Annotated in this window: 53 protein-coding genes, 1 tRNA gene and 1 pseudogene (1 of these 55 running past the window's edge); 23 read left to right on the top strand and 32 right to left on the bottom strand. The window is 58.8% G+C overall.

Annotation, left to right across the window (positions count from 1 at the left end):
• From AC1DNI_RS20850 to AC1DNI_RS20820, 7 genes are all read left to right on the top strand, one after another.
• On the top strand, positions 1-229 hold the 3' portion of the coding sequence (locus tag AC1DNI_RS20850; RefSeq protein WP_477693275.1) for a hypothetical protein. 77 nt of this gene lie to the left of the window's left edge; the window shows 229 of its 306 coding nt (coding positions 78-306); its start codon lies beyond the left edge, outside the window; it ends in the stop codon at positions 227-229.
• A 107-nt stretch (positions 230-336) separates the two neighbouring features.
• Positions 337-2427, top strand: a complete 2091-nt coding sequence (flhA, locus tag AC1DNI_RS20845; RefSeq protein ID WP_477693274.1) for a flagellar biosynthesis protein FlhA — start codon at positions 337-339, stop codon at positions 2425-2427.
• Between the two features lie 10 nt (positions 2428-2437).
• The gene (gene fliR / locus AC1DNI_RS20840; protein WP_477693273.1) at positions 2438-3187 is read left to right on the top strand and encodes a flagellar biosynthetic protein FliR; all 750 of its coding nucleotides are present in this window, start codon (positions 2438-2440) and stop codon (positions 3185-3187) included.
• Position 3188: 1 nt separating this feature from the next.
• On the top strand, positions 3189-3584 hold the full coding sequence (locus AC1DNI_RS20835; protein ID WP_477693272.1) for a hypothetical protein: 396 nt from the start codon (positions 3189-3191) through the stop codon (positions 3582-3584).
• A 70-nt stretch (positions 3585-3654) separates the two neighbouring features.
• A complete protein-coding gene (locus AC1DNI_RS20830; protein WP_477693271.1) occupies positions 3655-4227 on the top strand; it encodes a rod-binding protein in 573 nt (190 codons plus the stop codon).
• 26 nt (positions 4228-4253) lie between these two features.
• A complete protein-coding gene (locus AC1DNI_RS20825) occupies positions 4254-4682 on the top strand; it encodes a flagellar protein FlgN (RefSeq protein ID WP_477693270.1) in 429 nt (142 codons plus the stop codon).
• On the top strand, positions 4679-5152 hold the full coding sequence (locus AC1DNI_RS20820; protein ID WP_036815149.1) for a hypothetical protein: 474 nt from the start codon (positions 4679-4681) through the stop codon (positions 5150-5152). The genes AC1DNI_RS20825 and AC1DNI_RS20820 overlap by 4 nt, the downstream gene beginning before the upstream one ends.
• 7 nt (positions 5153-5159) lie before the next feature.
• Here the strand turns inward: AC1DNI_RS20820 and AC1DNI_RS20815 are convergent, their stop codons facing one another.
• Positions 5160-5501: a PilZ domain-containing protein gene (locus AC1DNI_RS20815; RefSeq protein WP_027233035.1), complete on the bottom strand. Its 342-nt coding sequence runs from the start codon at positions 5499-5501 to the stop codon at positions 5160-5162.
• 244 nt (positions 5502-5745) lie between these two features.
• Between AC1DNI_RS20815 and AC1DNI_RS20810 the strand changes: the two genes are divergently transcribed.
• A complete protein-coding gene (locus tag AC1DNI_RS20810) occupies positions 5746-8016 on the top strand; it encodes an NADP-dependent malic enzyme (protein WP_477693269.1) in 2271 nt (756 codons plus the stop codon).
• Positions 8017-8134: 118 nt separating this feature from the next.
• A complete protein-coding gene (locus AC1DNI_RS20805; protein WP_477693268.1) occupies positions 8135-9589 on the top strand; it encodes a sensor domain-containing diguanylate cyclase in 1455 nt (484 codons plus the stop codon).
• Between the two features lie 359 nt (positions 9590-9948).
• Here AC1DNI_RS20805 and fae read toward each other — a convergent pair whose 3' ends face one another.
• The gene (fae, locus tag AC1DNI_RS20800) at positions 9949-10488 is read right to left on the bottom strand and encodes a formaldehyde-activating enzyme (protein WP_027233032.1); all 540 of its coding nucleotides are present in this window, start codon (positions 10486-10488) and stop codon (positions 9949-9951) included.
• 354 nt (positions 10489-10842) lie between these two features.
• On the opposite strand from fae, the gene AC1DNI_RS20795 reads away from it, so the two are divergent.
• Entirely contained in the window at positions 10843-12141 is a 1299-nt protein-coding gene (locus AC1DNI_RS20795; protein ID WP_477693267.1) for a hypothetical protein, read from the top strand.
• A gap of 45 nt (positions 12142-12186) precedes the next feature.
• Positions 12187-14307, top strand: coding sequence for an autotransporter family protein (locus AC1DNI_RS20790; RefSeq protein ID WP_477693266.1), 2121 nt, complete (start codon positions 12187-12189; stop codon positions 14305-14307).
• A 10-nt stretch (positions 14308-14317) separates the two neighbouring features.
• On the opposite strand, the gene AC1DNI_RS20785 is transcribed toward AC1DNI_RS20790, so the two are convergent.
• The 8 genes and pseudogenes from AC1DNI_RS20785 to fdnG form a co-directional block, all read right to left on the bottom strand.
• Positions 14318-14779, bottom strand: a complete 462-nt coding sequence (locus AC1DNI_RS20785; protein ID WP_477693265.1) for a hypothetical protein — start codon at positions 14777-14779, stop codon at positions 14318-14320.
• A gap of 26 nt (positions 14780-14805) precedes the next feature.
• A tRNA-Sec gene (locus tag AC1DNI_RS20780) sits at positions 14806-14901 on the bottom strand.
• A gap of 126 nt (positions 14902-15027) precedes the next feature.
• A pseudogene (gene selB / locus AC1DNI_RS20775) lies at positions 15028-16854 on the bottom strand (selenocysteine-specific translation elongation factor); the annotation flags it as partial.
• On the bottom strand, positions 16851-18275 hold the full coding sequence (gene selA, locus AC1DNI_RS20770; protein WP_477693264.1) for an L-seryl-tRNA(Sec) selenium transferase: 1425 nt from the start codon (positions 18273-18275) through the stop codon (positions 16851-16853). The pseudogene selB and the gene selA, both read right to left, overlap by 4 nt.
• A gap of 9 nt (positions 18276-18284) precedes the next feature.
• Positions 18285-19202: a formate dehydrogenase accessory protein FdhE gene (fdhE, locus tag AC1DNI_RS20765; protein ID WP_477693263.1), complete on the bottom strand. Its 918-nt coding sequence runs from the start codon at positions 19200-19202 to the stop codon at positions 18285-18287.
• 59 nt (positions 19203-19261) lie between these two features.
• Complete coding sequence (locus AC1DNI_RS20760; RefSeq protein ID WP_091925208.1) at positions 19262-19963, bottom strand: formate dehydrogenase subunit gamma; 702 nt, start codon at positions 19961-19963, stop codon at positions 19262-19264.
• Positions 19960-20904 (bottom strand): formate dehydrogenase subunit beta, encoded by a 945-nt coding sequence (fdxH, locus tag AC1DNI_RS20755; RefSeq protein ID WP_477693262.1) that lies wholly within the window; start codon positions 20902-20904, stop codon positions 19960-19962. The genes AC1DNI_RS20760 and fdxH overlap by 4 nt, the downstream gene beginning before the upstream one ends.
• An 11-nt stretch (positions 20905-20915) precedes the next feature.
• Positions 20916-24002 carry a formate dehydrogenase-N subunit alpha gene (fdnG, locus tag AC1DNI_RS20750; RefSeq protein WP_477693261.1) on the bottom strand — a complete coding sequence of 1029 codons (3087 nt, stop codon included), beginning with the start codon at positions 24000-24002 and terminating at the stop codon, positions 20916-20918.
• A 370-nt stretch (positions 24003-24372) separates the two neighbouring features.
• Here fdnG and selD point away from each other — a divergent pair, with 370 nt between their 5' ends.
• Positions 24373-25440, top strand: coding sequence for a selenide, water dikinase SelD (selD, locus tag AC1DNI_RS20745; RefSeq protein ID WP_477693260.1), 1068 nt, complete (start codon positions 24373-24375; stop codon positions 25438-25440).
• A 25-nt stretch (positions 25441-25465) separates the two neighbouring features.
• Here selD and repC read toward each other — a convergent pair whose 3' ends face one another.
• From repC to repA, 3 genes are all read right to left on the bottom strand, one after another.
• Positions 25466-26686, bottom strand: coding sequence for a plasmid replication protein RepC (gene repC, locus AC1DNI_RS20740; protein WP_477693377.1), 1221 nt, complete (start codon positions 26684-26686; stop codon positions 25466-25468).
• Positions 26687-26843: 157 nt separating this feature from the next.
• A complete protein-coding gene (gene repB, locus AC1DNI_RS20735) occupies positions 26844-27848 on the bottom strand; it encodes a plasmid partitioning protein RepB (protein WP_477693259.1) in 1005 nt (334 codons plus the stop codon).
• Between the two features lie 68 nt (positions 27849-27916).
• The gene (repA, locus tag AC1DNI_RS20730; RefSeq protein ID WP_477693258.1) at positions 27917-29119 is read right to left on the bottom strand and encodes a plasmid partitioning protein RepA; all 1203 of its coding nucleotides are present in this window, start codon (positions 29117-29119) and stop codon (positions 27917-27919) included.
• Positions 29120-30135: 1016 nt separating this feature from the next.
• On the opposite strand from repA, the gene AC1DNI_RS20725 reads away from it, so the two are divergent.
• The gene (locus AC1DNI_RS20725; RefSeq protein WP_477693257.1) at positions 30136-30852 is read left to right on the top strand and encodes a hypothetical protein; all 717 of its coding nucleotides are present in this window, start codon (positions 30136-30138) and stop codon (positions 30850-30852) included.
• 125 nt (positions 30853-30977) lie between these two features.
• The gene (locus AC1DNI_RS20720; protein WP_477693256.1) at positions 30978-31352 is read left to right on the top strand and encodes a YbaN family protein; all 375 of its coding nucleotides are present in this window, start codon (positions 30978-30980) and stop codon (positions 31350-31352) included.
• A gap of 4 nt (positions 31353-31356) precedes the next feature.
• Here the strand turns inward: AC1DNI_RS20720 and AC1DNI_RS20715 are convergent, their stop codons facing one another.
• From AC1DNI_RS20715 to AC1DNI_RS20690, 6 genes are all read right to left on the bottom strand, one after another.
• The gene (locus AC1DNI_RS20715) at positions 31357-32433 is read right to left on the bottom strand and encodes an ABC transporter ATP-binding protein (protein WP_477693255.1); all 1077 of its coding nucleotides are present in this window, start codon (positions 32431-32433) and stop codon (positions 31357-31359) included.
• Complete coding sequence (locus AC1DNI_RS20710) at positions 32430-33365, bottom strand: carbohydrate kinase family protein (RefSeq protein ID WP_477693376.1); 936 nt, start codon at positions 33363-33365, stop codon at positions 32430-32432. The genes AC1DNI_RS20715 and AC1DNI_RS20710 overlap by 4 nt, the downstream gene beginning before the upstream one ends.
• A complete protein-coding gene (locus AC1DNI_RS20705; protein WP_477693254.1) occupies positions 33365-34375 on the bottom strand; it encodes an SIS domain-containing protein in 1011 nt (336 codons plus the stop codon). The genes AC1DNI_RS20710 and AC1DNI_RS20705 overlap by 1 nt, the downstream gene beginning before the upstream one ends.
• An 8-nt stretch (positions 34376-34383) precedes the next feature.
• Entirely contained in the window at positions 34384-35229 is an 846-nt protein-coding gene (locus AC1DNI_RS20700) for a carbohydrate ABC transporter permease (RefSeq protein WP_027233013.1), read from the bottom strand.
• Positions 35229-36110: a carbohydrate ABC transporter permease gene (locus tag AC1DNI_RS20695; RefSeq protein ID WP_477693253.1), complete on the bottom strand. Its 882-nt coding sequence runs from the start codon at positions 36108-36110 to the stop codon at positions 35229-35231. Before AC1DNI_RS20695 ends, AC1DNI_RS20700 begins: the two co-directional genes overlap by 1 nt.
• Before the next feature lie 90 nt (positions 36111-36200).
• Positions 36201-37439 carry an extracellular solute-binding protein gene (locus AC1DNI_RS20690; RefSeq protein WP_091925237.1) on the bottom strand — a complete coding sequence of 413 codons (1239 nt, stop codon included), beginning with the start codon at positions 37437-37439 and terminating at the stop codon, positions 36201-36203.
• A 218-nt stretch (positions 37440-37657) separates the two neighbouring features.
• Between AC1DNI_RS20690 and AC1DNI_RS20685 the strand changes: the two genes are divergently transcribed.
• Together AC1DNI_RS20685 and AC1DNI_RS20680 are read left to right on the top strand one after the other, a co-directional pair.
• Positions 37658-38902, top strand: coding sequence for an ROK family protein (locus tag AC1DNI_RS20685; RefSeq protein WP_477693252.1), 1245 nt, complete (start codon positions 37658-37660; stop codon positions 38900-38902).
• A 99-nt stretch (positions 38903-39001) separates the two neighbouring features.
• Positions 39002-39541, top strand: a complete 540-nt coding sequence (locus AC1DNI_RS20680) for a hypothetical protein (protein WP_477693251.1) — start codon at positions 39002-39004, stop codon at positions 39539-39541.
• A 191-nt stretch (positions 39542-39732) separates the two neighbouring features.
• On the opposite strand, the gene aptA is transcribed toward AC1DNI_RS20680, so the two are convergent.
• The gene (aptA, locus tag AC1DNI_RS20675; protein WP_477693250.1) at positions 39733-41064 is read right to left on the bottom strand and encodes an omega-aminotransferase AptA; all 1332 of its coding nucleotides are present in this window, start codon (positions 41062-41064) and stop codon (positions 39733-39735) included.
• 136 nt (positions 41065-41200) lie between these two features.
• Between aptA and AC1DNI_RS20670 the strand changes: the two genes are divergently transcribed.
• The gene (locus AC1DNI_RS20670) at positions 41201-41749 is read left to right on the top strand and encodes a cupin domain-containing protein (protein WP_027233008.1); all 549 of its coding nucleotides are present in this window, start codon (positions 41201-41203) and stop codon (positions 41747-41749) included.
• On the opposite strand, the gene AC1DNI_RS20665 is transcribed toward AC1DNI_RS20670, so the two are convergent.
• The gene (locus tag AC1DNI_RS20665) at positions 41746-42249 is read right to left on the bottom strand and encodes a LuxR C-terminal-related transcriptional regulator (protein WP_477693375.1); all 504 of its coding nucleotides are present in this window, start codon (positions 42247-42249) and stop codon (positions 41746-41748) included. The genes AC1DNI_RS20670 and AC1DNI_RS20665 overlap by 4 nt on opposite strands.
• A gap of 164 nt (positions 42250-42413) precedes the next feature.
• Here AC1DNI_RS20665 and AC1DNI_RS20660 point away from each other — a divergent pair, with 164 nt between their 5' ends.
• Together AC1DNI_RS20660 and AC1DNI_RS20655 are read left to right on the top strand one after the other, a co-directional pair.
• Positions 42414-43136 carry a CoA transferase subunit A gene (locus tag AC1DNI_RS20660; protein WP_027233006.1) on the top strand — a complete coding sequence of 241 codons (723 nt, stop codon included), beginning with the start codon at positions 42414-42416 and terminating at the stop codon, positions 43134-43136.
• Position 43137: 1 nt separating this feature from the next.
• Positions 43138-43779 carry a 3-oxoacid CoA-transferase subunit B gene (locus AC1DNI_RS20655; protein ID WP_027233005.1) on the top strand — a complete coding sequence of 214 codons (642 nt, stop codon included), beginning with the start codon at positions 43138-43140 and terminating at the stop codon, positions 43777-43779.
• 32 nt (positions 43780-43811) lie between these two features.
• Here AC1DNI_RS20655 and AC1DNI_RS20650 read toward each other — a convergent pair whose 3' ends face one another.
• From AC1DNI_RS20650 to AC1DNI_RS20630, 5 genes are all read right to left on the bottom strand, one after another.
• Complete coding sequence (locus AC1DNI_RS20650; protein WP_477693249.1) at positions 43812-44576, bottom strand: SDR family oxidoreductase; 765 nt, start codon at positions 44574-44576, stop codon at positions 43812-43814.
• A gap of 16 nt (positions 44577-44592) precedes the next feature.
• Entirely contained in the window at positions 44593-45591 is a 999-nt protein-coding gene (locus AC1DNI_RS20645; RefSeq protein ID WP_027233003.1) for an ABC transporter permease, read from the bottom strand.
• The gene (locus AC1DNI_RS20640) at positions 45588-47156 is read right to left on the bottom strand and encodes a sugar ABC transporter ATP-binding protein (protein WP_477693248.1); all 1569 of its coding nucleotides are present in this window, start codon (positions 47154-47156) and stop codon (positions 45588-45590) included. The genes AC1DNI_RS20645 and AC1DNI_RS20640 overlap by 4 nt, the downstream gene beginning before the upstream one ends.
• Positions 47157-47235: 79 nt before the next feature.
• Entirely contained in the window at positions 47236-48192 is a 957-nt protein-coding gene (locus AC1DNI_RS20635) for a sugar-binding protein (protein ID WP_027233001.1), read from the bottom strand.
• A 334-nt stretch (positions 48193-48526) separates the two neighbouring features.
• On the bottom strand, positions 48527-48709 hold the full coding sequence (locus tag AC1DNI_RS20630) for a hypothetical protein (RefSeq protein ID WP_477693247.1): 183 nt from the start codon (positions 48707-48709) through the stop codon (positions 48527-48529).
• Positions 48710-48972: 263 nt separating this feature from the next.
• On the opposite strand from AC1DNI_RS20630, the gene AC1DNI_RS20625 reads away from it, so the two are divergent.
• Positions 48973-49233: a helix-turn-helix domain-containing protein gene (locus AC1DNI_RS20625; protein WP_027233000.1), complete on the top strand. Its 261-nt coding sequence runs from the start codon at positions 48973-48975 to the stop codon at positions 49231-49233.
• Between the two features lie 73 nt (positions 49234-49306).
• On the opposite strand, the gene AC1DNI_RS20620 is transcribed toward AC1DNI_RS20625, so the two are convergent.
• From AC1DNI_RS20620 to AC1DNI_RS20605, 4 genes are all read right to left on the bottom strand, one after another.
• Positions 49307-50140, bottom strand: coding sequence for an alpha/beta hydrolase (locus AC1DNI_RS20620; RefSeq protein WP_477693246.1), 834 nt, complete (start codon positions 50138-50140; stop codon positions 49307-49309).
• A gap of 25 nt (positions 50141-50165) precedes the next feature.
• Positions 50166-51077: an ABC transporter permease gene (locus AC1DNI_RS20615; protein ID WP_477693245.1), complete on the bottom strand. Its 912-nt coding sequence runs from the start codon at positions 51075-51077 to the stop codon at positions 50166-50168.
• 3 nt (positions 51078-51080) lie between these two features.
• Entirely contained in the window at positions 51081-51863 is a 783-nt protein-coding gene (locus AC1DNI_RS20610) for an ABC transporter ATP-binding protein (RefSeq protein WP_477693374.1), read from the bottom strand.
• A 109-nt stretch (positions 51864-51972) separates the two neighbouring features.
• The gene (locus AC1DNI_RS20605; RefSeq protein ID WP_477693244.1) at positions 51973-52947 is read right to left on the bottom strand and encodes an ABC transporter substrate-binding protein; all 975 of its coding nucleotides are present in this window, start codon (positions 52945-52947) and stop codon (positions 51973-51975) included.
• A 106-nt stretch (positions 52948-53053) separates the two neighbouring features.
• Between AC1DNI_RS20605 and AC1DNI_RS20600 the strand changes: the two genes are divergently transcribed.
• Genes AC1DNI_RS20600 through kynA form a run of 3 tightly spaced genes read left to right on the top strand, consistent with a single transcriptional unit; the run spans position 53054 to position 55895 of the window.
• Positions 53054-53797: a GntR family transcriptional regulator gene (locus tag AC1DNI_RS20600; RefSeq protein WP_477693243.1), complete on the top strand. Its 744-nt coding sequence runs from the start codon at positions 53054-53056 to the stop codon at positions 53795-53797.
• A 14-nt stretch (positions 53798-53811) separates the two neighbouring features.
• Positions 53812-55059, top strand: a complete 1248-nt coding sequence (kynU, locus tag AC1DNI_RS20595; RefSeq protein WP_477693242.1) for a kynureninase — start codon at positions 53812-53814, stop codon at positions 55057-55059.
• Positions 55056-55895, top strand: a complete 840-nt coding sequence (gene kynA, locus AC1DNI_RS20590) for a tryptophan 2,3-dioxygenase (RefSeq protein ID WP_477693241.1) — start codon at positions 55056-55058, stop codon at positions 55893-55895. The genes kynU and kynA overlap by 4 nt, the downstream gene beginning before the upstream one ends.
• 25 nt (positions 55896-55920) lie before the next feature.
• Here kynA and AC1DNI_RS20585 read toward each other — a convergent pair whose 3' ends face one another.
• On the bottom strand, positions 55921-56280 hold the full coding sequence (locus tag AC1DNI_RS20585; RefSeq protein ID WP_477693240.1) for a hypothetical protein: 360 nt from the start codon (positions 56278-56280) through the stop codon (positions 55921-55923).
• A gap of 206 nt (positions 56281-56486) precedes the next feature.
• A partial coding sequence (locus AC1DNI_RS20580) for an NAD(P)H-dependent oxidoreductase (RefSeq protein WP_477693239.1) occupies positions 56487-57671 on the bottom strand: 1185 nt, incomplete at its 5' end.

Genomic DNA, 57671 nt, shown 5'->3' with positions numbered 1-57671 from the left:
AACTGAACAGGGGCAGGCAGACGTTGACCTCGCATATTGGTCCAAAGGCGACCAGTTTGGTGCCGAAGGCTGGCGCGCCTCTGATTCCTCACCCGGCCGTGTCGTCGAATATGCCGAGCCGGAATTGAAGTGCTGGATGCCGATGCCCTCGGCCAATCTAAACCGCACCTCCATGCCCGCACCCTGGGAAGGTGAAGACGCCGAGCAGCTGGACGGCTCAGGGATTTAACAAACTCCCGTCGTTACAAAGCTCGATACGCTGCGCTTCTTCACCAGCCGCTGCCTGCCTCGCGCAAGCTTCGCCCCCTATTGTTACTGCGACAATAGGAGACGACCGTGCAGCAAGTTGCAGTAAAACGCCTGGGCGACAAAGGCTATCTGACCGGCAGTGATGTCGGCCTTGCCCTCGGCATCGTCGTCATCCTGACCGTGCTTTTCCTGCCGGTCTCGCCAATTGTTCTCGACATCGGCCTTGCCTTCTCCATCGCCTTGTCCGTGCTGATCCTGATGGTCGCCCTGTGGATTCAGCGGCCGCTCGACTTCTCGGCTTTTCCGACTGTCCTCCTGATCGCTACAATGATGCGGCTTTCGCTGAACATCGCGACAACCCGTGTCATCCTCACCCATGGCGACGAGGGTTACGGAGCTGCGGGACAGGTCATCCACGGTTTCTCGCAATTCGTCATGGGCGGCGACTTTGTCATCGGTCTTGTCGTCTTCGCGATCCTGATCATCGTCAACTTCCTCGTCATCACCAAGGGCGCGACGCGCATCGCGGAAGTCGGCGCACGCTTCACTCTCGACGCCATTCCCGGCAAGCAGATGGCCATCGATGCCGATCTCTCGTCGGGCTTGATCGATGAAAAGCAGGCACAGCATCGCCGGCGTGAGCTTGAAGAGGAAAGCGCTTTCTTCGGTTCCATGGACGGTGCGTCCAAATTTGTGCGCGGCGATGCCATCGCCGGCCTCATCATCACCGCCGTCAACATTTTCGGCGGCATCATCATCGGCGTCACCCGCCACGGCATGGATGTCAGCCACGCCGCTGACGTCTTCACCAAACTCTCGGTGGGTGACGGTCTGGTAACGCAGATTCCGGCCCTGATCGTTTCGCTTGCCGCCGGCCTACTTGTTTCAAAGGGCGGCACGCGCGGCTCCGCCGACAAGGCGGTGTTCGGGCAGCTCGGCGCCTACCCGAAGGCACTCTTCGTTGCCGCGCTCCTGCTTTTCGTCCTCGGCAGCCTGCCCGGTCTGCCGGCCTTTCCCTTCTTTATCCTGGCAATCGGCCTGACGGCGATCGGCATTTCGGTTCCGCGCAAGCTGGCGCGGGTGGCTGCGGCTGCCCAGGCCGAGATTGCCCAGAGACAGCACGCCGCCGCCGAAGAGGATCGCAACTCGGTTCGCGCCTCGCTCGAAACCGCGCAGATCGAGCTTTGCCTCGGCAAACAGCTTTCGGCGAAGCTTCTGGCTTCGCAGCTCGAACTTGCCCACCGCGTCAACAAGATGCGCAAGAAATTCGCCGTCGAATATGGATTTGTCGTGCCCGAGATCAAGGTCACGGACGACTTCCTGCTGCCGCCGAAGACGTACCGCATCAAGATTCACGGAACGGTCGTTGCTTCGCATGAAGTCCGGGTCGGTGAAATTCTGGTTATCCCGGGCGACAGGCCGCCCCCGCACGTCCCCGGCGAAGAAGTGCGGGAGCCCGCCTTCGGCATGAAGGCCTATTCCGTGCCGGAAACGTTTGCTGCGGAGCTGAAGCGCGATAACTACATGACCGTCGACAACCTGTCGGTCCTGCTCACTCACCTCAGCGAAATCGTCCGCAACAACCTGGCGCAGCTCCTGTCCTACAAGGACATGCGTGGTCTGCTCGACCGCCTCGGCCCGGAATACAAGAAACTGCTCGACGACATTTGCCCCGCGCATCTTTCCTATTCGGGACTGCAGGCAGTCCTGAAGCTGCTCTTGACGGAACGGGTATCGATCCGCAATCTCAACCTCATCCTCGAGGCCATTGCCGAAGTCGCGCCGCATGTGCGTCGCTCCGAGATGATCGTCGAGCACGTGCGCATGCGCATGGCCCAGCAAATCTGCGGCGATCTTGCCGATAATGGCGTACTTTCGGTGCTCAGGCTTGGCAATCGCTGGGATCTCGTCTTCCACCAGAGCCTGAAGCGCGATGCCAAGGGCGAGATCGTCGAGTTCGACATCGATCCGCGGCTGCTCGAGCAATTTGGCACGGAGGCGAGTGCCGCGATCCGTAAATATCTCGATGCCGGTGAGCGCTTTGTTCTCGTCGCATCGCCGGAGGCGCGGCCCTATATCCGGATGATTATCGAACGGCTCTTTGCGACGCTGTCGGTGCTCTCCCATGTCGAGATCGCTCGCGGGGTCGAAGTGCGTTCGCTCGGCACGATTTCCTGAGTTGCCGCAAATGCCGCAAATGAGCGACACGATCATCGCGGCCTTTCTGGTTTTCGCGCGCGTGGGGGCATGCCTGCTTGTCATGCCGGGCCTCTCCAGCCCGCGAATACCGATGCAAATCCGCCTGTTCGTCGCCCTCGCCTGCTCGCTGATGGTGGTGCCAATGGTCCTCGCGCAAGTCGAGCCAGCCGCGCGGTCGGCGCCCTTGCCGCTGATGCGGATCATCGTCATCGAAATCATTACCGGCGGCATGATTGGTGTTCTTGCTCGCCTCTATTTTTGGGCGCTGCAATTCATGGCGGGAGCGATCGCCATGGCGACCGGATATTCGGGAGCCCCCGGTGGCGCCATCGAATCCGAGGAGCCGGAGGCGGCAATCGCAAGCTTCGTGACCCTGTCAGCGCTCTGCCTGTTCTTTATTTCGGACCTCCACCTCGAGGTTTTCCGGGCGCTCCTGTCATCCTACTCGGCCATTCCCGTCGACGGAAATTTCCAGGCGTCGACCGCAATGGTCAATCTGACCGATACATTGTCGAGGGCGTTCCTCAGCACCATCCGTATTGCCGCGCCCTTCATCGTTTTCGCCGTGGTGGTCAATATTGCCATCGGATTGATCAACAAGCTGACGCCGTCTATCCCGGTCTACTTCATATCGATGCCCTTCGTGCTCGCGGGCGGTCTGATGCTGCTCTATTTCGCCATGCCAGACCTCTTGCGTTTCTTCACCAGCGAGGCCGGCGCCTATCTGAGGAGTTTCTGATATGGCAGCGACGTGCGCCACCTATCGCGAATTGATCCGCCTGCAGGAACTCACGAAGTTGCGACACGAGATGGAGCTTGCCCGACTTCAAGCGCAATCAGCGGCGGTCGAAGCGGAAAATCTCGACCTCTTCAGAATGCATGAGAGTCGTTTCGGAGCGGAGGCCAGCATCGTTCCCGTCGGTATCATCATGAGACGGCTCGAAACCAACAAGGCGCGACAGGCATCATTGGCCGATACCGCAATGACAGAACGACAGAACTGGCTGCGGATTTCGCGCACGATTGACACCTTGAGCGACAAGCTGCGTGCCCTTGACGCAAAGCTAACCCGTGCGGAGGCGGCCGCCGAGCTCGATGAGAACATCAGTCATTTACTGGCAGCGCCGAAAATTTAAGGCTCAAGCCTCCCGTAAGTTTGGGCGATTAAAGTGCACCCCATGAGACAACGAAGCGAAGCTGCAACCAATGGCCATTAATCCGCCTTCCGATCTGGTGCTCGATGTTGCCATGGCCGCGGATCCCGATGCGATGCGGGCAGCGGCGGACAAGCTGCGGGCGATGGCATCCGACCGGGTTGCAGCGCAGATGCAGCTTTCGCGCGACAGTTTCGCTGCGTTGCAGCAGGCGGAACCGGAAGCTGGGAGCGCGAAGGCTGCCGAAGCGCCGAACAAGGCCTACAAGAAATTCGAGGCCTTCATGCTGCAATCCTTCGTCGAGTCGATGTTCACGGGCGAGAATCAGGCCGTCTTCGGTGAGGGAATTGCCGGCGACTACTGGAAATCGATGATGGCCGAGGCGATCGCCAACAAGATGTCCGACGGTGGCGGGATCGGTATCGCGCGCATGCTCGAAGCGCAGAGCGCGCGGAAGGCAAAAAATGCCGCCGCCGAAGCCGCGACTGAAAACAGTATCAAAACTGATGACCAACCCAATTTCAAACAGCAGGATTCAAATGTCATTTTGTACCAGATCGAACGGCAACTCATTCACAGGCAATTGAAATCGACCGATGACGTCGAATCAACCCGGCAAGGCTGAGGCCGAAACGTTTGGAGGGAATTCATATGGAAACCGTCAACGATAATCAGAAAAGCACCGATATGACAGCTTTCGCCCAGAGAAACGAACCAGCACTCGATCCAGTGCTCTTTGCAATCCGTAGGCTGGAGGAAGTCGTCGAGCGCGAGACCCGTCTGCTCCTTGATGGCCAGACGGTCGACCTCGCCGATATCAATGCCAATAAGAGCCGCGGCTTGCGCGACTTCAACAAGGCAATGGGCAAAGCCGCCAAAACCGTCGACACGTCGGCGCTGAGGTACCTGCAGCCGTTCCTCGACAATCTGCGCCAGAAGCTCGACCGCAATTGCGATGCGCTCAAGTTGCATCTGCGCGCCGTTACGGAATTGACCGGGCTCATCCGTGACGCCCTCGAAACCCAGGAAGCCGACGGCACCTATACGGTCAGGCAATTGCGGGACGGTCAGGGCGCATGATCCGCATCGCCATCATCGGCCTCTGGATTTGTGGCGTTGCGCTTGGCTCGCTCTATTTTGCCGTTTGGCAGAATTCGGCGACCGCATCAGTCGCGCCGAAGGCCGGTGAAGTCGTGCTCGATGATGGCAAGACCGATGTCTTCAGCGTTCCAGTCATCATCGACAATGCGGTGCATGGCTATGTCGTGACGCAATTTGCCTATACGCTTGACAAATCGGTCAAGGCGTCGGTGACCGTGCCCGTCTCTTATTTCATCAATGACGAGATCTTCTCACAGTTCTACGGCCAGTATTCGGACGTAAAGGACGTGCAGCAGGTCAAGTTCGATGATGTGAAGAAATCCATCATCGACCGCGTCAACGCGCATTTCCCGCAGCCGCTCCTCAAGGACCTCCTCGTCGAGCAGTTCAACTACATCAGTTCCAAGGAAATCCGCAACCAGAACACCAAGGGCCTCGAACGCCCCTGATACTGGATCAAAGCGAGTAATATTTGCCCGCGAGCGTCTGGAGCAGTGTGTCGTTCAAGGGTTCGACGGTGGGGTCCTGGACGAAGCGGACGCCGAATTCCGGCTCCTTGTGCCATACGACTTCCGTGATCAGCGCGCCGCAATATTGATCGTCGAACAGCCAAAAGCGGGCTGGAACGGCGCACGAGCCGATCAGCCTTATCCTCGCCCCGCCATGGGCGATGTTCTGGAACTGGCATTCGGTCAGGAAGTGGCCGTCCAAGGTGACAAGCTTGCCGGATCGCAGGCGGGTCCGCTTGCGATCCTGGCGCCGTTTTTCTGCTTTATGTTCCGTTGCGGCTGGTGGCATTGCCAAGGGATCCGAATTGCAAGCAACCGTTGATGGGGGTGGTTTGCGATCACGCTATCAGCCAAAAATTGCAAATCCGTTAGGCTGCCGCGATTTCGCAAGGTGCGACACGCCGATTGGCATTGTTCCAGGAAAAATTCTTTTGCCTTATGGCCCGCTACCACTTTTAATTGCTTGGGTCATTCTCGTCGGTGCTGGCACGCGCGCGTGACGGTTCATCCCAAACGAAAGGGGCAAGACGGCCATGTCACAAGACGCAAAAGCAAGCCTTCACGCAGCAGCTCTGGACTTCCACCAATTTCCAAAGCCGGGAAAAATTGAAATTACGCCGAGCAAACGGCTCGCCAATGCGCGTGACCTTGCACTTGCCTATTCGCCCGGGGTTGCGGCGCCATGTGAAGAGATCGCAGCCGACCCCGAGAAGGCCTATCTCTATACATCCAAAGGTAACCTTGTCGCCGTGGTCTCAAACGGGACCGCAGTGCTCGGGCTCGGCAATATCGGCGCGCTTGCCAGCAAGCCTGTAATGGAGGGCAAGGCGGTCCTCTTCAAGAAATTCGCCGGCATCGACAGCATCGACATCGAGGTGAATGAAACCGATCCGAAAAAATTCATCGAGATCGTTGCACCGCTGGAGCCGAGCTTCGGCGGCATCAATCTCGAAGACATCAAGGCGCCCGATTGTTTCGACATCGAGGAAAGCCTGCGCGAGCGCATGAACATACCCGTGTTCCATGATGACCAGCACGGCACGGCAATCATCGTTGCGGCGGCTGTGCTCAACGCCATGAAACTCGTGGGCAAGGATATTGCCGAGGTCAAGATCTGCACCTCCGGTGCTGGCGCGGCTGCGATCGCCTGCATGAATATGCTGGAGACCGTCGGCGCGCGCCGCGAGAACATCTACCTTGCCGACCGGCAAGGACTTGTCACCAAGAAGCGGGCGAACTCGGTCGATCGCTGGCGCGGCGCCTTTGCGCAGGACACGAATGCGACCGAACTTGCCGACGTCATGGCCGGTGCAGATATCTACGTAGGCCTGTCGTCAGCCGGCGCTTTGAAGCCCGAAATGATTCGCGAAATGGCGCGCGACCCATTGATCCTTGCGCTTTCCAACCCGACACCCGAGATCATGCCGGAGCTTGCCATTGCCGAGCGTCCGGATGCGATGATCTGCACCGGCCGATCCGACTATCCCAATCAGGTCAACAACGTCCTCTGCTTCCCGTTTATCTTCCGGGGTGCGCTCGATTCAGGCGCAACGACGATCAATGATGACATGAAACGGGCAGCAGCCTACGCGATTGCCCAGCTTGCCCATGAGCCGGCCCTGGAATCCATGGGCAGTGATGCCGCCGCCACATTCGGGCGTGGCTATCTCATCCCCTCCCCGTTCGATCAGCGCCTCATTCTGCGCATTGCTCCAGCGGTGGCACAGGCTGCCATGGACAGTGGCGTATCGCGGCGCCCGATCGCGGACATGCGCGCCTACCAGGATAGCCTGAAGCGCTTCGTCTTCCGCTCCGGATTGGTGATGAAGCCGATGATCGAGCGCGCCATGGGACAAGGCAAGCGCATTGCCTTTGCCGATGGCGAGGACGAGCGTGTGTTGCGGGCAACGCAGGTTATCATGGAGGAGTCGATTGGCCGGCCGGTGCTCATAGGCCGCCCTGCGGTCATCGAACACCGCATCGAGCGCTTTGGCCTTACCATTCGCCCGGAACGCGACTTCGACATCATCAATCCCGAGGACGATCCGCGCTACCGCGATTACGTTACCCAGTTCCACGATCTTGTCGGGCGCAAGGGCGTCACGCTCGATACGGCCCGCACCATCGTGCGCACGAATACGACGGTCATCGGTGCCTTGGCCGTGCGGCGCGGCGAGGCTGACGCCTTGATCTGCGGCCTGCAAGGCAGCTTCATCAAACATGCGCGCGACATCCGCTCGATCATCGGCCTTGCCGACGATTCGGCGCAGCTTTCGGCACTCTCGATGCTGATCATGGGTAAGGGCGTGTTCTTCCTCGCTGACACGCATATGAACATCGACCCGAGCGCCGAGGAGATCGTGCAGATCGCCTTGCAGGCGCGCGACCACCTCAAGCGCTTCAATATCGATGCCAAGGCGGCGCTGCTGAGCTATTCGAGCTTCGGATCACGCGGCGGCGCCCCGGCTGAAAAAATGCGTGCCGCCTATGCACTGCTCAGCAAGGCTGCTCCCGATCTTCTGGTCGAGGGGGAGATGCAGGGGGATCTTGCAATCAACCCGGCCTTGCGTGAGCGCTTCCTTACCAAGACCGCCTATGAGGGCGAGGCAAACCTTCTGGTATTCCCCTCGCTGGAAGCGGCAAACGTCTCGATGACCCTGTTGACGGAATTGAACAATGCGCTGGCGGTCGGCCCGATATTGATGGGCACGAAACGTCCTGCGCACATCCTTTCCCCTACGGTGACCAGCCGCGGCATCGTCAACATGTCGGCAATTGCAGCGGCCGAAGCATTGGAATGTTGACCATGCCGCACACGGACGGGTTGTAGGCAACGCGATTTTGAGCCAACTTTGCTTTCACTGATTTGGAGGGCCACAGCTTCGAGGTGCGTGGCCCCGACTTTGAAAGTTCGAAAACGATATGCACGATCAGGCTCATCACGCCGAAACATTCGACCTTGCACCGATCTCACTATGGCTCGAGGATTTCAGCGAGGTTCGGTCTCTTTTTGAAACGTGGCGGGCGTCTGGCGTCACCGATATCAGGGCGTACCTCACGGAAAATGAAAACCGCATCAAGCAGTGCTCGAGCCTGATCAAGGTTATCAAAGTCAACAGGAAAACGCTGACGCTGTTTGAGGCAGAGGACCTCGAGCATCTCACCCAGAATCTCGGCTCCATCTTTCGCGGCGACATGCTGCAATCGCATGTGCAGGAGCTATCGGCGCTTTGGGAAGGCGAGACCGAGTTTTCCAGCGCCACCGTCAACTATACGCTGTCCGGGCGGCGTCTCGACATCCAGTTGCGTGGTACGGTACTGCCCGGTTACGAAGACAGCTGGAGCCAGGTTCTCCTTTCCATTGAGGATGTAACCGAACGCGAAGACGCTCGGCGCAAGCAGGTTGAGAGCAAGCGCTACGCCGAGGGGCTCTTCGAACATTCGCCGGTATCGCTATGGGTCGAGGACTTCAGCCGCATCAAGCGCCTCCTCGACGAAGTGCGCGACAAGGGCATTACCGATTTTCGCGTTTTCACCGACGTGCACCCCGAATTCGTGCGCCAGTGCATGAGCGAGATACGGGTCGTCGACATCAATCGCGAGACGTTGAAGCTTTTTCTCGCACCAGACAAGATGACGCTTCTGCGCCGCATCAACGACGTTTTCAAGGACGAGATGAATGCGCATTTCAGGGAGCAGCTGATCGATCTTTGGAACGGCAACCTGTTCCACCAGCGGGAGACCGTGAACTATGCACTGGACGGTACCGAGCGTCACGTATTGCTGCAGTTCTCGGTCTTGCCCGGCCACGAAGACGACTGGGCGCTTGTGCAGATATCGCTTACCGACATCACCGCGCGCAAGAAGGCCGAGGCCTATCTCGAATATCTCGGCAAGCACGACGTCCTGACGAAACTCTACAATCGTGCCTTTTACGTCGACGAACTCAACAGGCTGGAACGCCGCGAATTCCACCCGGTCTCCATCATCATCCTCGATCTCAACGGGCTCAAGGTCATCAATGACCAGTGGGGCCACGCAGCCGGCGACAGCATGCTACGCCGGGTGGGAGAGGTGCTCAACGAGGCTGTCAGAGCCCCCTGCTATGCGGCCCGCATCGGCGGCGACGAATTTGCCGTGCTGATGCCCGCCATTGACGAGCTGGGTGCAGCAAGCCTTGTCGAGGAGATCCGCAGTCTGGTCGAAATCAACAATCAGTATTATTCGAATATTCCACTCGACATGTCGATCGGCTGGGCCACCAGCAATATCGGCGAAAAGATGGAATCGGTCGCCAAGCGCGCCGACCTTCTGATGTACGAGGATAAACGTGCGCACTACTCATCGGGCAAGAAGGCCGGACAAGCCGCGAACTAGTCCGCGTTCAAGGGTTATGCGGGAGATTAATTACAATTGACTATGCAGATTTCGGGGAAAAACCGCTTTGAGCGCATTCGAGTCACGCTCCTGTAACGCTGCGTAACATAGCGTCAACTTGTGATCGTGAATTCGATGCATAGGACAAACAATAAGAAGCATCCACCATGCAAGGAATGAGCGGACAGCAGTGGGGGGCATAAGTCGAAATTCTATATTTGGTTGAGTTAGAATATGGGCTTAGCACTGCGGGTAAATGAATACAGGCCGACAACAACTTAGAAAACGACAGGCTAACGCCCATCTACAACGCGCTCTCCGGAGCGCGTTTTGTTTTTTGGAAGTGCCGTCCGAGCGGCTCAGTAGTCGATCACGCCGTCAAGCGCGTAGTGCTTGATTGTCTTGCGATTTGCGATGAGTTCGTCCACCGTCGGCCTGCCGGTCATGGCGCGGGAAATTGCGAGCTTCGTCGCCTCATAATTGGTGCGGTAAAGATCCTTACGATCGAGGTTCTCGTCATCGACACAACGCGGATCGAGCCAGACCGTGATGATCATGCACAGGTCGTCGGCCTCGTCCCTGGGAAGAATTCCTTCCGACAGGCAATCGACGATCGCATCGCCCATCGCCGCCTGCACCACGCCGCCCAGAAGTTCGGCATAGGCCATATTCTTGATTGTAACCTTGCTCGTCATCATCGTGGCGGGACGTACCGCCTGGTTGAGGTCGCGGACCACGAACATGCGCGTGTGTCCCTTGACCTGACCCATCATCGAGGCGAACGCGTGGCCAACGGGGCCGCGCACCGATCCAATCACGATTTCGGGCATGGCATCGGTTGCCTGGCCCTCCGCAGCTAGAACCGTTGCTTCACCCGTGCGAAACCAAATCTCAGACATGTATCCTCCTTGCCAATTGCGGCACGACCCTATCTGCCACTTCCCGACCGGTAAAGTTGAAAAACCAAGCCAGATGCGTATTCAGACAGCGGGCCAAACAGGGAAGGACCCTTTTATAGGTGGGCATTCCTGTCACGTCGTTCATCCGCTTCCTGACGACAACCGCAATCAACGTGCAATAGCGGATTTTGACACCGGAACGGGGTTGGAGCATTATCAGCGGGTCGGCTGCGTTCTTCGGAGGAGGAGGCCATCGCCAACCTTTCGCGTGATGTTAAGCGTACTCGCGAACACGGTCTTTTACAGCACGGCACCGCATTGTGTCGTGGGTGGAAGCTGAAGCTTACCCATCACGTGACGATTATTGTCGTGCCTGCTCTTGTCGCCTCCTCGCTGCCCGGCATTGCGCTTGCCGATAATGAATGCGGGTCCCCCAATACGAGCGGAGCAGTCCCGACTGTCTCCTGTGCTCCAGCAACGTATCCAACCGGGATCGTATACTCCGCGGCGAGCACCGGGCTTATTTTGACGGGCGCCGGGCTCCTCGTGCTGCCAGATCCTGTCAGGGGCGTCGAGATCAACACCAACGGCGTGACCGGTGATATCAGCGGCCCGATTACGATGAGGCTGAGCGGTTTATTCGAGGTTGAGGGTCAGGGGAATGTCTATGGAATTTCACTGCTTCAGAATAATCCGAACGCCACGGCGCTTGGTGATCTTACCATCGACGTCACAGGAAATATCGATGCTCAGGGCCAGACTGATGTCCGCGGGATCTTCCTTAATAATCTTACACCGAGCCCTGCCAATCTCTCGGTAATTTATCGCGGGCCCGGCATTAATGTGGTGGGTGGTGACGCGGCTGGCATCATCGCCCGTTCGGCGGGTGGCAGCGGCAATGTTTCGATCGACGCCAGCGGCGATATCATTGGCAACGTACCTACGAATTCACAGCTTCTCTTTGGCATCATTGCCGAGGCCAACACGACCGGCAGCGGCAGCGGTAGTGCCTCTGTCCGCTACCGTCTCGACAATACCGGCGAAACCAGCGATATCGGCCTCACCGGCTCACGCGTATTCGGGATCAATGCCCTCTCCTATGGCGGCGGCTCCGCGACCGTGATTACTGATCCCGGGACGTCGATTTCCCTGAGCGGTGACGAAAACGGCAACCCGCATGCAGCCATCTCGCTGACGGCCCGCGGCGGCAGTGCTGCCGGCGGCCAGGTGGTGCGAGGGGTGATCGCTTCGACCATCGACAACACCGGCTCGGCGGCCGGGGACGCTGGCGAACGTTCGCGCAATCCGATCGGCATTCGCGCGACCGCCTACACCGACGTTCCGGTCACGGTGATTTATACGGGCGCCGGCATCACGACGAATGGCGGCCGCGGCATGGGAATTGTCGCGCAGTCGGGGAGCGGCGCTTCCACCGTTCAAAGCAGTGGTTCCATCACCACCAATGGCGACAGATCCTTTGGCATCCTGGCGGACAGCGGCAGCCAGCCGCGCCCGAGTCTCCCCCTGCCCTCTCCGGGTGTTTCTTTTCCTGGCGACGGTCCAGACGATCCGCCGTCAGGCATCGGTGGGCCGGTTACTGTCTTCAGCGCCGCACCCATAACGACCCATGGCAGCGAGTCCCACGGCATATAGGCCAATTCCGCCACGGGTGAGGTCGATGTCTCCGCCTCGAATATCGTGACGACCGGCGAATTTGGCGTTGGCATCAAGGCGACCGGCAGCTCAGTGACCGTCAACGTTCCGGGATCGGTGACCGGCGGTTGGCAATCTTCCGCGGATGGCGCGGGACCGATTTATCAGATGCCTGCGAGCGGCGTTATCCTGGGCGCAACCTCCGGGACGGCAACGCTGAACAATAGCGGCCTTGTTGACGCACTTTCCGATCGAGCCGTCGCCGCGGCCGATCTTTATTTTCAGCCGGGCTTTCCGGGCGATGTGAACATCGTCAACAACGGCACGATAACGGGTTATGTGACGCTTGGCTCGGGAAACGATACTTTCCAGAACCTGACGCCCAACTCCTTTGACATTCGAAATTTTGCCGATACGGATGGTGACGGCGTCCGCGATACAAAGGCCGTTGCCATCTCCGACTTTGGTACGGGCAACGATCAGTTCGTCAACGAAGCCGCAGGCGTGGTGCGACTCCTGCCTGTCACCGGCGCGGCAACGACCGACGCGACCGGCTACTACGTGCCAACGACGGGCACGGATAGCCGCCCGCTTGAATCCAACTTTTACGATCTCAACCGCGAAGGAGTCGTTCAGGGCCAGCTAGTCAACCTCGAAACCTTCGCCAATGCCGGCACGATCGACCTGCGCAATCCCGCCGTTGGCAACGCCCTCCCCGTTGTCGGCAACAGCCTTGTCATCACCGGAAACCCTTCCGCCGGAGGCACTCCGGGCAGCGGACTTTATGTTTCCAACGGTGGAAGGTTGCTCGTCAATACCGTGCTGAATGGCGGCATACCTGTTGCCGGTCAGACCAACTCCTACTCGGACATGCTGATCGTCGATGGCACCCGGCTCGGCACAGGAGCGACGATAATCGGGGTTACCAATGTCGGGGGCAGCGGCGCCCTGACACCTGGCAACGGTATCGGGCTTGTCGAGGTGCGCAACAAGGCGGCCTCGGATCCAGGTGCATTCTCGCTGGCAGGCGACTATGTGACCTCGCAGGGCCAGCAGGCAGTCGTGGGCGGGGCATATGCCTATACGCTTAATTTTGGCGGCGTCGGCGCAGATGGCACCGATGGCAACTGGTATCTCCGCTCGCAATTGATACCACCGGGTCCAATACCCCCCAATCCACCGGAGCCCCTGTTCCAGGCGGGCGTGCCGATCTACGAAGCATATCCGCAGGCGCTGCTGGCGCTCATGGGCATGCCGACGATGCAGCAGCGGGTCGGCAACCGCTATTGGGAACAGCCGCTCGCTCCGCCAAACGTACTCGAAGGCAACGGCATATGGACCCGTATCGAGGGCTTGCACAGTCATATCGAGCCGGCGATCAGCACCAGCGGCAGCGACTACGATATCGATATGTGGCGGCTTCAAGCCGGCCTCGACGGGGTGCTGTATGAGGCTCATGACGGCGGCCGGCTCATCGGCGGCATTACCGTCCATTATGGGCAGGCTTCGAGCGACGTAACCTCCATATTCGGCAATGGCGGCATCGATACCGACGGTTACGGTTTTGGCGGCACGCTGACATGGCTCGGGCAAAACGGTGTTTATGTGGATGGGCAAGCATCGCTCACCTGGTTCGACAGCGATCTCACATCCGGTACCGCCAATCGCTCGCTCACAGATGGCAATGATGGGTTTGGCTATGCGCTGTCGGTTGAGGCCGGCAAAAAGATCGACCTGAGCGGGAACTGGATGTTCACGCCACAGGCGCAGCTGATTTACGCCAATGTCGATTTCGACGGCTTCACCGATCCTTTCGGCGCTGACGTTTCACTCGGCACGGGCGACAGCCTGCGCGGCCGGCTCGGCATCTCGGCCGACCGCGAGCAGAGCTGGCAAGACAAGGCGGGCAAGACCAGCCGCAGCCACGCCTACGGCATCGCCAACCTCTATTACGAATTCCTTGACGGATCTTCCGTGGACGTTTCCGGCGTCAAATTCGAGACGCGGCCCGAGCGGTTCTGGGGCGGGATCGGGGTCGGTGGCAGCTATAATTGGAACGACGACAAGTATTCCGTCTATGGCGAGGTTTCAGCCAATACCAGCCTTGAGAGTTTAGGCGACAGCTACGCCTTTAATGGAACTGCGGGTTTCCGCGTCAAATGGTAGGCCGCGATTTCTAGAAATCGACCCGCGGCGTGTCCGGAATAGGATTTTCGAACAGCATCCAGAACGAAGCGTTGAAGGTCGCGGCGTACCATGCTTCGAAGCGCGCAAGCGCGTCCACGACCTCTTCGACCGTGCCGGATCCGGTCAATTCTGCCCGGTGGAGTGCGACAATCACAGGCGTGAAATTATCCAGCATCGCCTCGCGCGCGTCGCTGTCCGATGACCAGCCGAGTTTTGCCAGCAAGGCAGCAATTGCACGCGCAACTGCGATCTCTTCATCGTGCTGCCACTCGCCATCGCCGGCTTGTGGTTGCATTGCAGCCGCGAGCGTTCGCATCAAATTAAGCCGGCGAAATGCAAATGCCCTTTCCTGATCGAGAGATGCTATGCGGACCGCAGCCTCGTGCCGGTAAAGGGTTTCGACTGCCTGTGCGGACTGTGCCTTCTCTTGCAGCGTTTCCAGGTATTTCATCGCGGCGGCTCTGACCGTGGGGGCGCTGGCGGAAGAGAGTGGGAGTCGAACCCACCAAAGACCGTCTCTCGGCCCCTCCCGGATTTGAAGTCCGGACGCCCCACCGGGGACGCATCTCCTCCTGACGCGAGCTTGTCGCTCGTTACTTTCGCAGAAACTCCAAAGAGATCCAGCCGATCTCGATTGATGCGGCGCAGGTCTTCGCGACGCACAGTCACACTGTGGCGATCGAAGAAATCCAGGATCTGAATGGCAACCTTGCGACCATTTTCGACCTGATCGCGGAACTCGGCCGCGGTAAACCATCCCTTGTCCGCTCCCGCGCTAAGCCCGGCGATAATGGCAACCATGTCTGCTACCGCCCTACGCAGGAAGAAATGATCGTGCGCGATTTCATGCGTCTTGCCCATCCGGCTTGCGAGTTTCAGGAGGCGGCGCACCTCGGGTTCCGGAACGGCGAGCGCGGTAGCGACATCGCGCACGCGTGGAGGACGAAATCGTTCAGCGCCATCGAGCATTGGCTCGATGTTCCGCCAAAAATGTTCATCGGCAGGGCCCATCGTCACCGCATGACCGGCGCGCCGTACCCACGCCCCATCGATTACAATCTCCCCTGCCCCGGCAAGCCTTTGTAGAGCCGATCGAAACGCCGCGACCGGCAAGCGCGGCTCAAGCTGGGTGCGCAGCCGTTCGACACCAATGCCGAGAAGATCGGGATTATCGGCATGGAAGACATCAAGCCGACACAACAGATCCTCACGAAATGAAGCCCAACGCGAAGCCGAAATCGCAATCAAATCAGGTGCAGCGGGGAGCAAAATCGCGCCTAACGCGTGGGCCAGCTCATCGGTTTTAGTTGCCGCAAGGGCCCGGTCCCGGACGAAGGCGGTAAGGTCGAGTTGATAGGGCGCGGTCTCGAGCAAGGCCTCCACGGCTTTGGCCGGATCAGAGAGCAGGTGAGCCTCGATCAGTGCCCTTCGTTCGGGTGTGCGGCGCTTGCGGGCGGGTGCCCGCAGGTCGAGAAAGCGGCCTCCGCCCACGGTGCGCCGGGCCGACGTGTCCCGGATAATATAGCGGTCGCCTGCTGCTGCCCCGATCGGCTGGTCGAGTACGAGTTGCACATTTGCTGCGGTACCCGGTGCAATCGGAGCATCGCCAAGCAGCACGACGCGCGCACCAACTTCAGTCGAGGCATGATGGAGCCGGACTGGAAACCAATGCCCTATCGGCTTTGGCTCGGACCCGAGGACGCGCAAAGTTGCGTCGATCCTGTTCGTCGGTGCGTGCAAGCTCTGGTCCAGTATCATGTCGCCGCGGCTGATCGCGGATTTTGAAATGGCTTCGCCGGCGAGATTAAGGGCGCAACGGTCGCCGGCTTTGCCTTCCCTGCTCGGCCGGCTCTGCGCATGGATGGAGCGTACACGTGCCGCGATTCCCGAGGGGCTGACAATCACATGATCTTCTACCACTACCCTTCCCGACAAGACTGTGCCCGTCACGACAGTTCCCGTACCTTGCAGCGTGAATGAACGGTCGACGGCGAGCCGAAAGCGGCCATCGGCTTCGCGGCTTGCAAACTGGCCCGCTGCTTCCACAATGTGGTCGCGCAGTTGTTCAATGCCTTTTCCAGTTACTGTCGAAATGCTCAGAATTGGCGCGTCGCGAAGCGCCGTTGCGGCAAGCTCGTTGCGCAGTTCGGTCTCGACTTCGACAAGCCTCTCCTCTGGCACAAGATCGGCCTTCGTCAGCGCAACGACACCGTGCTCGACACCAAGCAGGTCGATAATGGCAAGGTGCTCCCGCGATTGCGGCATAATCCCATCATCGACAGCGACGACGAGCAGCACGAAGTCGATGCCGCTCGCACCGGCGAGCATGGTGTGGATGAACTTTTCATGGCCTGGAACGTCGATGAAACCGATGGTTTCGGCCTCCACTGGCAAGTAGGCGAAACCAAGATCGATCGATATGCCGCGCGCCTTTTCTTCCTTCAGCCGGTCGGTATCGACAAGGGTCAGCGCTTTGACCAGCGAAGTCTTGCCGTGATCGATATGCCCCGCAGTACCTACGATCATGATTGGCTGTTTCCTCCGGCCTGCCCTGCTCTCAAATCGAGGCCTGCGATATTGGCAGCAAATGCCGCCTCATCTTCGAGGCACCGCAGGTCAAGAACCAGGGACCCGCGCTCGATACGGCCAATGACCGGGACGGGCAGGCGCCGAAGAGCGGCGGACAGTTCATCGAGCGCCCTGCCCCCGCCATCGAGCGCCGTCGAGGCGAGACCAGCGCTGGGCACCGTAGCCAGCGGCAAGGCTCCCGATCCGATCTGGCTGGCACAGTCGACAACCACGACGTTGAACGCACCTTGCACGGCCTTCGCGACGATTGGAGCCAGTCTTTTCGCCTGCGCACCGATCTCCTCGCGGGGGCGGCTGAGGAGCCGCATAGTGGGAAGGCGCTGGCTCAGTCGTTCGGGATCGCGATAGAGCTTCAGCGTCGCTTCGAGTGCCGCCATGCGGATCTTGTCGACTCTGAGCGCCCGTTTCATCGGGTTCTTGTTGATCGCCTGGATAAGGTCCTTGCGTCCGACGATGAATCCCGCCTGCGGTCCGCCGAGCAGCTTGTCGCCGGAAAAAGTGACAATGTCCGCACCTTCCCCAATTGCCTCTCGCACTGTCGGTTCGTGCGCCAGTCCGAAGCGCGTGAGATCCGCCAATGTGCCGGAGCCGAGATCGTGGACCAGCGGAACGGCGCCTTTCTGCGCGATATCCTTCAATTCCTGCGGCTTTACTTCCTTAGTAAAGCCTTCGATGCGGTAGTTTGAGGTGTGGACCTTCAGGATCAGTCCGGTGTCAGGTCCCAAAGCATTCGCATAATCGCTTTTGTGTGTCCGGTTTGTAGTGCCGACCTCCACCAGCCTGGCGCCCGCACGCGCCATGATGTCGGGCATGCGAAAGGCGCCGCCTATTTCTATGAGTTCGCCGCGGGAGACGATGGCCTCCTTGCCCGCCGCCAGACTGTTGAGCACGAGCAGGACAGCCGCCGCATTGTTGTTGACGACCGTCGCATCTTCAGCGCCGGTCAGTTCACAGATCAGGGCACGCAAATGATCGTCGCGTTCGCCGCGCTTGCCGCTCTCAAGATCGAACTCAAGGGAAACGGCCGAGCGCATTGCCGCCACCGCAGCGTCAATTGCGGTCTCAGCCAGAAGCGCGCGGCCAAGGTTCGTGTGCAGCACCGTACCGGTCAGATTATAGAGCGGGCGTAGCGTGGTGCGCTCGCGCTCCTCAAGGCTTGCGACAAGATTGTCGAGAATAATTTCCGACGCCTGGATAGGGTGGCCTTGAAGAACTTTCCGGCGCAGGTCGGCGACGGTGTCGCGGAGAACTTCGGTCACTGCCGACCGTCCGAAGCGTTCTATGGCCGCCACGGCCAATTCAGACCGCAGCAGCTGATCGACAGAGGGTAGAGCGCGGAGGCTGGAATTGGTGTCCATCGCACATCCTCACAACCCGGCAAGCAGCGGCGAGAAGCCGCCCCGCCGATAGGGTTCCGCTCGCATCAGGAGATCAAGTCCGAGACTGGCAACGTCATCTGCGACCGGCTCGGTATCCGGCGCCTTGTCCTGATAGAGGATTTTCATCCAGCCCTGGCACTCGTCACAGGTTTCAGCCTTGATCGTGCCACCATGCCCGTCGATTTCCTGGTAACCAATGCCCTTGGTCGAGCCGCACAACATGCATTTGATGCGGACGTAGTTCCACAACGTGCCGCATAGGGAACAGGAGCAAAATCGTGCGCCATGGGAGCCGGGCCAGCCGACGACCATCGATGCCACCGGCAAACCTCCGCACGCTGGACAGATGCCATCGGCTACCGGCGCGAGCATCTTTGCATCCAGAGCCGAGGCCAGCCGGGCAAAATGCACCTGCAGGGCCGCCCAGATATAGATGTGCTCGGCAATCGCATCTGCCGGCAATGCGCTGGAGAAAACCGTTCTGGCCATGGCCCGGCGAGCCTCGACACTGGCGGCGGTCACGCGGGATAGAGCGTCAGCGGCCGCGGCGGGCTTTTCGATCGGTGCAACAGCCGCAAACAGGCGATCGAATATATCGTCCAATGTCGGCTCAACCTCGATCCTGCTCCGGTCGATCAGGGGCATTGCGAATTCGCGGGCACGCGCAACGGCCGCCGCGTCTGGCCCACCGGGAGCCGGCAAATCAACTTGGATTTCGTGTTGGGCCCGCGCAAGTCCCTCGACAAATCTGAGGTACGGTGAAAGGTGGCTTGTTTCAGCCAATTGCCGCAGCCGTGCTGCCCTTGTGGAAAAGATCGAACCCGGATCCGGCAGTCGGACAAAGGGCGGTGACGAGATATCTCCGATTGCCGTTGGATCCGGCTCAACCGCACTTTTGCTGTTCATGCTGCTCCCTCACGAACCCGCCGGGCCACGTGGACCGATGAAACTTCTACCATACCCGCTTATTCGGCGGGCGTACTTCCCGATTTGTCCTTGGGCGATTTCGCCACCAGCTCTCGTAGCCATTTGCGATGGTGACGCCATGCCCAGCCGCCAGTAACGGAACCGCGCGTCATCGCGCGTATAGTACCACGCACCCAGATCGCTGCGTAGACATGAATGATCCAGACGCTGATCGCCACAATCGCCGCCATGGAATGGATCAATACAGCCCACCGCTTCTGCTCGATCGTGGTCAAATCGAAGAAATACTGGTCCCATATGATGATCCCGGTCGTGATGAGCACGATGATCAGCAATGACATCGACCAGAAGACGAATTTCTGCCCGGCATTGTACTTACCGACCTCGGGCAGCCGGTCCTCGTGAGCCGTCAGCACGTCACGAATACGGGCGAGCCAGGTGCCGTCTTCGCGCTTCCACAGATTGGCGCGCCAGAAGCGGAGGAAAAGGCCAAAGAAGCTGAAGAAAAGGACAACGCCGATCCACGGATGGATAATCCGGGTAAGCGGTCCGCCGCCAAAGAGACCCGTCAGGAAGAACAGGTCAGGATGGAACAGCGCCAAGCCCGAGAGTGCGAGCAGCACGAGACTGACCGCCGTGATCCAGTGGTTGACACGCGCGCCGGCAGTATAGCGATCGACTGTGACGGGCTTGCCGGAATGAACGCTGTCGCCCTTCTCCACGTCGTACTGCGTGCTCATCGGCGCCGCTCCTCCCCGACCAGCCTCTCCGCCTGCTCTTCATCTTCGTTCGAGACGCGGTTGGGACCGGAGACGAGGTAGTGCATAAATCCGGCGATGGCTGCGACACCCATGACGGCAAATCCGGCATATCGCGTAACGCCTTTCCAAGCATCCACGAGCGGACTTATTCTTGGATTGTTCGGCAGGCCCGCATAGATTTCTGGCTTGTCCGCATGGTGAAGAACGTACATCACGTGCGTGCCGCCGACGCCTTGCGGATCGTAGAGCCCGGCATTATCGAAGCCGCGCGACTTGAGGTCGGTGATGCGGCCCTCCGCATGCTGCTTCATTTCCTCCTTGGTGCCAAACACGATCGCTTGCGTCGGGCAGGCCTTGGCGCAGGCAGGGCCCTGCCCCACCGCCACGCGGTCGGAACAGAGCGTGCATTTATAGGCAACATGGGTGACCGGAGAGATACGTGGAATATTGAACGGGCATCCTTTCACGCAATAGCCGCAACCGATGCAGTTCTCGTGGATGAAATCCACAATGCCATTCGAGTACTGGACAATGGCGCCGGGAGCCGGGCAGGCCTTGAGACACCCCGGATCCTCACAATGCATGCAGCCATCCTTGCGGATAAGCCATTCGAGATTGTTGGTCTCGGGATTCTCCCACTCGGTAAAGCGCATGAGGGTGAACATATCGGGGGTGAGATCATGCGGATTGTCATAGACACCCACATTTTCGCCAACCGGTGGGTGCGTGTCGTTCCACTCGATACACGCCGACTGGCATGCCTTGCAGCCAATGCACTTCGACACGTCGATAAGCTTTGCCACCTCAGTCTGACGCTGTGCCGGCGGGGTAACATTGGATGCGGAGCGTCGCATCAGATCTTGCTCGCCAAATCTGGCAGGCTCGGGCCGGGTCGTAGGGTTTGGTACAGGCGGGAACATGCTGCCGTCTCCTATGCCACCGGCCCGGCGATGGGCTCGATATTGACGAGGAACGCCTTGAACTCCGGCGTCTCTATATTGGCGTCACCGACGAAGGGCGTCAGCGAATTCGGTCCAAATCCCTTCTTGGCCGCTCCCATGAAACCCCAATGCAGCGGTATGCCGACCACGTGAACCGGCTTACCATCGCATATCAGCGGTTTTATGCGCTTGGTGACGACAGCTTTTGCCCGAACCGATCCGCGCTTCGACCAGACCCGCACCCAGCCGCCCTTGGTGATGCCTTTCTCCTTGGCGAGTTCTTCCGATATCTCGACGAAGAACTCCGGCTGGAGCACCGCGTTCACCCAGACATGCTTGGTCCAGTAGTGGAAATGCTCGGTGAGACGGTAAGAGGTCGCCGCATAAGGAAATTCCTCCGAAGCCGGTTCGGCGAACTGCGCGAAATCGCCCTTGAAAACGCGAGCAACGGGATTGCCGCGCACATTCGGAGCGACGATGTTCGCCAGCGGCGACTCGAACGGTTCGTAGTGGGCAGGGAACGGGCCGTCACGCAACATGCCGCGGGCGAAAAGCCGCGATACTCCTTCCGCATTCATGATGAACGGCCCAACCTCGGAAGGCTTGGCCGTCGGCGCAATGTCCGGAACATCGTATCCGGCCCATTTCTGGCCGTCCCATTCGATCAGTTTCCGGCTCGGATCCCAGGCCTTGCCGTTCAGATCGGCCGAAGCCCGGTTGTAAAGGATGCGGCGATTGACCGGCCATGCGAATGCCCATTTGAGATAGGCACCCGTCTCGTCCGGGTCCGACGTATCCCGCCGGGCCATATTATTCCCGTTTTCGTTGAAGCAACCGGAATAGATCCAGCATCCGGAAGATGTCGAACCATCGTCCCTTAGTGCCGCAAAACTCGGCAATAGTTTGCCGGCTTCCGCCACCACCTTGGATGGATCTGTTGGATCGTAAAGTGTGGCCGAAGTCCTGCCGTTCATCTCCTTGGCGAGTTCTTCCGCAGTCGGATCGCGGGGATCCGCATAGGACCAATCGAGATTGACGATCGGGTCCGGGAACGCCCCGCCTTCCTGGCGATAGAGTTCCTTCAGACGCGAATATATCTGCGCCATGATCCATACGTCGGTCTTGGCCTCGCCGGGCGGCGTTCCCCCCGGCCAATGCCATTGCAGCCACCTGCCGGAATTGGTCAGTGACCCCTCGTCCTCTGCAAAGCAGGTCGAAGGCAACTGGATGACCTCGGTCTGGATTTGTGCGGTTTCCACGTCGTTGAAGTCGCCGTGATTTTCCCAGAACCGCGATGTCTCCGTGTCCAATGGATCCATGGTCACGAGGAACTTCAGCTTGGACAGTGAGTCCGTGAGCTTTTTCCTGTTTGGCACTGCCAGCAGCGGGTTGAAACCCTGGCAAACATAGCCGGTCATCTTGCCCTGGTTCATGAGTTCGAATGCCCGCAGGACATCGTAGCCGGGGACGTCGAGCTTTGGCAGCCAGTCATAGGCGAAGTGATTTTCCGGCGTCGCCGCCGCTCCCCACATCGACTTCAAGAAGCTGACGAAGAACTTTTTGTAGTTCTGCCAGTAGCTCATCTGGTTCGGCCGAAGCGGTTTGAAGCCCCGCGTCGACATATAGGTGTCGAAGTCCACTTCCTTTTCTGTCGGCAGCGTCATGTACCCCGGAAGCAGGTTCGACATCAGCCCGACATCGGTCAGTCCCTGGATGTTGGAGTGCCCGCGCAGCGCATTCATGCCGCCGCCGCGCACGCCAATATTGCCGAGGATGAGTTGCAACATCGCCATTGAGCGGATGTTCTGCGAGCCTTTCGAATGCTGCGTCCAGCCAAGTGCGTACATGGAGGTCATCGTCTTGGTGGGCGACGACATTTCCGAGATCATCTCGGCTACCTTCAGGAACTTGTCCTTGGGGGTGCCGCAGATGCGCTCAACCAGTTCAGGGACGTAGACGGAAACATGCGCCTTCAGGAGGTTCCATACGCAGCGTGGGTTGGTCAGCGTGTCGTCAACCACGGCGTAGCCGTCATCACCGATGACATATTCCCAGGTGGACTTGTCGTAGTCGCGCTTGGCTTCGATATAACCGGTAAAAAGACCGTCCTTATATTCAAAGCCGTCCTTGACGATGTATGTCGCGTTGGTGAACGCCTTGACATAGTCCCATTGCACCTTGTTGTTCTGGATGCAGTAGTTCATCACCCCAAGGAGAAATGCGATATCTGTCCCCTGGCGGATTGGCGCATAAAAATCCGCGACAGATGCCGAGCGCGTAAACCGCGGATCGACGACGATCAACTTCGCGCCGCGGTTGGCCTTGGCCTCCGTGACCCATTTGAAGCCGCAAGGATGCGCTTCGGCGGCATTGCCTCCCATGATGACAACAAGATCCGTGTTCTTGATGTCGGTCCAGGAGTTGGTCATTGCACCACGGCCAAATGTTGGGCCCAAACTGGACACCGTTGGGCCGTGTCAGACACGTGCCTGGTTATCGAATACCAGCATTCCGGCGCTGCGCACGACCTTGTAGGTCGCCCAGGCCGTTTCATTCGTCGTTGCGGAGGCCGCGAGGAACCCGGTCGTCGTCCAGCGATTGACCGTTACGCCGTCATTGTTCCTTTGAATGAAGTTCTTGTCGCGATCGTCCTTCAACAGGCGCGCGATCCGATCGAGGGCATCATCCCAGGACACTTTCTCAAATTTGTCCGAACCGGGCTTGCGGATCATCGGATACTTCAGCCGCGTCTCGGCCTTGACGAAATTGAGCAGCGCCGCGCCCTTGGGGCAAAGCGTGCCACGGTTCGTCGGGTGATCGGTGTCGCCCTCGATGTGAACGATTTCGGCGCTCTCGCCCTTCTTCAAGTCACCCTTGGAATACATGATGATGCCGCATGCTACGGAGCAATACGGGCATGTATTCCGGGTCTCGGTCGTGTTCACCAATTTGAAATCGCGGATGGCCTTGGCGTGGGCGGTTTCCACCTCGCCGAAGCCAAAGGCTCCCAGCGCTGACCCCGCCACACCTGCGCCGGCCGCCGCAAGAAACTGGCGCCGCGAGAGTTCCATGTTCATGGCATGTCACCTCCCTTAATGGGCCGGCCCTACCAATATGGCATGCCGGAAACTTCAAGTGCTCGGCAACTTGGAACGCGCGAGCGTTCCGAACAAAATGCTACCTGATGAAGTTCAATTGTCAAACCGATAAGATGCTATATAATATGAGTATAACAATCATGATTAATTGACTTATGCGAACGTCTTAGATATTCCCGCAAAAATCACACCGAACACCACAATTACTTGTCATGCGGAAGCCTTTACTGCCCTGCGGCCTGTGGTTGCAGTGCAGCAATAAGATAACCGTGGCGCACCTTTGACGTCCTGCCCAAAATGAACAAGAATGTCGCCACCTGCTGTACTTTCAACGTGCGAGGAGGCTGCCATGGATGATCGAACCGCTGTGCCGCTCCGCCTGACGTCGCTTGCACATGGGGGCGGCTGCGGCTGCAAACTCGCACCGTCGGTACTGCAGCAACTGCTCGCCGACCAGCCAATTGCGGGACCCTTTGCGCAACTCCTTGTGGGGACGGAAACCGGTGACGATGCTGCGGTTTGGCAGCTGGATGACGAGACGTGCGTAGTCGCAACGACGGACTTCTTCATGCCTATGGTCGACGACGCTTTCGATTTCGGCCGGATTGCCGCAACGAATGCCATCTCTGACGTTTATGCCATGGGCGGAAAGCCGATCATGGCGCTCGCAATCCTGGGGATGCCGATCGACAAGATGCCGGCCGAGCTGGTGCGTGAAATACTGCGCGGCGGCAGCACTGTCTGTGCGGATGCCGGTATTCCGGTCGCCGGTGGACACTCCATCGACTCGCCAGAACCAATCTATGGACTGGCCGTGATCGGCACATGCCCGGTTGCCAATATCCGCCGCAACTGTGGCGCGAAACCCGGCGACGCCTTGATACTGACGAAAGCTCTCGGCGTCGGCATTTATGCGGCAGCGTTCAAGAAGGGCGCGCTGCCCGACGAAGCCTATGGTGAGCTCATCGCGTCGACGACGCTCCTCAATCGCGTAGGCGCAGAACTTTCGCGCGATAATGACGTGCACGCAATCACGGATGTGACGGGATTTGGGCTCCTCGGTCATGCCCTTGAGATGGCTCGAGGCTCGAATGTAGCGATCCTCCTGCGCGCGGACGACATATCCTGTTTTACGCAGGCAGCCGACCTTTCCCAACAGGGCTTCGTAACGGGCGCCTCGCACCGCAACTGGGCAAGTTATGGCGAAGCGGTGGTCCTTCCGCCGGAATTTCCCATTTGGCAAAGGCACCTGCTGACGGATCCTCAGACATCGGGCGGATTGCTGATTGCCTGCCGTCCTGAACGAGCCGAAGATCTCCTCGAGATGATGATTGACGCCGATTATCCGGCCGCACGGATTATAGGCACGGTTTCCGGCGTAGACGCTGGGACATCTGCGGGAGTGCATGTTGTCTAGCCGCTTCGCCTCGCTGGACCCCGGCTCATCCGTCATCACCAACCACCCGTAGATGCGATCCCGTCGAGCGCAGGCACGCCATCAGCATGGGTCCAACCGAGAACGCTCCTGCCCTCGCCTTCTCGGTCAGCGCCCGAAGATAGCCGCCGGCCGAATTGATCTGTTCAGCCCTCTGGAGGATGCAGGCAATGACGATTGCGGCGCGCTCCTGGCCGAGAGCATCGAGCGCATCCGCGTAGGCCGAGGGAGAAATCCCAAGATAACCTCGCACTTGTGCCGCTGTCGCCATCAGATCACGCCAGTTCGCAATGCCGCCAGGCGCATAGTCGTTCATTTCCGGGCAAGCCTTAAGCACGAACCCAACTGGATATGTCTGCGTGACGTGTTCCGTCGTTTCCTGTTGCGGCGCAGTTTCAGCCCCTTGGCCTTTTCTTGAGCCAGGTTCAAATTCAGTGAAGGAGTCGGGTTTTGAATTCTGTTGCTGCGGTTCATCCCGGGACTCATTGCCGCTCATATTTTCTTCATTGAGCTTATTTTCCAATGCGATAGCCACCTCATCATGCAAAGCAACGAGGTTAGCCAGGATCTCCTGAAGTGTTTCCCTGTCCGCTTGGCGCGGGATAGCATCGACAATGCTGCGAAATCGCGTCCACAGCCGTTGCCAGTCGCCAGAGACGGCTTCCGCAATCGCCATCTCGATGAGTTTTGCAATATCGCGCCTGTGCAGCGTGATGCGCTCCCTGACGAGCTTCAGGGCATGGCGTTCGGCGCGCACGCGCTCAGCCACCGCCTGGAGCTCCTCTGCACGCACCAGGAGCGGCGCAAGCGAGAACCCGAAAGCCTCGGTGATCTCCCCTCCCCTGCCCTTGCGCGAGTAGCGTTTGCCGTTGGGGCTGTCTTTGCGGGTGATCAGACCACATTCGATCAGCGCGGCAAGATGCCGGCGGAGCGTGGCATTGGCCATGCCATGCGCACGCATCGAAAGCTGAACATTCGATGGGAAGACGATGGTGCCGTTTTCTTCGGAAAGTTCATTGTCCGGCAAAAACGACAACAAGGCGTTGAGCACAGCGAGCGATCTGTCGCTGATCCCAACCTCTTCCTTGCCTTCACAAAGCCAGCGATAGACCTGCCACTTGTCCGCAGACTTTTCCGGCGCAATATCTTGCGCCCGGGCCTGTGCCCGAAGATGCGCAAGCGACATCGACCGCCGCCCGAAGGGCGTCGTTATCATGTTTCCATTCATCCTCATTGCCCTTTTCAAAAGGCAAAAGAAATCTGCTCGTCAAAACGACGTCGGGGACTCTTGACAGTGATTCGTGGAAATGCGATTCTCAGTCTGCTAGAACTTTGAGAGAGGCTTCCACGACCGGGTCGTTTGGGGGCCTTTTTCTTTTGCGGGTCTAATCTCCTGTTTCAGTCACTTTTTTCGATTCCTTGAACGCTTCATAGAGCTGATCAAGGTTATTGGTGATGAACACACCAAATTCCCTGGCATTCTTTTCGTTCAAGGCAATCGAGAATGTCTTGCCGGAAAGCTTTGTCGCAACCTTCACCGATTTGTCGTCAGGCGTCCAAACCGAGCCGGCGCTTCCGCCGATGGCCTTGCGTACCGGCTTTCTGGATCCGGCGCCCCTGAGGAACTCGAAGAGTTGGTCGAAGCGATCTGCCGATTTCGCCGCAGCAAATTCCGCGCTTTCAACGAATTGCAGAGCCTGCGAACCGTGCCTGGGGTTTTCGATCAGCTTGCGCATCTCAAGCCAGCGGTCGCGGCCTATTCCCTTGGCGGGGCCGATTGCTGCAATGATTGCTTCCGGGATGGCCTTTGGAATGGTCAGCATCTTCGAAAGCGTCTGATAGTCGATCGACAGCGCCGACTGTATGGCGTCTCGCGCATAGCCGAGCTTCTCAAGGCGATCAGCAAACTGCACTCGTTCGATAAAGCTCAAATTGGCGCGCGCCGAATTTTCCTGTCCCTGGCTGATCACATGGTCGAGATCGGCGAGCGGCTTCACAACGGCGCGGACCGGGCGCCCGAGCTCCTTCGCAACCCTTGCTCGTCGATGCCCGAAGACAATCATATACCGTCCATCGCTCTTCGGGTGGGGCCTGACGAGAATAGGGCTGTCCTGCCCCCTCTCCCTGACCGCGTCCAACAATTCGCGATACTCTTCGTCGTCACTTTCCGGCATCCGGTCGGTAACGAACGAAGCGTCCAGCAAGTTCGGGTCGAGATCGACGACCGTTTCCCCGTCAACCAGCTTCGAGGCCTGGCGCGCCAGTTCGTCGATCGATGACGACATCGATTTCGCGGCGCCGAACTTGCGGAAGCCGGCGCTTGGGTCAGCATCAGCCGCCACATCGGGTTCGCCGTGCATAATGCTTTCAAAGATGTTCTTACGCGCCATAATCAATTTCCCCGAAATTGCGTCAATGCGATGAATTCATTGACTGAATTCCGTATTTAGCCTGCCGTCTACCTTCGTCCCCACGCCTCGTGGATGAGTTCGCGGATTTCCGAATTAACCGCTTCCATGGATTCCATCGCCCGATCATAAGTGTGCCGGTTCATTGCCGACTTCTCCACTTCATAGAGTGTCTGCTTGGTAAGGCCCGCATCCGATATGGCCGTCGATTTGAGCATCTGGTGCTTCAGCATCTGCGGCGCCAGCATGGACTGCATGAAGCCCATCATCTGCGTCTGCGGAATGTCAGTCGGCTCGTAGCGCGTGATCAGGTACCGGAACCAGTCAAGATCGACATCGCCGCCGGCAGCCCCGACGGTCTTGAGGATATCGCCGAGCATCAACAGAAATTGCGACATCGACATCAGGTCGAGCATCTGCGGATGAACCGTTATCAACACCGCCGTCGCGGCGGCAAGCGCCGTGAGCGTCAGATAGCCGAGCTGCGGCGGGCAGTCGATGATGACGACGTCGTAGCGGCCATCCACTTCCTTCAGCGCATTTTCGATGCGGTTCCAGAAGGTCTTGCCGGCAATCGAATTCTTGCTCTGCATGGCAAGCGGCGTGTCGTACTCATATTCCTGCAATTCCAGCGAGGCGGGAACGACGTCAAGGCCGGGAATATTGGTCGGCAGGATTACGTCGGTAATGGGCTTGCGCGCATCGTCGTAGCGAATCGCCTCATAGATGGAGGGGTTCTGGTCGAGCTCCGGCTGGATGCCATAGAGCGCGGAAAGTGAGGCTTGCGGATCAAGATCGAGGGCAAGAACACGATGTCCGGTCAACGCCATATGCTGGGCGAGGTGGGCGGCAGTCGTCGTCTTGCCGGATCCACCCTTGAAATTGACGACGCCGATAACCTGCAGCTTCTCATCGCCACGACGATGCGGCACATATTTCTTGACATCGGCGCGGCCGTTGCGATCGAGCCAATGGCGCAGCTGCATGATCTGTTCGGCTGAGTAGCTCCTGCGGCCGCCGGTATGAATTGTCGGTTCGACACCCTTGCCTTCGAGATGAAGCTTTTTCAGATTGCTGGTCGAGACGCCAAGAAAATAGGCGGCCTCGGCGAGAGAAAACTGGCGCAACGTCTTGCGGGCATTCGGGGGAAATGTTTCCATGCGAAGCATATTGAGCTTCCGCGAAATCTCGCGACCTTGCGCGAGAATCGTGTCATCAAAGGAAGCTTTTTTTGCTGTTGTTGCGATGTTCATCGTCGACCCGGCCTCAAATGACGGCATTTCCATTAAAACCGTCCGAATGCCGTCATTATGTCCGATTCGCTTGAGACAGCAAGAACTTTACTGTTAACAACTGGTTAACGATGCGGCCGACTGATACCGGCGGGCATGGCGAGGCTTCCAGCGCTTATTCGTTGATAGGAAACAGGTTTCTCACCGTTTAGACGGCGGACTATTTGCTAAGTTGCAAAACAAGCCTTCGCGCATTGCGAACCGCGGCCCTGCAGGTCCTTTCGCGATCACGTTGACGGCTCCCGATAGGAGTGGCATCCTAGGCAAATCGCCAAGAGCCGTAGTAGCCCGGCGATGTGCCGGGCTACTCGGCCTCCCAAGCTCCGTTCCCCTCCAGAGCCTGCCGAACAGAAATTAGCTCCAGTTTAACTTCCGTTCATCGTTATAGTTAACGATTTATCAACGCGTTACGCTTGCACGTCTACTCATAACAACCACACTGCATGAGTTGCAGTCAGATTGGGATGACTGCCAAAAATCCAAAGGCGACAGTGAATAACGTCAGCTTTGGAGTTCGGTCGCTGGGCAATGCAACAGCCCAACTGGGCCATTGGCACGCCCATCCGCCCTGCACGATGTTACTCCCGGCAGACGACAGAATGATATTTCGCCATTGGTGCAACGCGCCTACGCGGTGATACCCATTTCGGTCAGGTACGGGCGGGTTGGCATGGCGGCGGTCTATGCATTTCTTGCATTCGCGTGGCGAAAGAGCGATGCTAGCATGGCGATGCCATTGATCACGAGTCTGGTTGGGCAGGTCTATTTGAGCATGATGCATATTTCACCCGAGCACTCATTGGACGTCAGACATTTTTGGCCACAATCAAAGTGCAATCATCAAGCGATGACCCGGAATGTCCGCCGTTTTTTGGCGGGCCATTCGATGGAGCGGGATCATCTTGCAGTGCAGGCCAGCCGAAACGCATGGTGCGTTCTCGGGGGAACCGCGGACACGATCGCAAGGAACTCACGTTATGATTCAATTTCGTATCACTACAGCCGCCGCGACGGTCATTGCCGGCGCAGGGCTGGTCTTTCTCACGCTCCCGGCTTCCGCCGCCACCGCGACGCAATCCGTCACCAAACAATGCAGCACGCAGTATAACGCCGCCAAGGAGGCGGGCACCCTGAACGGCCAGAAGTGGCCCCAGTTCCTTTCAGATTGCAGCGCCAAGCTAAAAGACGCGGGAGCAACTGATGCTGCGGCACCCGCCGCCACGACCCCGACGAAGAAGGCGACGAAGGACACGGCTACGACAAAGCAGTCCAAGGATACTGCAGCAGCCAAACCCGCCAAGGCCACCGAAACTGCAGCAGCCGGCGGAATGTCCGCCAAGGCGATCACCAAGGAGTGCAGCACGCAATACCAGTCGGCAAAGTCAGCCGGTACGCTGAAGGGCCAGACGTGGAACCAGTTTCTCTCGTCCTGCAGCGAAAGCTTGAAATCCGACAATTCCGATGCATCGACGCCTCCGGAGCCGACACCGGCAGCCACAAAGACCACAACCAAGACAGCCGCCGCTGCAACGACAGCGGATGGAAAGCCGCTGACCCCCGGCCAGGTCGCTTTCCGTCAGCGGATCAGCGCTTGTGGCGAGCAGTGGCAGCAGGCCAAGGCGAGCAACAAGACGGGTGGCAAGACATGGCCGCAATATTGGAGCGCATGCAATACACGGCTGAAGGCCGAGTAGTCTTGCATTAAATAAAATCTCGATTGCCCGGGTAGGCCCGGGCAGTCTTATCGGCAAATCTATCCGGATCGCTGACATTTAACCCGCGACGATGTAAACAGTCTCCACTGGTGTGGAGCGCAGGAATGAACCGAACAAAGCGGACAGTCTATTTCTTACTCGGCTGGCTGATGGTGGCGGTCGGATTCATAGGCGCGCTTCTGCCTGTCATGCCCACCACCATATTCCTCATTCTTGCCGCATGGTGCTTCAGCCGTTCGTCACCACGCTTTGAAAAATGGCTTTTGGAGCACCCGGTCTTCGGCCCGACGCTGGTGCACTGGCGCGAACATGGCGCGATACCGAAGCGAGTAAAGCTTCTCGCCTGCGGCGGCATGGCATTGGGCTATGCCATGTTCTTCTATTTTGCCCGGCCGTCGCCGCTACTTGGCGGCATCGTTGCGCTGTTCTTCATCGCTTGCGCGGCCTATGTCGTCAGCCGCCCGAGTGTTGCAGCGTAGTCTGTTAGGCGTCGATCCGCTTTTCGGTCACCGCATCGAAGACATGAAGTCCATCGGCATCGATGCTGAAGCGCTGTAGCGAGCCGACCGTCACCTGCGAACGTGGCGGCAGGCTCGCGGTAAGGCGCTGGTTGCCTACGGATGAGGTGACCACGAGTTCAGGTCCGGTCAATTCGACCACTTCGACTTTGGCGTCGATAGTGAGCTTGCTTGGGTCGCCCAATGCGAGGCTGAGATTCTCCGGGCGAATGCCAACGATCACCTTGCGCGGTGCCTGGCTTCGCAGGGAGGAGGGGAGGGGGATTGCCGTTTGTGAACCGGCAATCTGAGCAACATCGTCCACCAGCGTCGCATCGAGCATGTTCATGGGCGGCGAACCGACAAAACTTGCGACGTAGCGTGTGGCGGGACGATTGTAGATCTCTTCAGGCGATGCCAGCTGCTCAATATGGCCGTCGCGCATGACGGCGATGCGCGTGGCGAGCGTCATTGCCTCGATCTGATCATGCGTCACATAGACAATCGTGGTACCGAGCATCTGGTGCAGGCGCTTCAGTTCGGTACGCGTCTCCATTCGCAGCTTCGCGTCGAGATTGGACAAGGGCTCGTCGAACAGGAAAATCTTCGGATCACGCACAAGCGCCCGGCCAATGGCAACACGCTGGCGCTGGCCGCCGGAAAGCTCCGATGGCCTGCGACCCAAAAGGTTCTCGATTTGCAGCATCTTCGCGGTCTTTTCGACCGCCTGTGCCCGTTCGGCAGCCGGTACTCTGCGCATTTCAAGGCCGAAGCCGATATTGCGAGCGACAGAAAGATTGGGATAGAGGGCATAGGACTGGAACACCATGGCGATGTCGCGGTCCTTCGGATGAACGCCGGTCACCGAACGATCACCGATGCGTACATCACCTTCCGTCGCCTCCGCAAGGCCGGCAATGATGTTGAGCAACGTGGACTTGCCACAGCCTGACGAGCCGAGCAGCACCAGAAATTCGCCGCTCACCAATGACAGGTTGATTCCCTTGAGCGTATCGATGCTGCCATAGCGCTTGCGGATATTGACGAGTTCAAGGGCGCTCATGGCGCGTTCTCCAAAAATGAATGAAGGATCTCGCCGTCGTAGCGGCGCGGAATAGTGGATATGGCTGTCGAGGCGATACGCACACCGCATTTCAGGCTGTGCTCTAGTGTCTGGCCATCGGCCTGCGCTGCTATGAAAGCCGCATTGAACACGTCACCCGCGCCGATCGTATCGGCAACGGCAACCAGCGGCGCCGCGACCGAGACGAGCCTGTCGGCTGGATCGATCGTTAGCGCTCCATCGGGACCACGCTTTACGACGACGGTCGCACCGAGTGGCATAAGCGCCTTCAATATCCGGGCCGCTTCAACGGGATCACCGCAATCGGCAAGTTGAGTTGTTTCGACTTCGTTGAACAGCGCAAGGGTGCAGCGCGAAAGCCACCGGCGCGCCTTTTCACGATTTGCCTGCGTCCATCCGTCGATCGGCCAACCGGTATCAAGCGCAAGCGCAATGCCATTTGCATCGGCCCAGGCGAAAAGCTGATCATACTCTGCAACGAGGCCATCTGTCAGGAAGGCTCCGCAAAGGATGACGATGCCACACTTGAGCTTTTCAGTATCGAGCATCGATGCCACCTCCTGCCAGGAGAGGGCTCCGATATGACCCCGCGTGGTAAAGAAGGTGCGCTCACCGTTCGGATGCGTGATGCCAACCGAAAGCGTGGTGCCCGTAGGCGCGACGGGCCAATTTGCGGCCACAGCACCAAATCCCTGGCGCAGCCATTCGCCGAACTGGTCGTTGCCGATATTGGCGGCGATCTGGAAGTCGACACCGAGGCCCTGCCAGGCGAGGGCCGCATTGCCTGCCGATCCACCGACACGCAACTCGTCATAATCGACCATGATTTCGGTTCCCGGGGTCGGCCAGGGATCGGCAGGCCCGAGGATCAGATCGACATTGACGTTACCGATGACGGCAAGCGGGCGCATCATTCGCTCCGGGTGATCTTGGTCGAGCGGACCGGCGTACCAACATCCTCGACCCGCGTGCCGGCAAAGCCGAGCATGAAGTGCTGGCCGGCCGGCAGAAGTGCAAATACGGCTGCCATGTCGCTGGCGGTTCCGACGTCGACAGTCACCGCGCCTTCGACGGACGCTTGCCCGGAGGCGTCGAACACGACGACAGGCGATCCTGCCTCGAGGGCGGAAATCGCCATCCGTGTTACAAACTCTGCGGTTTCATCGCACGCACGGAACAATACGACGCCCATCTTCGGTCCAAGCATTTCCATCGGTCCGTGCCGAAGCTGGCCTCCCTCGAGCGGAAAGCAGGGAACTCGCGAAAGCTCGGTTAGCCCAAGCGCGATCGCCTCGGCTACGCCCTGCAGGCGGCGACCGGAGGTTACCACCGAACCGACATCTGTAAGCGCGTCGACAGCCGCCTTGACGTCGGGCTGGCGCTCGGATCGGAGCAGCGCGAGGGCAGGTTCGGCATCTTCGCCGAGCGCACTCAGTATGGCGAGATGCAGGGCGAAACTCAGTGTGAGGCTGCGTGTTGCCGCAAAGGCTTTTTCCGTGCCGCCGGCTCCCACGAGAGACGGAACAGTCCGGGCGAGCGTAGAGCCGCCCTCGAGCGTCAAGCCGAACGTATCAGCGGGCACGCCGACCTCGGCGAACCAGCGCAACACTTCCGCGCTTTCGCCCGACTGCGATGTGAGCAGGACTGTCTTTCCAGACAACGGCAGCGGCTGGCCGAGCTGCTCGGAGAGCGGTATAGCAACCGCATCGATCCCCAATGCGCGATAGAATGGTTCGACCGCACGTCCGACGGCGTGCGAGCCTCCCATGCCGAGCAGCAGCAGACGACCATTCTTGCGCAGCGATGCGGCAATTGTCGCCGCAAGCGAGGAGGCAGCGTCGAAAGAGGCGATGGCGTCGGCATTCTGGCGTGACATTTCATATTCGATCGCGACAAGTCCGGTGGGCCGGGTGGTGTTCATGTCCTTGGTCATCCTTTGACGCCGCCACTGGTCAGCCCCGAGATCAGGGCGCGTTGCATGAAAAGGCCAATCAGCAGCGGGGGGAGGGCGGCCAGGACACCCGCTGTGGCGATAAGGCCGTAATCGGAGACGCGTCCGCCGGCGAGGTCGGCGATCGCGACGGTCAGCGTCTTCGCACGCTGATCGGAGGTGAAGAGCAGGGCATAGAAGAACTCGTCCCAGGCAAGCAGGAAAGCGAAGAGCGCTGCGGTCGCCATGACCGGCGCGGCCAGCGGCAGCGTGATGATGCGAAGGATCTGGTCGAGGCGTGCGCCATCCATGGTCGCCGCGCTTTCGATCTCACGGGGTATGGAGTCAAAGCCTGACTTGAGGAGCCACGTCGTGAACGGAGCGAGGATCGTGAGGTAAACCAGCGCGAGCCCGAAGACGTTGTTGAGAAGACCCAGCCAGGAAAGGGCCATGTAGAGCGGTACGGCGAGCGCGACGGGCGGCAGCATGTAGGTCGCGATGACCGCGTAGAGCGACCAGCCGACGGATGGCGTTCGCGAAACGGCCCAGGCCGAGGGGATCGCAACGATGAGCGCGGCGATTGTCGCCATTCCAGCGACCTTGATACTGTTGAAGAGGGAGGCGACAAAGGCCTGTCCGGCGCTGTTGGCGACCGAAGACAGCAAGACGCCATAACGGGACAGGTCCACGGTATCCGGCCACCAGTGCAGGGGCTTGGCGATGAGATCGGGCGTTGAAGAAATGCTCATGACGAAGAGCCAGAGCACCGGCGCAAGGATCACCGCCAGCAAAAGCAGGGCCGCGAGATGTACGAAAATGGTTGCCGCAAGGCTTCTACGTTCCATCAGGACACACCTGCGCTTTTACGAATGAGGGCCGCATAACCGACGGCAAGGATCGTCACCAGCAACGTGACGATCAAGGCGAGAGAAGCGCCGGATCCCGCCCGCTGGAACGAAAACGCTTCCTGGTAGACGAGGATCGAAAGCGTACGCGTGCTGTTGGCTGGTCCTCCACGCGTCATAACCCAGATAATATCGAACACCTTGAACGCTTCGATCGTACGCAGGACGAGCGCGACCATCAACGGACCGGCGAGATAGGGCATGATGACAAAGCGGAAGCGCGACCATGCACCAGCGCCATCCACCATCGCCGCCGCCGTAATATCACGCGGTACGGCCTGGAGGGCGGCGAGGGCAATAAGCGCAACCAGAGGAAAGTTCTTCCAGCAGTCGGCGACGATGAGCGAGGCGAGTGCAGTGCCGGGCTCACCGAGCCATGATTGATAGGCGCCCATGATCCCTATCTGGGTGAGGGCCGCATTGAGTGCGCCATATTCGGGATTGTAGATCAGCCGCCAAAGTGTGGCATTGACCACTGTCGGCAAGGCCCAGGGCAATATCATCAGGGCGCGCAGGACAGAGCGCCCATAGAATTGCTGATTGAGCAGCAACGCCGCAAGCACGCCTATGACCATCTCCGCCGAGACAGAAAGAACAGCGAACCAGAATGTGGTGATCAGCGTTCGCTGAAAATTGGGACCGGAAAGGATGCGGACGTAGTTTTCGAAACCCACGAAATTGCCTGCGGTGCCGACGAGCTTGGCGTCCGTAAAAGAAAGTCGCACCGTGTCGAACAGCGGCCAGCCGATAATCGCAACCATCACGATCAGGAGCGGCAACATCAGGAACCATGCGCGGGTGGTGATCCAGTTGTTCGTCATGAAAATCCGCCTGTGCATGCGATCCGACAATATTGAATCATTGTGAAAGGCGCGGGCGGAGCAATGTCTGCAACCGCCCGCGCTGAAAAATCAAAGACCGCTGTTCTGGACGGCTGTTTCGAGCGCTGCGTCCGGCTTTGCCTGGCCGAGCAGCGATTCCTGGATCGCCTGCTGCAGTGCTGTCGAAAGCTCCTGATACTTCGGTGTCGTCGGACGCGGGTACATGGCAGCGAGCCCGACCTTTGCGGCGGCGATCAGTTCTTCCTGACCCTTTGCCACGGCCGGATCGTCATAGGACGATGCCCAAATCGGCAGGCTGAGCTTAGCATACTGGTTCTGCGTAGCCTGCGAGGTCATGAAGGTGATGTATTTCCAGGCTTCGTCCGCATGCTTGCTGGTAGAGGTAATACCCAGGCCCATCGAACCGTTGACCGCCGAAACCTTGCTCTTGCCTTCGACACCCGGGGCAGGCACCACACCGACCTTGCCGGCGACCTTGCTGTCCTTCGGATCGTTGGCCATGTTGTACATGTAGGTCCAGTTAAGGGCGAACGCTACATCACCATTCTGGAACAGGCGGCGCACATCTTCTTCCAGAAATTCCTTGGAGTTCGGATTGGTGACGCCGGACGTATAGCTATCGACCATATATTTCAGCGCATCGAGACCGCCGCCTGTCTGGAAGGCGGGCTTGCCGTCCTTGAGGAAGCTGCCGCCATAGGCGCTGACGAGCGTCGTATAATCACAAATGGCAGCTTCCGCCTGTGACCAGCTCCAGGCGATCGGGGTGGCAAGTATGCCTTTGTCCTTGATCGTCTTGGCCTGTTCGGCAAGCTCCGCCCATGTCGTCGGCGGCGCCTTGATGCCTGCCTTTTCCAGAATTTCCTTATTGTAGAAGAGATACTTGGTGTCGAGAATCCACGGCATGCCATAGCGTTTGCCGTCATATTCGACGGTGGTCCACGCGCCCGGCAATACACCCGACTTCATTTCCGGCGTGATCTTGTCCGTTACATCCGTCAGGACTTTATTGGTTGCATATTCGGCCGGCCAGATCACATCGAAGAGAACGACGTCGTAGCCGCCGCCCGATCCCTGGGCGAGCACGGTCTTGTCGTGCAATCCCTCATAGGGAACGAATTCGAGATTGACCGAGATATCCGGATTTGCCTTGGTGAAGGCCTCAGTCATGGCACGAACGTCTGCCTCGCTATAGGCAGCCTGCGCCATGAACAGCGCATTGATCTTCGTCTCCGCATGGGCTGGCGAAAAGAGCGCCGCTCCAAGGAGTGTCGCGCCGAGAAGCGCGGTCTGCACGGATTTCAACATTATTACCTCCTATTTGGCCTTGGTCAGTTGCGGAGCCACTCGAGCGAGAGACGCCGGTTGGTCGTTAAGTCCGAGAGCTTTTTAACCAGGACCTGCCCGCGACTTCCCTTCGTCCGGCCAGTGCTCATTCCCCGAAGACTCTTGCGGTCTTTTATTAAATCAATTGTCTTGACTTATTAGTTGTTCAATATTCTTCTGGAGTCAAGTGGGGACTGTGGATGAACGACAAGAGACCGATCAGAGCCAAGAGCGGGACAAACCTCGGCGGTGCAAGCGCGCATAATCGCCGCATCATGATCGATGCGCTGCGCGTCAACGGCGCCCTGTCGCGCGCCGATCTCGCGAGAGCTACCGGCCTCACTCCGCAGACGGTCTCCAACATTATCGAGGAACTTGCATCCGACGGTTTGGTGCGCTCGCAGGCGACCGTGCGCCGGGGGAGGGGACAGCCCGCCACCCCCTACCATCTTGTACCGGAAGGCGCGTTTGCAATCGGCTTGCAGATCGATCGCCACGTCACCCGCACAGTGATCGTCAACTTAGTCGGCGAAGTACTGGTGAAGTATGAGGCAAAGTTGCCGCCAGGGGGACCGGCGGAAGGCGTGCTGGTGATACTCGATCTCGTCAGGCGGGCGCGCGCGGAACTCGCCGCCCAAACGAGCGACGCGGACAAGCGCCTCGTTGGTCTAGGCGTCGCCATGCCGGGTCCGTTCGGGATCAATACGCTCTATGACGACCCTTGGATGATGACCGCGTGGCAGAACTTTCCGCTGATCGATCGTATCGCCGAGGGCACCGGCCTTGAAGTCGCCTTGCAGAACGATGCGGCGGCGGCGGCAACGGCCGAGCGATTGCTCGGCGCGGCGCACGGTCTCGACCACGCGATCTGCATCTTTTTCGGTTACGGGCTTGGCGCTGGCCTTATTCTGAACGGCGAACTTTACGGAGGCGCGCATGCGAATGCCGGTGAGATCGGCATGATCCTCGCATTGATTCCGGGCGACGGGGCTGATGTCGAACCGCTGGAGCATTACGCATCGATGGCGTCTCTCTGCAAATTACTGAGCATAGATCCATCCGAGCCGCAGCTTTTTGAAATGGTGAGCGATGCCCTGCAAAAGGGCAGTCCCCAAATCGAAGCATGGATTGCCGACGTGGCGCAGCGCCTTCGACGAGCCATTCAGGCGCTCGAATCCATATTCGATCCGCAGACGATCATCCTTTGCGGCGGCGCCCCGCGTCGCCTCATCGATCGTCTCGTCAAGGAGATTGAGCCTCTTTTGCCCTCGATTGCCGATCGGGCGAGCCGCTTCCCGGAGGCGCGGCTTCAGGCCGGATTGGCCGATCCATGGTCGGTGGCGCTTGGTGCGGCGGCCGAACCGATAGCGCGGACTTTCGATCCCCGCTCATTTTTGTCTAGCGATTTGAAATCATTGCCTATTTCCACAGGGTTGAAAAAGTAACCCTGAAATTTACCCCAAATCGTATGCTGTGGATTGGGGTAATACGCTCTCAATCGGGAATGCTGTTGTGGTAAGCATCGCTTGATAGGAGTATGAAGCATGGATGACTTTCCAGAAGACCCGTTCGAGCACGGAATTGACAATGCACTGATTGATAAAATCAGTCCGTCGATTGGCGTCATGACCGTCAGTTGGGGTTTCATAGATCAGTATATGTCCGCCATTGTGGAGGCTATCGCACCGTCAGTGGAAAATGCCGGGTTCAAAGTGAAGCGTCCCCAAAAGTTTGCGGACAAGTGCGACTACCTGAAGAAAGAGTTTCGTAGAGTTGACGCACTTTCCGGACACAAAGCTAGGGTCCATGAACTTCTCGAACAGGTAAAGCCGCTAGAAAATTTGAGGCACATTTTAACCCACGGGACGCTGAATTATTTTAATCCCGCCACCGATATCGTCATCATAAGTAAAGTAAATCCGGCAAAGGATGGCGGACCGTATCACCTGATTGAATCTCATGAAGTTTCGGTCCCGATCATCCTTCAGATCGGCGCGGCGGCACAATATAGCGCAACTCATTGGGGGGAAGTTGCCAGCCAAATGGTCGGTGAATTTCTAAAGGATGACGTAGCTGACGGATGAATAGCTGGTGAGCCCCCTAGATCCTACCCTCAATAATTTTGAAGAGGCAGAGATAACTTAGGCGATGGAAGAGACTAGGAGCATTTTTTCTACAGGTGGTTTTTGAAACGTAGGAGAATTTGAAAAATCTACAGTAGGAAAAAGCGCGAACTTTTAATCCGCGCTTCTCGGCCATTTTGAAGAGCACTAGCTCAAGCGGCGCGCTTGATGGCATCACCAAGCATCGAAGCCATTGTGTCGATCTGTTCTTTCTCGACGATCAATGGCGGCGACAGCGCGATCGTGTCGCCGGTCACGCGGACGAGCAGTCCTTTGTTGAAGCAGTCGACGAACACATCATATCCGCGCGCGCCGGCTGCATCGGCGCGAGGTGCGAGTTCGATACCGGCCACGAGGCCGATGGTGCGGATATCGATGACGTTCGGCAGGCCATTCAGACTGTGCATCGCCTCCTGCCAATGGTCGGCAAGTTCGGCGGCGCGGGTGAGAAGGCCTTCCTCGCGGTAGATTTCAAGCGTCGCGAGACCTGCGGCACAGGCGACAGGATGTCCCGAATAGGTGTAGCCGTGGAAAAGTTCGATCTGGCTTTCCGGTCCTACCATCAGCGCATCATGAACCGCTTCGCTGGCAAAGACCGCGCCCATCGGAACGACGCCATTGGTCAGACCCTTCGCCGTGGTGACGAGGTCGGGAACCACACCAAAGTAATCGACAGCGAAAGGCGTTCCGAGGCGACCGAAGCCAGTGATCACTTCGTCGAATATGAGCAGGATGCCATGCTTCTTGCTGATGGCCCGAAGCTTTTCGAGATAGCCCTTCGGCGGCAAGAGCACGCCGGTCGAACCGGCAACCGGCTCGACAATGACAGCGGCAATCGTTTCGGCGCCGTGGAGGGCGACAAGGCGTTCCAGATCGTCAGCAAGATCAGCGCCATGTTCAGGTAGACCATTCTTGACGAAGGCATTGCGTACCGGATCGTGCGTATGGCGCATGTGATCGACGCCGGGCAGCGTCGGGAAAACACGGCGATTGTTGACGAGCCCGCCGACGGAAATGCCGCCGAAACCGACGCCATGATAGCCCCGCTCACGGCCAATGACGCGTGTGCGCGTGCCTTGGCCAATTGCGCGCTGATAGGCGATTGCAATCTTGAGTGCGGTGTCGACCGATTCAGAACCAGACCCGGTAAAGAACACCTTGGTAAGTCCTGCCGCCTTGCCGCCAGGCGCAATTGCCGCAAGCTTTTCAGCGAAATCGAAGACGTAGGGATGGCCCATCTGGAACGGGGGCGCATAGTCCATCGTCATGAGCTGGCGCGACACCGAGTCTGCAATCTTTTCGCGGCCATGACCTGCATTGACGCACCAGAGACCTGCGGTACCGTCAAGCACCTGCCCGCCATCCACATCGGTGTAATACATGCCCTTGGCGCCCGCGAGCAGCCGCGGTGCCGCCTTGAACTGGCGGTTAGCCGTAAACGGCATCCAAAAATTTTCAAGCGATGGGGTGTTCGACATTAACATCGGGAGGTCTCCTCTTCTCCGCCGAAAAGGCCACGCTTTGAATTGCCCAACAAGTCCTTTTTTGGGTAAAATCAAGCCATTGTTTTTGTTGAAACCTCGTGGGATATTTGCTTTATACGAAACAGGTGAAACAGCAATGAGCATCGATCTCGGCGGCCGGCTGCGCTTCCTGCGCGAGAGGCACGGACTCTCGCAGCGGGAACTGGCCAAGCGCGCAGGCGTAACCAATTCCACCATCTCGCTCATCGAATCCAACCAGACCAATCCCTCGGTCGGTGCATTGAAGCGCATACTCGACGGCATTCCGATCGGCCTCGCCGAATTCTTTGCGCTCGAGCCCGACCGCCGGCAGAAAGTCTTCTACGAAGCGGGCGACCTCGTTGAAATCGGCAAGGGCAATATTTCCTACCGGCAGATCGGCGAAAATCTCTTCGGACGAACGCTGCAGATCCTCAAGGAACGTTATGAGCCTGGAGGGGATACGGGAAAGATACCACTGGTTCACGAAGGCGAGGAAGGGGGCATCGTCATAAGCGGGCGTCTTGAAGTCACGGTCGACGACGAGCGGCGGATACTTGGACCCGGTGACGCCTACTATTTCGAAAGCCGCAGGCCGCATCGGTTCCGCTGCGTCGGCCCGAACCCCTGCGAGGTTGTCAGCGCCTGCACTCCGCCGACTTTTTAGCGGAGGGCCGCAAACCAGGCGATGAGTTCGGCGCTGTTGCGCAGGCCATGGGCGCGCATCAGCCGCGCTCGGTGTGCTTCGATGGTCCGCTTCGACAAACCGATTTCCTGAGCGATCTCGACGTTGGTCTTACCCTGCGAGACGAGGGTAAGCACCTGCTTTTGCCTATCCGATATAAGGCTGGTCGTGGCGGCAACCGTTCGACTCATCGGCTCGAAGCAATACAGCGCCTCGGCAAAAGGGTCTGCGTGGTTGCGGCTGCGCCCCCTAACCTTGCACCAGAAGCTTGTGCCATCACGCCGGCGCATGAGCCGCTCGTCATAGTAGACCCTGCCGCCGGCGAAGTTCGTTTGCCACATCTGGCCGGTCCGCACGAAATCCCTGAGCTTCGGATAGAGCTTGGAAAAACTCTGGTCGATCAGTTCATCGCGCTCATAGCCGAACTCCTTGGCGAATTCGACATTGCAATCGCGTATGATACGGTACGTCGCATAGACCATCGGCACCGGCAGGTCGGCCAGCCAGAAGCGCTTGGCGCTTTCAGGATTTGCGATGTCGGAACTCAGAGATGCCGCTGCTGTCATGCAGTATTAATACGACTACCTGTACCGCCTCGACAAGCCATACCGTTGCTGTCAGAGGATGGAGAAATGGGAGATTATCCTTGAAAAAAGTTCATTCAGATGTGAGCGGCGCGCTCGATGGCCTGCTGTTCGACGGCATGACCATCATGGCCGGCGGCTTTGGCCTATGCGGCATCCCCGAAGCATTGATCTATGCGATCCGCGATTCAGGGGTCAAGGATCTGACGGTGATTTCCAACAATGCGGGCGTTGACGGCATAGGCCTCGGCGTTCTCCTGGAAACGCGCCAGATTCGCAAGATGGTCTCGTCCTATGTCGGCGAGAACAAGCTCTTCGCCCAGCAATATCTGTCAGGCGAACTCGAACTCGAGTTCAATCCGCAAGGCACGCTTGCCGAACGTATTCGCGCCGGTGGCGCGGGCATCCCGGCCTTCTTCACCAAGACAGGTGTCGGAACGATCATTGCCGAGGGCAAGGACGTGCGCGAGTTCGATGGTGAATCCTACGTCATGGAACGCGGCCTGTTTGCCGATCTTTCCATCGTTCACGCTTTCAAGGGCGATACGGAAGGTAACCTTGTCTATCGGAAGACTGCGCGCAACTTCAACCCGATCATGGCGACGGCCGCGAAGGTCACCGTCGCCGAGGTCGAGCATCTTGTCGATGCGGGCAAGATCGACCCCGATCAGGTGCATACGCCTGGCATCTTCGTGAAGCGCATCGTGCATGTACCCAATCCGGTCAAGCATATCGAACAACGAACGACCCGCCCGCGTATCATTGCTGCAAGTGAGGTGAACTAAGATGGCCTGGACACGCGATCAAATGGCCGAACGCGCCGCCAAGGAACTGCGGGACGGCTTCTACGTCAATCTCGGCATCGGTATTCCGACCCTCGTTGCAAATTACATCCCCACCGGCATGAGCGTTCAGTTGCAGAGCGAAAATGGCATGCTCGGCATGGGCCCGTTCCCCTATGAGGGAGACGAAGACGCCGACCTGATTAATGCCGGCAAGCAGACCATCACCGAACTGCCGACCACCAGCTATTTCTCCGGTGCGGACAGCTTCGGTATGATACGCGGCGGCCATATCGACCTTTCCATTCTCGGCGCGATGCAGGTTTCCCGCAGCGGCGACCTCGCCAACTGGATGGTCCCTGGCAAGATGGTCAAGGGCATGGGCGGGGCCATGGATCTCGTTGCGGGCGTCAAGCGTGTCGTCGTCGTCATGGAGCATGAGGCCAAGGGAGAAGCCAAGCTTCTCGAAGAGTGCACCCTGCCGCTTACCGGACAGCGCGTCACCGACCTCGTCATCACCGATCTCGGTGTCTTTTCCTTCGAGCGTCACGGCGAGCCGAAGATGACGTTGATCGAAATTGCGCCCGGCGTGACTCTTGACGAAATCAAGGCAAAAACCCAGGCGAAATACGACGTCGCCATCTGAGCCTTGAGCGCCGCCGGCGAGGCGGCGCCCACTCACCAGCAGACGAAGCCCCCATCGACGACGAGATCGATTCCGGTCACGAAGGATGAGGCGCGGCTGGCAAGAAACACCGCGGGGCCGATCATTTCCTCGGGCGCGGCAAGCCGGCCCATTGGCGTATCCCGTTCGAAGATCTTGACCTGATCGGCAACTTCCGAGCGCCGATTCATCGGCGTCAGCGTATATCCGGGACTGATCGAGTTGACGCGCACGCCCCGGTCAACCCACTCCATGGCGAGGCTCTTCGAAAGGTGGATGACTGCTGCCTTGGAGGAGTTGTAATTTGCCTGTTTGAGGTCGCGATTGACGATCGAGCCCGACATCGAGGCAATATTGATGATGGAGCCCCTGCCTCGCGGCAGCATGACGCGGGCCTCCGCCTGGCAGGACAGGAACACACCGGTGACGTTGACGCCGTAGACATGCTGCCAGTTTTCGAGTGCTAGCGTTTCGGCTGCGCCGCCAGCCCCGATGCCGGCATTGTTGACGGCAATCGTCAGCGGGCCGAGTTCACTCTCGATGCGCTGCACAGCAATTGCGATATCGTCGGCTGACGTTACCGAACCTTCAATCGTGATTACATTGCGCCCGGTCGCGCGAATACGCTTGGCCGTCTCGTCGAGCCCGCTGCCGGAAGAATGGCCGAAGCAGCCAATATCGGCACCGGCATCGGCAAGTCCGATAGCTATGGCCTGGCCAATGCCGCTACCGGCGCCAGTCACCATGGCGATCTCGCCTCGAAGATCGAAAAGGTCCATGTCCAGTCCTTTCCGGCTAGCTCCTCTGGCCCTCGGTACTGGGCTCGGCGCGGGCAGCCCTTACCAGACGCCGCCGCGTGCGGAACGCGCCCCATTGCTGGTCGACCAGCACGCCAATGAGAATAACGCCGCCCATCACCGAGAAGTTGAGGGAAGACGGTATGCCGAGGAGGTTCACCAGGTTCTGCAGTTCCTGCAAAAGGATAGTACCGAGGATGACGCCGACGATGGAGCCTTCGCCTCCGCGCAGCGAGAAGCCTCCAAGCACCGCTGCAGCAATGGCGTAGAGCTCGTAGAAATTGCCATGGCTGGCCGGCGAGATCGAGCGGGTATACATGGCGAAGTAGATTGCAGCGAGCGCGGTAAGGACACCGCAGATCACATAGGCCGCCATGATGATCCGACCGGTGCGGATACCGGAGAAGCGTGCCGCTTCCTCGTTCTTGCCGATCGCGTAGAGGTAGCGGCCGAAGACCGAGCGGTGCAGCACGACCCACATTATCGCCATGATGACGATCAGCGCTATAAAGCTGTTTGGCACACCGTAGGTGCGGCCAGCGGTGAGGAATTCGAGTGTGGGGAAATTCTGGCCGAAGGCAAAACCGGCGGTGCCGTCAGCCGTATAGAAGCGGGCAACGCCGCGATAGATCAGGAGGCCGCACAAGGTGACGACGAAGGGCTGCAGCTTCAGCCGTGCAATCAGCCAGCCGTGCGCCAGGCCGATAAGGCCGCCCAGTATGAGGATGAGAATGAATGCGACGGGCCAATCCATGCCCCTCGTCGCAATAAAATCTATGAACAGCACGCCGAGGAGAGCGATGGACGATCCGACCGAGAGCTCGATGCCACCGGTTATGATGACGAAGGCTTGGCCGATCGAAAGAATACCGAAGAGGCCGATCAGGTTGGACGTATTGGCGAGGTTGATGGGCAGCAAAAACCGGGGATTGATCGCAGCAACGACCGCGCCCACGACCAGAATGAGAAGTAACAGCCCGATATCTTTCTTGCTCATCGCCCCTCCGGCTCTTTCTTTGCTAGTCTAGGCTTTTTTCCAACCGCAAGCAGCATGACGTTTTCCTGGCTGAGGTCGTCCTTGTCGAGAATGCCCGAGATCTGGCCCTCGTGCATGACCGCAACGCGGTCGGAGACGCCGATCACTTCTTCCATGTCGCTCGAGATCATCAGCACCGCGACGCCTGCCTCGGCGAGAACCCGCATGAGATTGTAGATCTCAGCCTTCGCGCCGATGTCGATGCCGCGGGTCGGCTCGTCCATGATGATGATTTTCGGATTCATGGCGAGCCATTTGGCCAGTACGACCTTCTGCTGGTTCCCGCCCGACAAAGAGCCCGTCCGCGTCGCGACGGAAGGCGCTCTGATCCCGAGACTTGATCGCTGCTTCTCCGCCGTCTTGTTTTCGCTGCGGGCCGAGACGAGATACCGCTTCGAATGCGCGGGCATGTCAGGCAGCGAAATGTTCTGCGCAATCGGAAAGTCGAGGAGGATACCCTCGAGCTTGCGGTCCTCCGGGACAAGAAAGATGCCGTTCGCGACCGCATCGGCGGCAGAGTGCAGCGCAAGTTTCTTGCCATCGGCATAGACCTCGCCGCCGAGCCTCGCATCTATACCGAAGAGGACGCGGGCAAGCTCAGTGCGGCCCGAACCGACAAGACCAGCAAGTCCGAGGATCTCTCCACGACGAATCTCGAGGCTGACCGGGTGGTGCGGATAGGTCGTCGTTCGAATATCTTGCGCTGAAAGCGCTACCGCTCCCGGTGTCTGCATCGAAACGGCTGTCCGTGCCTTCAGCGCCCTTCCGATCATCAGTCGAACCATCTCGTCATGATCAATCGCACTTTTCGGCAAGACCCCGGCGAGGATCCCGTCTCGAAGGACCAGCACGCGATCGGCGACGCGCTCTATTTCATGCAGGCGATGCGAGATGAAAATGACGCTGATGCCATCCGCCTTGAGGCCCTTGATGACCGCCAGAAGCTTCTCTGTCTCGGGGAGGGGAAGGCTCGATGTCGGTTCATCGAGAATGACGAGCCGCGAATTTATCGAGAGCGCCTTGGCAATTTCCACCATCTGCTGCTGGGCGAGCGAGAGCTTCGAGACCGGCGTATCAGCACTGAAATTCGCACCCACGCGCTTCAAAAGCGAACCCACCATTTCGCGCAGCTTGGCGCGGTCGACGAGTTTCAGAGGTCCGGCGCGCAGCGGTTCGCGGCCGAGAAAGACATTTGCAGCGACATCGAGATTGTCGAAGAGGTTTAGTTCCTGATGAACGAAAGCGATCCCGGCGTTCATGCTGCCTTCGACGGTCAATTGGTCGTGTTCGATGCCATCGACCGTGATCGTTCCACGATCGGGCTTCACCACGCCGCCGAGAATCTTCATCAATGTGGATTTGCCTGCGCCGTTCTCGCCAACGAGGCCGATCACTTCACCCGGCGCCACCTCCATGGAAAAATTATCGAGGGCAACGACACCGGGATAGCTCTTGCGCACGCCCGCAAGGCTCAAGAAAGGCGCTTCGACGCCGGCGAACGATGATGTTTCAGGTACATTCAACATAGCTGCATAAACCAGAACTCGAGATCATCGAAGACGCCGCCACCGGGCGACGTCTTCCTGATTATCCAGTTAGTCTGGTTCAATTTCCAGCCATTGCTTTCAGATTTGCCGCATACTTGTCGACATCGTCCTTGCCGATGATCACGGTTGGAATGATGATCAGCTTGTTGTCGGGGATACCCGACTTGTCGCCACCGAGATAAGCCGCCATCAGCTTCATGCCGCGATAGGCCCATTCGAAGGGCTGCTGCACGACAGTTGCGGCAACAGTTCCTTCCTTGACGCCACCCAGCGTGATCGGATCATCGTCGAAACCGACGACCGTGATCTGGCCAAGCTTGCCGGCATCGCGCAGCGCTTCGTAGATTCGCGGCGTATTGTACGAGTAGAACCCGACCATGCAGGTCACGTCCGGGCTGGCGACAAGCGCATCCTCAACGTTCTTCTTGGCACGCGTTTGGTCGATATCATCACCGCGCACATCGACGAGTTCGATCTTGGTACCGGCAAGGCCATCCTTCATGCCCTGAATGCGCTCCTTGGCGTTGTCCGCCCCGAGCAGGCCGACGAATCCGATGCACTTGCCGCCATTCGGCATAGCTTTCTTGGCAATTTCGGCTGCCTGCTTGCCCGCATCCACGTTCGACGACCCGATATAGGCGACGCGGTTGGTCTGCGGCGCATCGCTGTCCGTGGTGAAGAGCGCGGTCTGCGAGGCAATCTTGTTCAGCCCGTCAGTCGACGTTTTGGGATCGACCGCTGAAACCATGATGCCCTTGACGCCGGCGGTAACAAGATCGTCCATCAACCGCTGCTGGATGGCAACGGAGGATTGCTCCGGATATTTAAGCTCAAGCGAGTAGTCCGGCAATTCGGCCTGAGCCTTCTTGACACCGGCTTCTGCGGCCTTCCAGAAGTCGGAGGCGCCGTTGACGACAAAGGCCAGGGTGGGCTTATCCGCGGCGTTGGCGATGGGCACTCCGGCTGCCCCAAGAACAAGAGCAGCGGTTAAGCCAGCAGCTAATGCAAGTCTCATAACTAACCTCCCATTAAAGTCCGTATTGCGCCCGGACCGTTGGCAATCCGACCATCGCGCCGCTCCTTCCTCCAAGGCCGACGACACAACGGGGAGCCGATGAAATCGGCTTTCCGACCGTGACTTTAATTGGGTAATTGTTATTAGTAAACTCTATTATCATATAGTATTATCAATCTTTCACGTGCGTCGTACGAGGCCGCTGCGGGGTGGCAGGGCGGCGGAACGGGACCATGAGAGGTTGAGCGAAGATTGGGTCCATCTGATTCTCGCGACCAGCCATCGAGGACCCGCAAAGCCAGAAATCGCGCGGCTTGGGACGAGTGAGGGCTCGCTACCTCGTCCGCTTCACGACGCAGACGGGGCTTGCGCCAGGATACTGGGGATCCTGCTCGACGCAGGCGGCATCGTAGCGGAAAGTCCCGTAATAGACGCGCGCGCAGCCGGAAAGCAGCGGAGCGAATGTTACAATCACCAGGAATATGGCCCTGAAATAATTCCTGCCGTGGTGGTTCATTTTCCTCGATCTCGTTCCTATATGAGCGTTTGAAAGTGACACAGTGGCGTAACAATCCACTGATATTCTTCACTAATTGACCGAACCGACAATCGGCAGCCGTAGCAGTCTAGCAAAATCTGGTGCCAGAATAAGGCAAGTACCCGTTAAGGTTGTGTTCACGTTTTCCGTGAGCCTGCACAAAAGGCTTGATCGAGCGGGATTGACGTATAAGTTCGGCCTTCCGATTTGTTAACCAAACCTTTCACGTTAGGAGCAAAGCGATGAACAACAGCGACTATACGTTGCCAGAAACAATTTCCACGGCGCTAGCCAAAGGTACCAATATTGTCACGGCATTTCGCGAACAATTCGGATATTCCGTCGAGGATTTGGCCGTAGCATGCGGTCTGACTTCCCTCGAAATTGAAACGATCGAAAGCGGTCAAAACAACGACCCAGCCAAACTGGAGCGTATTGCCCACGCATTGGGGCTTCCCAACAATGCAATGATCATTGAAGAATCGAAGCGCCTAAGCGCCTGAAATCTTTAAATTAATAAATCGGACTCAAAAAGCTGCCAGGGTGATATCCCAACTCTGGCAGCTTTTTGTTTGGCTATATTCCAAGCAAATTACGGGTCAGCGGATGGTCGGGCTCCGTCAGCCCCTCAATGATATTCGCGTGATGCTTGCCGGGCTCTTCGACGGCGTCCACCCGGCAGTCGAAACCCGACCAGACGTTGGCCAGCAACGCGTTCTGCCGCACGAATTCCGGGCGCTCCAGCGCGCCGACCCATGCGGTTACGTCAATCCCCTCCTGCGGTTCAAGGAGGGCAGGACTCTCGAGCCGTGCTTCGACCGCATCAAGATGCAGAGTTTCGTTCATCTCCGTTTTCATCAACGGCCGCAGGTCAACGAGGGGCGATATCGGGACCGTCTTGCGGATGCGTTGGCGAACGGCCTGCGGCAGGGGCGAAGTTGCAGTCATCATCCTAGCGACAAGATGACCTCCCGCCGAATGACCGGTCAGGTGGATCGGCCCCGCGACCTCGTTTGCAGCGTGCGCAATGGCAAGGCCGACCTGGACCGTAATGTCGCTGACGCGCACCTCCGGACAGAGCACATAGGAGGGAATGGCGACGGCAAACCCGTTCAACACGGCACCCCTTGCCAAATGCGACCACGCGGACTTGTCGAAATCCTCCATCCAGTAGCCGCCGTGAATGAAGACCGCGAGGCCGCGCAAGTCGCCTGATGGCATGAACAGATCAAGCCGATTGCGATCGTGTTCGCCGTAGCTGACGTCGAGTTTCAACAGACCCTTTCGGTCCATTTCCTCGCGAAAGCTCGTGGCCTGCTCCAGCCACTTTGCCGGGTATCCGAAGCCGTCGGGTATATAGGCAAAATTCGAATAGGCGTCGTCCCAGTCGATTGGTTCTTGCGTGACCATCCTGTTTCCTCCCGGCGCTTTAACGCTATTCCCTGACCTTCTCGCGAACGGCAAACCCGCCGCCGGACTTGCGCAGGTTCGGCAGGGCCAGCATCAACAGGACAAAGGCGCCCGTCGCAAATTTCAGATCCGCGGGAGCGAGGCCGAGCGTAAGGCAGAATGAAATGAGCTGATAGTAGACCACCGAGCCGACGACCGGCGCGAGGACCTGGCGCAGGATAGTCTGACGTCCGGTGATAGCCTCGCCGATGATCAGGGCGGCAAGGCCATTGATCAGGATGCCGAAGCCCATGTTCACGTCGGCAAAACCTTGCGTCTGCACCATGATGCTCCCGCCGGTTGCCGAGAGCGCACTCGCGGCGCCGACGCCGATGATCGTCGCGGTGCCGACATTGATACCCTGCGCTTCGGCCATGTCCGGGCTCGCCCCCACCGCGCGCATCGATGTTCCTTTCTCCGACATGAAGAAATAGAGCATTGCCGCAACGACGAGCAGGATCAGAATGCCGACGATCAGGATCTTGACCCAGGGCAGATTGGCCGAGGCGCCGGCAAGCAGCGTGAACACGGTGTCGTAGGTAAAGAGCGGTATATTGGTGCGGCCCATGATGCGCAGGTTGATGCTGTAAAGCATCGTCATCACCAGGATACCCGCGAGCAGCGTATTGATCTTGAAGCGCAGGTGAATAAACGCCGTGCTGCATCCGGCGATGAAACCGCAGATGAGGGCAACGAAGCAGGCCAGGAACGGGTTGACGCCCCCTGCGATCAGCGTGCCGCAGACGCAGCCGCCGAGCGGAAAAGCACCTTCGGACGTCAAATCCGGAAAGTTTAATATTCGGAAGGGCAGCATGACGCCGAGAACGACGAAGGCAACGATGAGGCTCTGGGCAATCGTGACCGGGATCAGTCCGTAGAAGCTGGTGAAAACGTCCATGGCTCAATTTCCCTGCAGCGCGATAGCGTCGGATTTGGTGTGGAACCGGTCGATGAGGTCAGAGACCGTGATGCCGCGCTTCTCTTCGGGGCCGATTTCTACCAGCACCTTGCCGGCGTCCATCATGACGATCCTGTTGCCGTAGTTGATCGCGTGTTCCATGTTGTGGGTGACCATCAGCGTCGTGAGCTTGAGCTCTTCCACCGCGCGCACTGTCGTGTCCATCACGAGCTTTGCCGTGCGCGGATCGAGCGCTGCCGTATGCTCGTCGAGAAGCAGCAGTTTTGGCTGGGTAGAGACCGCCATGACCAGCGAGAGCGACTGGCGTTGACCTCCGGACAGGAGCCCAACGGGCATGTCCAGACGCTTTTCGAGCCCAAGGTTGAGTTCGGCGAGTTGCTCGCTGTATCTGGCGCGCCGCACTGACGTTAGTCCGAAGGAAAAGCCCCGCCGTTTGCCGCGCAGTTCGGCCAGGAGCATGTTCTCGCCAATGGTCATCGTTGGCGCGGTACCGATCATCGGATCCTGGAAGACGCGGGCAATGAACTGGGCCCTGCGATGCGCGTTGAGGCGCGTGACGTCCTGCCCGTCAATGGAGATGCGTCCGGAGTCGAGCGGCAACTTGCCGGAGACAGCGTTGAGGAAGCTCGACTTGCCGGCGCCATTGCTGCCGATGACGATGCAAAAGTCCGCCGGTGCAAGGTTGACATTGAGTCCGTCGAGCGCCCGGCGCTCGTCCTGCGTACCGCGATAGAAAATCTTTGTGCCGCCCGTTACGGAAAGCATGTTCTTTGTCATTGATGAGCCCTCGAACTCCGAGCCGTATGCCCCACGCAATAGTTCCTGCGTCATGGTTGGCGCAGGAACTATAGGTTTGCAGGCGAAAGGAGAAGGCTTATTTGACGAAGCACTCGCAATCTTTGAGGCTGTCCGGCACTTTTTGTCCGGTTTTGGCAAGCACGGCCTCATTGATCAAAGCAGTATGGTCTTCATAAGTCGGCTTGATCGGAGCAAGACTTGCTGGCGACTTGCCGGCAATGATCTCCGCTGCAAGCTTTGCCGCATTCTGCCCGACCTTGGTGTACGAGACCTCGAATGCTGCAGCAACGAGACCGTCGCGTACCGCCTGTGCCGATGCGTTGACGATCGGAATGTTGACCGAGAGGGCGGCTGCGGCAACGGCGGGCACTGCCGGCTGCACCAGGTTCGAGCCCGGAACATAGATGACGTCCGCCTTGCCGGCGAGCGAGCTGACGCGGATCGGAATATCGTTGGTGTTGTCGAGGCCGACTTCGACGAGTTCCATGCCCTCGGCCTTAGCGGCTTCCTTGATCAGCTTGAGCACGGCAACGTCGTTGTCTTCGCCCGGATTGTAGAGATAGGCGAGGCGCTTGGCATCCGGCAGCAGCTTGCGGATGAACTTGACCACTGAGCTGACGTCCTGCAAATCCGACGCGCCAGTCATGCCGGTGTCGCCAGCTTCCCAGGACGGCGTCAGCTTTGCTGCGACCGGATCGGTCACCGCTGCGAAGACGACTGGCGTGCCGGAATTGCCGACGATCTGGCGCGCGCCCTGTGCGACCGGAGTGGTGACGGCGAGGATGAGCTTCGGGCTTCCCGAAACGAGCTTCGTGACCATTTGCGGGATGAGGGTCGCATCGAAATTGACCTGCAACTCATCATAGACAGCATCGGCAACGCCGAGTTTCGCCAATTCCGCCTTGAACGAGGTCACGGTTTCATCGAGCTGCGGATGCTTGCCGAACTGGGCAATACCGATTTTCGTTTCGGCTGAAGCCACGCCCATGTGCAGGCTAAGGCCGAGTGCTGCCGCGAGCGCAGTGCGCATCGCATATTTTGCGCCAATCATCGAATGTCTCCCTTTTTTGTGTGTTCCAACCCCTGAGGCTTGAAAATAGTATAACAAGCGTGAAATGATATACAATACAAAATGGGGCAAACCCACAGAGGGAACGATGGCCGAGAGCGTCAAATCGGACAGCCTTTACGCGGCGCTGCGATCGCGCATTCTCAATGGAAGATTGCGTCCGGGCCAGTCGTTGCGGCTACGTGCGCTTGCCGAGGAATTGGGCGGCAGCGCAACACCTGTTCGAGAAGCGCTCAATCGCCTGCACGCCGAAAACTTCGTGACGACCGAGGCCAACAAAGGCTTCCGTGTTGCAACCGTTACGCTGGCGGAACTTGAAGATCTGGAATCGGCCCGCGCTGCGATCGAAACCCAGCTGCTGCTGCGATCGATCGACAAGGGCGATCGCGACTGGGAAGCGCGCCTCGTCAGCGCCCATTACCGGCTGTCGAAATGCGAGGTTCCCAACTCATTTTCCCAATCGGAAGCAATCGATCTTTGGGATGCCGCACATACGGAGTTCCACTTCGCCCTAATCGACGGCGCCGAATCGCTCTGGCTGATGAATTTCGCGCGACAGGTCAATGCCCAGCTGCAGCGCTACCGCCGACACATCATCTTGCGCATCGACCACCTCAATCGCTCCGCAGCACAGAATGGCAACGGCTCGCTGGGCGTCCTCTCACGCGAAGCGCTTGGCATCGATGCGCACACGGCGCTCATGCAAGCGGCGCTCGATCGCGACAGATCGAAGGCCGAGGCCTTGATGCTCGACCATGTGCGTCTCGCCAAGGACGCCTTTTTGAAACTTGCCAAGGCCAGCGGCATTTCCGGCATTGATGCAGCCGCCTGACGAACAGGGACACCATGGATAATACCACTCAAAGAATTGACGCCGCCGCGGCAGATCGTTCCGATCCGCTTCGTGGTTTTCGCGGACGCTTCCATTTGCCGGAAGGGGTCATCTACCTTGACGGCAATTCGCTCGGCGCTTTGCCTAAATCCGTGCGCCAGCGTGTGTTGAACACGATCGACAAGGAGTGGGGCGTCGATCTCATCCGCAGCTGGAACACCGCGGACTGGGTGCACCTGCCACAACGTGTCGGCGCCCGCATAGCCCGCATCATCGGTGCGGAGCAGGGAGCCGTCGTCGCCGCCGACAGCACATCGATCAATCTGTTCAAGGTGCTTTCAGCCGCCCTCGACTTGAACCCCGGCCGCAGCAAGATCGTCTCCGAGCGCGAAAACTTCCCCACAGACCTCTATATCGCGGAGGGCGTCGCCAGGCAGATCGGCAAGGGTCACCGGCTGGTTCTGTCGGACTCGCCCGAGGGTGTCCCAGGATTGCTCGATGAAGACGTCGCGGTGCTCATGCTGACGCATGTCAATTATCGCACCGGCTATCGCTACGACATGGCGGCACTGACGCGCGCCGCCCATGACAAGGGCATTCTCGTCATCTGGGATCTGGCACATTCGGCAGGCGCAATGCCGGTCGATCTTAGCGGAGCCGGTGCGGATTTTGCCATTGGCTGCGGCTACAAATACCTTAACGGCGGTCCGGGCGCTCCTGCCTTCCTCTATGTCAATCCACGGCATCACGGCGGCTTCCGCCAGCCGCTTTCCGGTTGGTTTGGTCACCGCGCGCCGTTCGATTTCGACTCTGCCTATACACCTTCCAACAAGATCGAGCAGTATCTGTGCGGCACGCCCCCGGTTCTTGCAATGGTCGCCATGGACGAAGCGATGGCCATCTGGGATGACGTCGACATGGCGGCGCTCCGCGCCAAGTCGATAGCGCTTTGCGACCTGTTTATCCAGGAGATCGACAGCTTCGCCGAGCGTCTTGGTTTGCGGCTGGTTACGCCGCGAGAACCGGAATTGCGCGGCAGCCAGGTCTCCTATTCTTGCGAAAACGGTTATGCGATCATGCAGGCGCTGATTGCGCGCGGCGTGATCGGCGATTTCCGTGCGCCCGATATTATTCGCTTCGGATTCACGCCGCTTTATCTGAGTTTCGCCGAGGTCGAAAAAGCGGCGGCAATCCTCAAGGAGATTCTCGAAACGCGCGCCTGGGATGCGCCGGAATTCCACGTCCGGGGCGCCGTGACATGACCCGTACGCCTTACGATCCGGAACAGGAAGGCGCGCAGATGATGTTCGATGGGCGAATGTCCTATGGCGACTATCTGCGCCTCGACAGGATTTTATCGGCGCAAACACCACTGTCCGACGCCCATGACGAAATGCTGTTCATCGTACAGCACCAGGCATCGGAGATCTGGATGCGCCTCGTCATTCACGAACTGACATCGGTTTGCCAGCACATTGCCAGGGATGATCTCGCACCGTCCTTCAAGATGCTTGCGCGGGTTTCGCGCATTCTCGATCAGCTCAATTCGGCATGGGACGTCCTGCGCACCATGACTCCGAGCGAATATACGACGTTCCGTGAAGCCCTCGGCATGTCGTCTGGTTTCCAGTCGTTCCAATACCGTGCGATCGAGTTCCTTGCCGGCAACAAGAACGCGGCGATGATGCGTCCGCACGAGCACAAGCCGGACATTCATGCCTGGCTCAAGGACATCCTGCACAAGCCCAGCATATATGACGAATCCCTGCGGCTCCTCGCGCGCAAGGGCTTTGCCATCGATCGAGCAGTACTGGAGCGCGACTGGTCGCGGCCCTACCAGCCCAATGAGAGCGTCCGCAATGCCTGGCTCCAGATCTATCGCGATCCCGAAGCTCATTGGTCTCTCTACGAGCTTGCCGAAAAGCTTGTCGATTTCGAGGATTACTTCAGGCGCTGGCGCTTCAACCATGTGACGACGGTCGAGCGCATCATCGGGTTCAAGACCGGCACGGGCGGCACATCCGGCGTCAACTATCTGCGCAAGATGCTCGAAGTAGTGCTGTTCCCCGAACTCTGGAACGTGCGGACCGAACTCTAGACTATTGTCGAGATAGAATTGCTGTCTAGGCTGCCCGCTTGTCGATCATCACGCAGTCCATCGCCGATTTTGCATGGACCTGGTTGCTGTGCGCAAAACCATGCTTGGCAATTGCTGCAAGATCGTCATCGGGGCGGATCGGCCGCGACCACCAGTTTTCATTGAGTTTCCAGCCTTGGGCAGCAGCGCTTTCAATATCGGCGCTGTCCGGACGCAGAACACAGGATTCGTGCACGATGCGCGCATCCGGCGACCGTCTCATCATCATTTGCCGGCCACGCTTGAGCGCGCTCGCTTCATCGTCGGCTATAACAAGCTGATGATATAGATGACGCGTCTGTTTATACTTCGTCAGATAAGCGAACTTGACTTGATATGCTGGCAAAACCTGCTCCTGCATCAAAGACTCAACCGCGTTAACCAATTCTTAATATTGTTTGCGATGCAGTCTTTTTCAAGGATATCGGGGTTTTGCACAGATTAATTTATCGATGGCGCACTCAAGCAACGTATTGATTAGTCTTGGTCTTCTGCAGTCGTTCCGATAGCGAAATGAATGAGGATCGACTCTACATCTATCCCCTCTACTACTCACGCGCCGTAGACGAGCTTGTCCTGGCGGGCCCGCAGTTCGACGATCTTCGAGCCTGGCACCGGCGTGGCATTGGCGCTGGTGATGAGTTCGCCCTTGCGGATCGGCGCCGTGACGGTGCCGCCCTGCAGAAGCCCGCACGGGATCGCCCCGGCCTCGCGCGCTTCCGCCGCGGTCATGATCCAGGCGCGGTAGCAATATTCGCCAATGGCATCGAGCTTCTCGCCCGGCTGCATGTCCTTCTTGGCGACGGCGCAGACCTCGGCCACGGGCTTGGCCAGCGGCACCATGTCGGGCTTGCCGTAAAGGACGACGCGGGCGCAGGTCAGCGGCACTTCGAGCGAGGTCAGGTGATAGGGCCGGTGGAAGGTGAAGTACGGGCCCTTGCCCATCTTCAGATCTTCCATGCGCTCGGAAATGCGCGGATGCGACATGTCGGCGACGACGAAGACGCCGGGGGCAACCCCCTTGCCGATCGAATAGTCGACGACGCCGACCCGTGAGAGCACGCCGCCGTCCTTCTCCGGGATCAGGGTCTTCGACAGCTGGTCGAGCGTTGCCGCCGGACCGTGCATGCCGGGCTTGTCGGGCACGAGCCCGGTGGCATTGGCAATCGCCGCCATCTCCACCATGGTCTTCGAGCCGTCGACGAATTCGACCAGCATGCGCACGTTCATGTGCCGGCGTTCGGCCTCCTCGGCATAGTCGTCGGGAATGGCGTCGATGTTGAGCGGGTTGTTCTTGCCCTTGCCGGCGGCGACGATCGGATGGCCCATGGCCGAGACGAATTCGATAAGTTCCATGCACGACGACGGCTCGTCGCCGGCGCCAAGCGAATAGGTGACGCCGAGCCGGTCGGCCTCGCTCTTCAGATAGGCGCCGATGGTCACGTCCGCCTCGACATTCATCATCACGAGGTGCTTGCCGTGCTCCATTGCCCGCAGGCCGATCTCGGCCCCGACCGCCGGGACCCCGGTCGCATCGATGACGACGTCGATGAGGTCGTTTTCAAGGATGAGATTGGCATCGTCGGTAACGGCGACCTTGCCGGCCTCCATCGCCGCCGTCAGCGCCGCGGCATTGGCGACCTCGCGGCCATGGCCGCTCTCCTGGTAGGCGATGTCGACGGCTTTGAGCGCATTCGGCAGCTTCAGTTCCGAGATCGCGCCGATCTCGATGCCCGG

The sequence above is a fragment of the Phyllobacterium sp. 01N428 genome (assembly GCF_056399405.1).
This window is presented reverse-complemented; position numbering and strand designations above follow the sequence as displayed.

Excerpts from the sequence above, each read along its gene's own strand:
- AC1DNI_RS20810 (WP_477693269.1), top strand. The coding sequence starts at position 5,746 with ATGTCACAAGACGCAAAAGCAAGCCTTCACGCAGCAGCTCTGGACTTC.
- aptA (WP_477693250.1), bottom strand. The coding sequence starts at position 41,064 with ATGTTAATGTCGAACACCCCATCGCTTGAAAATTTTTGGATGCCGTTT.
- AC1DNI_RS20725 (WP_477693257.1), top strand. The coding sequence starts at position 30,136 with ATGATTCAATTTCGTATCACTACAGCCGCCGCGACGGTCATTGCCGGC.
- repA (WP_477693258.1), bottom strand. The coding sequence starts at position 29,119 with ATGAACATCGCAACAACAGCAAAAAAAGCTTCCTTTGATGACACGATT.
- AC1DNI_RS20640 (WP_477693248.1), bottom strand. The coding sequence starts at position 47,156 with ATGTTGAATGTACCTGAAACATCATCGTTCGCCGGCGTCGAAGCGCCT.
- AC1DNI_RS20805 (WP_477693268.1), top strand. The coding sequence starts at position 8,135 with ATGCACGATCAGGCTCATCACGCCGAAACATTCGACCTTGCACCGATC.
- AC1DNI_RS20680 (WP_477693251.1), top strand. The coding sequence starts at position 39,002 with ATGGATGACTTTCCAGAAGACCCGTTCGAGCACGGAATTGACAATGCA.
- AC1DNI_RS20785 (WP_477693265.1), bottom strand. The coding sequence starts at position 14,779 with ATGAAATACCTGGAAACGCTGCAAGAGAAGGCACAGTCCGCACAGGCA.
- AC1DNI_RS20690 (WP_091925237.1), bottom strand. The coding sequence starts at position 37,439 with ATGTTGAAATCCGTGCAGACCGCGCTTCTCGGCGCGACACTCCTTGGA.
- AC1DNI_RS20600 (WP_477693243.1), top strand. The coding sequence starts at position 53,054 with ATGGCCGAGAGCGTCAAATCGGACAGCCTTTACGCGGCGCTGCGATCG.
- fdxH (WP_477693262.1), bottom strand. The coding sequence starts at position 20,904 with ATGTTCCCGCCTGTACCAAACCCTACGACCCGGCCCGAGCCTGCCAGA.
- AC1DNI_RS20720 (WP_477693256.1), top strand. The coding sequence starts at position 30,978 with ATGAACCGAACAAAGCGGACAGTCTATTTCTTACTCGGCTGGCTGATG.
- AC1DNI_RS20665 (WP_477693375.1), bottom strand. The coding sequence starts at position 42,249 with ATGGTCTATGCGACGTACCGTATCATACGCGATTGCAATGTCGAATTC.
- AC1DNI_RS20610 (WP_477693374.1), bottom strand. The coding sequence starts at position 51,863 with ATGCTTTCCGTAACGGGCGGCACAAAGATTTTCTATCGCGGTACGCAG.
- fliR (WP_477693273.1), top strand. The coding sequence starts at position 2,438 with ATGCCGCAAATGAGCGACACGATCATCGCGGCCTTTCTGGTTTTCGCG.
- AC1DNI_RS20670 (WP_027233008.1), top strand. The coding sequence starts at position 41,201 with ATGAGCATCGATCTCGGCGGCCGGCTGCGCTTCCTGCGCGAGAGGCAC.
- fae (WP_027233032.1), bottom strand. The coding sequence starts at position 10,488 with ATGTCTGAGATTTGGTTTCGCACGGGTGAAGCAACGGTTCTAGCTGCG.
- AC1DNI_RS20645 (WP_027233003.1), bottom strand. The coding sequence starts at position 45,591 with ATGAGCAAGAAAGATATCGGGCTGTTACTTCTCATTCTGGTCGTGGGC.
- AC1DNI_RS20605 (WP_477693244.1), bottom strand. The coding sequence starts at position 52,947 with ATGATTGGCGCAAAATATGCGATGCGCACTGCGCTCGCGGCAGCACTC.
- AC1DNI_RS20825 (WP_477693270.1), top strand. The coding sequence starts at position 4,254 with ATGGAAACCGTCAACGATAATCAGAAAAGCACCGATATGACAGCTTTC.
- repC (WP_477693377.1), bottom strand. The coding sequence starts at position 26,686 with ATGAATGGAAACATGATAACGACGCCCTTCGGGCGGCGGTCGATGTCG.
- AC1DNI_RS20620 (WP_477693246.1), bottom strand. The coding sequence starts at position 50,140 with ATGGTCACGCAAGAACCAATCGACTGGGACGACGCCTATTCGAATTTT.
- AC1DNI_RS20685 (WP_477693252.1), top strand. The coding sequence starts at position 37,658 with ATGAACGACAAGAGACCGATCAGAGCCAAGAGCGGGACAAACCTCGGC.
- AC1DNI_RS20820 (WP_036815149.1), top strand. The coding sequence starts at position 4,679 with ATGATCCGCATCGCCATCATCGGCCTCTGGATTTGTGGCGTTGCGCTT.
- AC1DNI_RS20625 (WP_027233000.1), top strand. The coding sequence starts at position 48,973 with ATGAACAACAGCGACTATACGTTGCCAGAAACAATTTCCACGGCGCTA.
- AC1DNI_RS20760 (WP_091925208.1), bottom strand. The coding sequence starts at position 19,963 with ATGAGCACGCAGTACGACGTGGAGAAGGGCGACAGCGTTCATTCCGGC.
- AC1DNI_RS20695 (WP_477693253.1), bottom strand. The coding sequence starts at position 36,110 with ATGACGAACAACTGGATCACCACCCGCGCATGGTTCCTGATGTTGCCG.
- AC1DNI_RS20650 (WP_477693249.1), bottom strand. The coding sequence starts at position 44,576 with ATGGACCTTTTCGATCTTCGAGGCGAGATCGCCATGGTGACTGGCGCC.
- selD (WP_477693260.1), top strand. The coding sequence starts at position 24,373 with ATGGATGATCGAACCGCTGTGCCGCTCCGCCTGACGTCGCTTGCACAT.
- AC1DNI_RS20710 (WP_477693376.1), bottom strand. The coding sequence starts at position 33,365 with ATGCGCCCGCTTGCCGTCATCGGTAACGTCAATGTCGATCTGATCCTC.
- kynA (WP_477693241.1), top strand. The coding sequence starts at position 55,056 with ATGACCCGTACGCCTTACGATCCGGAACAGGAAGGCGCGCAGATGATG.
- kynU (WP_477693242.1), top strand. The coding sequence starts at position 53,812 with ATGGATAATACCACTCAAAGAATTGACGCCGCCGCGGCAGATCGTTCC.
- fdhE (WP_477693263.1), bottom strand. The coding sequence starts at position 19,202 with ATGAACAGCAAAAGTGCGGTTGAGCCGGATCCAACGGCAATCGGAGAT.
- AC1DNI_RS20615 (WP_477693245.1), bottom strand. The coding sequence starts at position 51,077 with ATGGACGTTTTCACCAGCTTCTACGGACTGATCCCGGTCACGATTGCC.
- AC1DNI_RS20815 (WP_027233035.1), bottom strand. The coding sequence starts at position 5,501 with ATGCCACCAGCCGCAACGGAACATAAAGCAGAAAAACGGCGCCAGGAT.
- AC1DNI_RS20630 (WP_477693247.1), bottom strand. The coding sequence starts at position 48,709 with ATGAACCACCACGGCAGGAATTATTTCAGGGCCATATTCCTGGTGATT.
- AC1DNI_RS20715 (WP_477693255.1), bottom strand. The coding sequence starts at position 32,433 with ATGAGCGCCCTTGAACTCGTCAATATCCGCAAGCGCTATGGCAGCATC.
- AC1DNI_RS20655 (WP_027233005.1), top strand. The coding sequence starts at position 43,138 with ATGGCCTGGACACGCGATCAAATGGCCGAACGCGCCGCCAAGGAACTG.
- AC1DNI_RS20705 (WP_477693254.1), bottom strand. The coding sequence starts at position 34,375 with ATGAACACCACCCGGCCCACCGGACTTGTCGCGATCGAATATGAAATG.
- AC1DNI_RS20635 (WP_027233001.1), bottom strand. The coding sequence starts at position 48,192 with ATGAGACTTGCATTAGCTGCTGGCTTAACCGCTGCTCTTGTTCTTGGG.
- AC1DNI_RS20830 (WP_477693271.1), top strand. The coding sequence starts at position 3,655 with ATGGCCATTAATCCGCCTTCCGATCTGGTGCTCGATGTTGCCATGGCC.
- AC1DNI_RS20835 (WP_477693272.1), top strand. The coding sequence starts at position 3,189 with ATGGCAGCGACGTGCGCCACCTATCGCGAATTGATCCGCCTGCAGGAA.
- AC1DNI_RS20700 (WP_027233013.1), bottom strand. The coding sequence starts at position 35,229 with ATGGAACGTAGAAGCCTTGCGGCAACCATTTTCGTACATCTCGCGGCC.
- selA (WP_477693264.1), bottom strand. The coding sequence starts at position 18,275 with ATGGACACCAATTCCAGCCTCCGCGCTCTACCCTCTGTCGATCAGCTG.
- repB (WP_477693259.1), bottom strand. The coding sequence starts at position 27,848 with ATGGCGCGTAAGAACATCTTTGAAAGCATTATGCACGGCGAACCCGAT.